This is a genomic window from Gilliamella sp. App4-10, from assembly GCF_001690495.1.
Taxonomy (GTDB): domain Bacteria; phylum Pseudomonadota; class Gammaproteobacteria; order Enterobacterales; family Orbaceae; genus Gilliamella; species Gilliamella apicola_G.
Genome location: NZ_LZGS01000053.1, coordinates 1 through 57,671 on the forward strand (window position 1 = coordinate 1; position 57,671 = coordinate 57,671).

Here is a 57,671-nt window from a genome sequence, read left to right on the forward strand (position 1 = left end):
GACAGTTCGGTCCCTATCTGCCATGGGCGTAGGAAAATTGAGAGGGTTTGCTTCTAGTACGAGAGGACCGAAGTGAACGCACCGCTGGTGTTCGGGTTGTGATGCCAATTGCATTGCCCGGTAGCTACGTGCGGAATAGATAAGTGCTGAAAGCATCTAAGTACGAAACTAGCCTCGAGATGAGTTTTCCCTGAAGAGATTCAGTAAGGTCCGTTTGAGACTAAGACGTAGATAGGTCAGGTGTGTAAGTGTAGTGATACATTGAGCTAACTGATACTAATGAACCGAGAGTCTTAACCTTACAACTCGGAGTTGTTTTGGGGTTACGCGAGAGTTTTTAATATTCTAGGTTGACTGAGGTTGATTAAAGAATGATAAAGCAGTTTGTTCTGGATTGAGATATTGATGGTGAAGAGGTATAATATTTTATTATAGCATCATTGATGTAGAAGAAGAGAAGACAGGATATGTCTGGCGGTAATAGCGCGGTGGTCCCACCTGACCCCATGCCGAACTCAGAAGTGAAACGCCGTAGTGCCGATGGTAGTGTGGGTATTACCCATGTGAGAGTAGGGTGCCGCCAGACTTTTAAATTTAGAGAGAGCCCAGCAGTGATGCTGGGCTTTTTTGCTTTTAATTATTTTATTATAAATAAATTATTATTTATAATAATTTTAATCAAATGAAGATTATTTGTTAACAAGAGAACAGAATGAGTTCATTAATAGCCTTTAATAAACCGTTTAATGTTACGACTCAATTTTCACCGCATGAAAAATATCAGACGTTAAAAGACTTTATAAACTTACCTAAGTTCTACCCTGCAGGGCGGTTAGATACTGATAGTGAGGGGTTATTATTGTTAACTAGTGACGGTAAATTACAAGCCAAAATCAGTTCACCAAAGTTTAAATTGCCTAAAACTTATTGGGTACAAGTTGAAGGTATTATTAATCAACAGGCTATAGATAAGCTAAGAACTGGTGTGCAATTAAAAGAATTTTACACACAGCCAGCCACAGTAACCTTTCTTGATGAACCATTGCAGTTATGGAAAAGAGAGCCTCCTATTAGAGAACGCAAAACAATACCTACTTCATGGATAAGTATGACAATCTCAGAAGGAAAAAATCGGCAGGTCAGAAGAATGTGTGCTGCGATCGGTTTTCCTTGTTTGCGTCTAATACGAGTTCAGATTGGCAAGTACAATCTATTTACTCACCAGTTACCATTAAGTGAATGGCGATTCATCACAACTCGAGATCTTTACTTGTAATCAGCGATATTTACTGGTTATGGATCACGAAATATTTCTTTTATAATCTTTTTAAAAGATCTAATGCATTGGGCTTTATTCTAAAATAAGATACAATGATCTTTAAATGATCATGGGATAAATTATTTATGGTTGAACAAAAAAAAGAAGGGTTTTTCTCCCGTTTAAAAAAAGGTCTTTTTAAGACTAAACAGAATATTGGATCTGGTTTTTTAAGTCTATTTAAAGGAAAAAAGATCGATGATGCCTTATTTGAAGAACTAGAAGAACAGTTACTTATTGCTGATGTTGGTTTTGATACAACACAAAAAATTATAAATAGCTTAACAAAGCAAGCTTCAAGAAAAGAACTAAAAGATGCTGATGCTTTACATGTGCTTTTAAAACAAGAAATGAAATCTATTTTAGATGGAGTAGATAAACCACTTGATATTAATACTCATAACCCATTTGTTATCTTAATGGTTGGTGTTAATGGTGTAGGTAAAACAACGACAATTGGTAAATTAGCCCGTCAATTTCAGCAACAAGGTAAATCAGTTATGCTTGCCGCTGGCGATACATTTCGTGCTGCTGCTGTTGAACAATTGCAAGTTTGGGGGGAACGTAATCATATCCCTGTTATTGCACAGCATACCAATGCAGATTCGGCATCTGTTATCTTTGATGCAATACAAGCAGCGAAAGCAAAAAAAATAGATATATTAATAGCTGATACAGCAGGTCGTTTACAAAATAAGTCTCATTTAATGGATGAGTTGAAAAAAATAGTACGAGTGATTAAGAAGCAAGATGAAACAGCACCTCATGAAATCATGTTAACGATTGATGCAGGTACCGGTCAAAATGCGATTAGCCAAACTAAACTATTTAATGAAGCGGTTGGTGTAACAGGAATGACATTGACTAAATTAGATGGTACGGCAAAAGGTGGGATTATTTTTAGCATCGCAGATCAGTTTAATATCCCAATACGTTATATAGGCATTGGTGAAAAGATTGAAGATTTAAGGCCTTTTGTTGCCAATGATTTTATAAATGCTTTATTTGATGAAGCAGATGAATAGAGAAAAGTCATGATCGAATTTCAGCGTGTAAGTAAAGTTTATTCTGGTGGTAAACCAGCATTACAGAATATAAACTTTACTTTATCATCTGGAGAAATGGCATTTTTAACGGGGCATTCTGGTGCAGGTAAAAGTACTTTAATGCGGTTAATTTGTGGTTTAGAGAAAGCCAATGATGGTCAAGTACTACTAAATGGTATTAATGTTTCAAACCTAAAAAGACACGATATGCCATTTTTACGTCGCACTATTGGTATGGTATTTCAAGATCATCAGCTATTAATGGATCACACTGTCTATGATAATGTTGCTATTCCATTAATTATTTTAGGTAAACCAATAGAAGAAATTCGCAGACGGGTTTCAGCATCATTGGATAAAGTCGGATTGATAAATAAGATGAAATTTTATCCTATACAATTATCAGGTGGAGAACAACAACGAGTGGGTATAGCTCGTGCAATTGTTAATCGCCCTAGTGTCTTGCTTGCTGATGAACCGACCGGTAATTTAGACGATAAGCTTTCTAAAGATATCTTAAAGCTTTTTGAAGAGTTTAATCGGTCAGGTGTGACTGTTTTGATGGCAACGCACAATATAGGGCTTATTCGTCGTAAGCATCATAGAATACTGCATTTAAATCAAGGGCGTTTAGAGTTTAAAAATTGATGCGAAATACTACTATCAAATTTACTAAATCGAAAGAAACGAAAAATACTTTTTTGTCTCGTTGGAAAAGGCAAATTAGTTATGCTTGGCGCAATGCCTTTAATGATTTTACTCAACATCTTTTTGCATCATTACTGACTATTTTTGTTATTGCGATTTCTATTACGCTACCAACTATTAGCTATTTACTTTGGAAAAATGCCAGTCAGGCTGCACATCAATGGTATCCAACGCCTAATTTAACTATTTATATCAATAAAGAATTAACCTCGGAGAAAACTACAGAATTACTAGTCAAACTCAAATCTTACCCTGAGGTTGATAAAATTGATTATCTTTCTCGAGATGAAACAAAAGAGGAATTTAGAATATGGTCTGGATTCAGTAGCGCATTAGATTTATTAGATGAAAATCCACTGCCGGCAGTAGCCATTGTTATACCTAAAGATGAAGCAAAAAAGACAGTTGTATTGCATCGATTACAAGTTGAATTACTCAATATTGATGGCATAGATGATATAAAGTTAGATGATAGCTGGTTTACTCGATTAACAGCGTTAACTAATATGGTTAGATCTGTTTTTTGGATTATTTCCATCTTTATGATTATTGCTGTGTCACTTGTAATCGGTAATAGTATTCGCTTAAATATTTTTGCTAGAAAACAAACTATAGTTGTTATGCAATTAATTGGTGCAACAGAAGGGTTTATTTTACGTCCTTTTTTATATAGTGGGATTTTTATAGGTTTTATTAGCTCTATCGTTTCGTTGGTATTATCGAAAATATTTATCTTTCAAATAGAATCAATTATATTGAATGTTTCTGATGCTTTTGGGACAATTATTCATATTGAAGGCTTATCATGGGATGAAAGCTTATTAATTATATTTATTACTATAATTATTGGATGGTTTTCATCGCTTGTTGCGACTAAAAAATATTTAAAAATGACACAAATTACCTAGCTATTTCGACATAACTAATTAGAATGTATATTAGTTTTTGTAAATGTTGATCCTAGCAAGATGTTTTATTAATTTTAAATAAAAAATATGAACTAATTTATAGCTTGAAGGTCTAATTAATAAATCAAAGTTAGTTTAACGTTTTTAATTGTTGCATCTTATCTATGTGACAAAAACTAGTTAATTTAAGGGGGAGTTAAATGGGTACTGATATAAAAATGCAAGTAGGTGCTTTAATTCCACAAGGTAATATTGAATCATATATTCGTATGATTAATACCTATCCGATGCTAACAGCAGAAGAAGAAAAATCATTAGGCGAAAAACTTTATTATCATGATGATGTTGATGCAGCAAGACAATTGATATTATCTCATTTACGTTTTGTTGCGCATATTGCTCGTGGGTATTCTGGCTATGGTTTACCGCAAGCTGATTTAATTCAAGAAGGCAATATTGGTTTAATGAAAGCCGTACGCCGTTTTAATCCAGAAATGGGGGTGCGTTTAGTCTCATTTGCTGTGCACTGGATAAAAGCCGAAATTCATGAATACGTATTAAAAAATTGGCGTATTGTTAAAGTTGCAACGACTAAGGCACAAAGAAAGCTATTTTTTAATTTAAGGAAGACCAAACAACGTTTAGGTTGGTTTAATAATGCTGAAGTTGATATGGTGGCTGATGAGTTAGGTGTAAGTCGTAAAGATGTACTTGAAATGGAATCTCGCATGTCAGCACAAGATATGTCATTTGATATAGATAGTGATGACGATGATAATTCAATTGTTGCACCAGCACTTTACTTAGAAGACAGTAATTCTGATTTTTCAAAATCAATAGAAAATGATAATTGGGAAAATGATGCAACAGATAAGTTACACGATGCATTATTAAAATTGGATGAACGTAGCCAAGATATTATCAAAGCACGTTGGTTAGACTCAGATGATAGCAAATCTACATTACAAGTTTTAGCTGATAAATATAGTGTTTCAGCTGAACGTATTCGCCAACTCGAAAAAAATGCAATGAAAAAATTACGAGTGGCTATTGAAGCATAGTTGATTTGTTATTGTTAACTTCTTAGGCCTTACTGATAAAAAAGTAAGGTTTTTTTTGTATTCTAACCTAATAAAACAATAAAAAATTATCGTTTTATTTTAATTTTTTATTGTTTTAAATTTTGTTTATGTTATATTGTGTACAGTTTTATAAAAGAAAGGATATAAAGATGAACACAGATATGACTAAAACACATTCTCGATTGAATCAATATTGTCGCTTCATGGCATTATTAACATTAATTCCTATTCTAATTATGTTAATTAGCTCAATATGCCCATTCTTATATTATTTTTTGGGTATGCAAAATATTGGGCTTGAATTTGGAGGGTTTTCTTTTATCCAAAGTGGGATTGATAATGTTGATCCTAAATCGTTATCTGGATGGCAAGCGACTTATCGCAATGTTAATCGATACTTCATTAATACTTATTTTAGCTTATGCGTTTTATCAACTTAGATTATTGTTTATTAATTACAGTCAATCAGAGTATTTTTCGGTAAAATCAGCTAACCATTGTTACGTATTTGGCAAATTGCTTGTTTTTTGGGTGGTTATAAGTTTTTTATCTGAACCTTTATTAACAATGATCTTAACTTATAATCAAGAGTCGTCAGCACGTTACTTTTCTATTTCTTTTTCTAGTGATGATATTATAACGCTATTTCCTGCCATGAGTATTATGCTTATAGGTCAAATACTAAAAAAGGCTTGCCAACTAGCTGAAGAAAATAAACAATTTATTTAAAAGGAGCCATATGTGCCAATTATAATAAATTTAGACGTAATGCTAGCAAAACGTAAAGTTAAATCAAAAGATCTAGCGGTAGCAGTTGGTATTACAGAACAAAATTTATCATTACTTAAGCAAGGTAAAGTAAAAGGAATTAGACTAGCAACACTCGAAGCAATCTGCAAACATCTAGATTGCCAACCGGGTGATATACTAGAATATACGAACGAAGAATAACTTATTAACTTATTGCAAGTAATGCTGCCTCTTGTGCGTGAATTAAGGCTGTATCAAAAAAAGGTATATTACGATCGGATTGAGAGATTAATAACCCTATTTCCGTACAGCCTAAAATAACACCTTCTGCGCCATTTTTAACGAGTTTATCAACAATATTAAGATAGGCTTGCTTAGAATCAGGCTGAATAATACCTTTGCAAAGTTCATCATAAATGATCTGATTAATGATATTTCTGTCTTGAGATTCTGGAATAAGCACATTTAAATTTTTATCGATCAGTTTAGATTTATAAAAGTCCTGCTCCATTGTATATTTAGTACCTAACAAAGCGACCGATTTAATATTTTGTGCTAGTAAATGTTTAGCTGTCACATCGGCAATATGAATAATCGGAATATTAATTGCTTTTTGGATTTGATCTGCAACTTTATGCATGGTATTAGTACAAATTACAATAAAATCTGCACCAGCTAATTCTACTCTTTTAGCCGCATCAATTAAAATTTCTGCGCTTTTATTCCACTCATTATTGGCTTGGCAATTTTCAATCGCTTGAAAATCAACGCTATATAAAATTGTTTTTGCTGAATGCAGGCCACCTAATGATTTGGCAATAGTTTGATTAATAACTTGATAATAAGTTGTGGTGCTTTCCCAACTCATCCCTCCGATTAAACCAATTGTTTTCATTTTTCATATACCTATATAAAATTTATTTATTTTTTGTTAACTCGTCTTACTAAATAGTAGAATAGCTATGCTATAAAGTCTATATAAAAAATAATGTAGTTATAAATACGGCCTTTAAGGTAACAATCTTAAATGAAGAAAAGAAAAACACAGTTATGGTTTGCATCGATTATTTATTTCATACTCTCCTTGCCCTGTTTTGCCGATCCCAAAGTGATCCATGTTTTGGTGGCGCTTTGTGATAACAAATATCAAAAGATTGCACCTGTTCCAAAGGCGATAGGTAATGGTCAAGATCCCAAAAACAACCTTTATTGGGGGGCTGCTTACGGGTTTAAAACCTATTTTTCTAAGCAAAAAGAGTGGCAAATTGTACAAATTAATCGACCCAAATCAGGAATAATATTAGAAGAAATTATTTACAAACACCAAGACAAAGATGTCTATCTAATTGCACAGGCGTATAATGGCAAATATATTAACGATACTGTTGATGATTTTATTGACTACTCAGCAGGCAAAAAGGTAAAAGCGTTTAAATTAAGTGATAAAACGATCATGGCAGGTGGCAGTGCTGATCTGGTTGTCTATATTGGCCACGATTCATTAATGGAATGGTCATGGAAGAAGTATCTGCCTGATAGCTGGCGCTGGGATACATTATCAAAAGAACAACAAGAAAAACAAAAATCACGTTATGCGGCAGTATTTGCTTGCAAAAGCCAACAATATTTTACACCACCACTATCTCGTTTAGGCATCACGCCTTTGATTTTGACTATGCATCGAATGGCACCAGAAGCGTATAGTGTTTATGCGATGATTGATAGTTGGTTGAAAGGTGAATCTAAAGAAGCTATCCGACTGAAAGTGGCAACGGCTTACAGCCAATATCAAAGACTAAATAAACCAGCATTACAGATGTTTACTACTGAATACAAGTAATAATTTTATTCACTTTTTTTAAAAAAAGTAATTACTATGGTTGATGTTTAACTTATAACAAAATAATTTAATAGCAAAGGGAAAGGTGTATATATCCATTATGAAGATACCTAAAATTGTCATTTTAACAGGCGCTGGTATTTCAGCTGAGTCGGGACTATCAACATTTCGTGCGCAAGATGGGTTGTGGGAAGGCTATAATGTCGATGATGTTGCCACTTATGAAGGGTATATTCGAGATCCTATAACGGTTCATCAATTTTATAATATGTTGCGCAATAAATTACAAGATGCCAATGTTAAACCAAATGCAGCACATCTTGCTTTAGCTGAGTTAGAAAGAAAATTAGGCTCAGAAAATGTATTAATTGTGACACAAAATGTGGATAATTTACATGAACAAGCTGGATCTAAAAATACTATTCACATGCATGGGGAATTATTAAAAGTTCGTAATGAAAAAACAGGGCAAATTATTGAGTGCGAAAAAGATGTGGATTATAAACAAAATCCATTTATTCGCCCGCATATTGTTTGGTTTGGAGAGATCCCACTACAGATGGATAAAATCTATGATGCACTTTCGCAAGCTGATTATTTTATTGCTATTGGTACTTCAGGTAATGTTTATCCTGCTGCCGGTTTTGTGCAAGAAGCCAATTTATCTGGTGCTGAAACGATTGAACTTAATCTAGAACCTAGTCTTAAACAAAGTTTATTTCAAACAAAAATTTATGGTCCAGCAAGTAAAATTGTGCCTGAATTTATCCAAAAATTTATTTAGGAATAAGTGGTTATTTTAGTTTTTTAAGATAATTGTTATTGCCTAAATTACGCATTTGGGTATGAATCCATTTTGCTTTTTTTTGGACTCTCTTGCTTGGTGTTATTGGACTCCAACGTCTTGGATTAGGTAATACTGCTGCAAGTAAACTTGCTTGCCGTGATGTTAACTGGCTGGCACTGACATTAAAATAGTGCTGAGATGCGGCTTCAATACCAAAAATACCTTCTCCCCATTCTGCACAATTTAAATAGAGTTCGAGTATACGTTCTTTTGACCAAAATAACTCTATCCATAATGTAAACCAAGACTCAATTCCTTTACGAATCCAACTGCGAGATGACCATAAAAAGATATTTTTAGCCACTTGCTGAGTGATTGTGCTAGCGCCTTTAATCTTTTTACTATTTTGATTATGGTCTAGTGCTAGGCGAATAGCTTTAAAATCAAATCCTCGGTGTGCAGGAAAATTCTGATCTTCTGATGCTATTACTGCAATTTTTATATTGTCTGAAATTTTATCTAGATCTTTCCAGATTCGTTGTTGTGGTGTGTTCCAATGCATAATCTTGCGCTCTATCATTAACATAGAACCGAATGGAGGATTTACCCAGCGCATAACTAAAGTAGAAAAGAGAGATAGCAAGATGAGTCCGATTATTCCTTTTTTGGTAATGCTTAAAATGTATTTTAATTTTTTTAATAAAGGAATCATGTATGTTTTATAGACTATAAAGTAAAAATTTGGTAAATAAGATACGCTATATTATTGTTTAAATAAATAGTTTTTTATAAATTCAACAATTTGAAGTGGTTGATTGATATCCAATACTGGTAAAGAAGTAGTTAACGGCTCATCACTTGCAACCGCTATGGTAAACTCGTCAATATAAAGTGCTTTTTTATTTGTTTTGCGGTGGCAAATAATGTTAGGAATCTTTTCGTGTTTAAAACCTTCTATCAATATCATATCAACATCATTAAATTGATTAATGAGTGTGATTAAATCGGTTGGCTTATTTGGTGTTTCATGAAACACAGCATATCGCTTATCACAAGCAACAATTGTTTGTAAGGATCCAGCCTTCCGTAATTCATAACTATCTTTACCTGGAATATCGACTTCAATATCGTGATGAGCGTGTTTTATTGAGCCGACTTTAAAATTTTGTTCAATAAGCAATGGAATGATCTTTTTCAGCAATGTTGTTTTACCGCTGCCACTATAGCCATTAATGCCGATAATTTTTTGTTTGTTCATAGAACCCATCTTTTAAAAGTGTTATATTCATGTGTAATTAATATTACATCATTTTATACAAAGCTAAACGATAAAGGTAATCATATGTATGATTTTTTGAATGATTATAATCAGACTATTCATCCTACATTGCTCAAAAGTGTTATTGATATTACTGATAAGAAGTTCAGTGGGTATGGTTTAGATCAATGTTGTAACCAGGCAAGAGAAAACATAAAAATACAGTTACAGTCGCCTAATGCTGATATTCATTTTATGCCGGGGGGTACGATTACTAATTTAGTGGTCATTTCACATATCTTAAGACCTTATCAGGCGGTGATTGCGGCTGATACTGGGCACGTAAATGTGCATGAAACTGGGGCTATCGAGGCAACTGGGCATAAAGTGTTAACAGTACAAACAGAAGATGGAAAGCTAACGCCTGAACTGATTAAGCCCGTTTTAGCTGATCATTGTGATGAACATATGGTGCAACCTAAGCTTGTATATATCTCAAACACAACAGAACTTGGCACTATATATACCAAGCAGGAGATCAAAAAATTATATCAATTTTGTCAAAAAAATGACCTTTATCTTTATTTAGATGGAGCGCGTTTAGCTATGGCTTTAGCGGCGAAGGATAATGATATATCTTTTCCTGACTTAGCAAAATACACAGATGTATTTTATATTGGTGGTACTAAAGTTGGTGCTTTGGCTGGTGAAGCGGTGGTATTTAATAACCTTGCTATTAATCAAGATTTTCGTTTCAGTATGAAACAAAAAGGTGCAATATTCGCGAAAAGTTGGATTGTGGCAGCACAAATGAATGCGCTAATGCAAAATAACCTTTATTTTGAGCTAGGCAAGCATAGTAATCAGATGGCCGATAAATTAAAAACGATATTTGAGAAAGCAGGATTAACATTTGCAGCTAAACCACAAAGTAATCAGTTATTTGTTAATTTCCCTAATCAATTGGCTGAAAAAATTCTCGCTCATTATTCTGTTGATAATCTTGGCCAAACTGATTGTAATCATATTGGCTTGCGTTTTTGTACTTCATGGTCTACTCAAAATGAAGAGATAGAATTATTTACTGAGCAATTTAAAAAATGGTTAACCTAATGTGTTGCTAGGTATTAGAAGCGGGCATGAACGTATTACCTTAGATCAGTGTTTCGGTGAAATTAACTATTGATAAATTATTGTTATATGGATTATATCGTTATCCTCTTTGTATGTTTGGTTACTTTGTCAGCTGATTTACTTGTTTAAGTTCTTTAGGCGTATTGATATTAATAAAACAAGAAGCCTGATCATTAAAATCGACCCATTTTGCATTGATTTGTTCTAAAAATAATATTAATTTACGATTACCCTGTTCTAAATAACTTCTAACTTGTTGAATAACGCTCTTGTGAATAAGTAGGATGGTTGGGTGATGATATTTACCATCAATAGGATAAATTGCTGTATGGGTTAAGGTATGCACAGCTAAACGTGCGATTAAATCATTCGGTAAAAAGGGAGTATCACAACTAACAAATAAATTCCAATCAGTTGTACTATATAATAACCCACTGTAAATACCTGATAATGGGCCAAAGTACCCCGTTAAAACATCGCTAAACACTGGATATCCAGCTGATTGATATTGGTTAACATTATTATTACAATTAATCATGATTGAATCAGTTTGAGGTTTGATACGGTCAATGACATGTTGATAGAGCGGTTTTTGATTTAATAATAATAAACCTTTGTCTTTGCCATTCATGCGAGTGCTTTTTCCCCCAGCTAAAATGATTGCAGTAATAGACAGTTTTTCCATAAATTATTTCTCTTTTACATTGCGAAAAAACAAAATAACATTACTATATATCAAAGTTATTTTAAGTTGCAGCATACACATTTTAATCAGACTGATTCAACTATTATTAAAACTGAGTATATACCAGTCTATTTTTAAGGTGTAGTTTAATCAATTAAATATTATTATTGTGTCGATTTTTAGGTTGGCAATAATGGGTATGTGAGTTATTGCCTTACGTATTGGAATAATTTATTTAGGTATATATAAATAAGATTTTATATCATCTTCAATTAAATTGAGGATTTAAAAAGGTATTAATTATGAAATGTCATCGTATTGATGAAGTAATGGAATTATTACAACCAGCTTGGGAAAGCGATTCTGATCTTAACTTATTACAATTTTTAGCTAAATTGGGACAAGAGGCTGGTTTTGAAGGTGAATTAAAAGACTTAAGTGATGAAATATTAATTTATCATTTAAAAATGCGAGGCTCAGATAAGAACGAAGCTATTCCGGGTCTAAAAAAAGATTATGAAGAAGATTTTAAATCCGCATTATTAAAAGCACGTGGGATTATAAAAGAATAAGGAGAATTATTAAGATGAAAAAAACACTTATTGCAATTAGTGTCTTGCTTTCTTCTGTAAGTTGTTTTGCAGATGGAGGAAAAACAACGGCTAAAGCCGACACATCAAAACCAACCATAGCAAATGTACAAACACCGATTGAATTAGGTAAACAATATGCGACATTGCCAACTAATCCCTCACCTGACAAAGAAGTCATTGAGTTCTTTTCGTTTAATTGTCCAAGTTGTTTTAGATTTGAAATTCAACATCAAGGCTCACAAACTATTGGTAAGGCTTTACCAGAAGGCGTTAAATTTAGACGCTACCATTTAGAGGATTTTGGTCCATTAGCTAAAGAACTTGCGCAAGCATGGGCTGTGGCTAATGTATTAGGTATCGAAGATAAAGCCTCTGATGCACTTTATAATGCAGTGCAAAAAGATAAAACAATAAAAACTGCTGATGATATTAAAATGGTTTTTGAAAAATTAGGTATCAGTGCTGAAGAGTTTGATAAAACAAAAGATAACTTTTTAGTTAAAGCGTTTATGGCACAGCAAGCTGATGCGATTAAAGAAATGAAACCAGAATCTATTCCTACTGTTATTGTAAATCGTAAGTTTTATATCGTAACAAATCAGCTTAATAGAACCAGTGATGAGGAATTTATTAATGATTATGCAAGAGTAACCGCATTTGTAGTAGGTTTAGATCCTAATGTAAAAATAAAAGAAAAATCTCATTCTATTAAAAAATAAATGATTATCAAACTTAAATAAATCAATTGTATAAATTAATCATTTAAATCCCTTTGTATCATTTTGTGCAAAGGGATTTTTTATTATAGTAATAAGACTATTCTCGCTCTAAAGCATAAATAGGATCAAGTTTTGCTGCACGTTTTGCTGGAAAGTAACCAAAGATAATGCCAATTATGCTTGAGCAGCTAAATGCCGCAACAATGGCGATAATGGAAAAACTCATAGCAAATGATGTAACAAAAGCGTTAAAGATAAATCCAATAGCAAACGAAAGTAAAATACCTATTGTGCCACCCGTTAAACAAACTAATACGGCTTCAATTAAAAATTGTTGTAATATGTCGCTTGAACGCGCACCAACGGCCATACGTACGCCAATTTCTCGCGTTCTTTCTGTGACCGATACTAGCATAATATTCATCACGCCAATGCCACCAACAATCAGTGAAATGAGTGCAATAGCCGAAACCAAGAGTGTCATTACCCAAGCTGATGAGTTAATGGTTTCTCGTATATTATCTGAGTTAAAGATAAAAAAATCTTTTGTGCCATGTCGTTTTAACATGATTTGATTGATAGCTTGTTCTGCAATTGATAAATCGACATTATCTTTAACGCGTACAGTGATGCTTTTTAACGAAGTTTGACCCATCATACGATTAATCACAGTGGTATAAGGTAACCAAATATTCAAGCTTTCATTACTACCAAATCCTTGTTGTTGTTTAGTCGCAACGCCAATGATTCTTACGGGTAGCTGGCCGGCCATTAAAATTTTTCCAATAGGGTTTTGATCTGCAAATAGTCGCTTAACGGTATTTTCATCAATTACCGCATCTTGTGCTGAAGTAATAATACTTGTTTCATCAAACGATTTTCCTTGAGAAATAGTATAACCACGAACTGCAAAGAATTGCTCTCCAACACCATTTACGGTTCCTGTTACAGCTAAGTTGTTAATTCGAAAATAAACACCCGTTGATAGGTTTGGCGTGGTGCTGTGAACAAAACTTTGCTGAGCCAAAAAATCGGCATCAGATGAGCGTAGTGTCGTGATTTTATCTGCATTGCGATCACCAAAGCCTGAGCCAGGATAGATTTCAAGCGTGCTTGTTCCCAACGAATTAATGTTAGATAAAATTTTCTGCTTTGTGCCTTGCCCTAATGCAACAACTGATACCACAGAGGCAATACCAATAATGATACCTAACATCGTTAAGACAGTACGTAATCGCTGTGAAAGCATCGACAACATAGCCATCTTAAAAGCATCACGAAAACGATAATATTTTGCCAAGAAGTTATCTTGGGTTTTAGTTGCTTCGATTTGCTTAATTTGACGATTATCACTTTGTTCAGATTGGTATTTGGGGTTTATTGAATCAGAAATAATATTACCGTCACTAATTTCAATAATTCGCTGAGCATTTTGGGCAATATTTGCATCGTGTGTAACAATAATAACTGTGTGGCCTTGTTGGTGTAACTCTTGCAATATTGCCATCACTTCTAAGCCACTTTTGCGGTCGAGGGCTCCGGTTGGTTCATCAGCTAAAATGATTTGTCCACCATTAATTAAAGCTCGGCCAATACTGACACGTTGTTGTTGTCCTCCTGATAACTGACTAGGTTTATTATGTATTTTATCGGCAAGTCCTAAACGTGTTAAAATTTCGTCCGCTCTTTTTTGCCGTTGTTCACTGGTCACGCCAGCATAAATGGCTGGAATTTCTACATTGCCTTGTGCAGTTAGTGCATTTAACAAATGATAACGTTGAAAGATAAAGCCAAAATGCTCGCGACGTAATTCGGCGAGTTCATCAAGTGACAATTTACTTGTTGTCCGTCCGCCAATGGAGTAAGTGCCAGTGGTTGGTTTATCTAGGCAGCCTAATATATTCATCAAAGTGGATTTACCAGACCCTGATGCCCCAATAATCGCCACCATTTCACCTGCATTAATTGTCAGATTGATGCCTTTAAGAACTTGTATGGTTGAATCACCTGCTGGAAATTCACGAACAATATTTTCAAGCTTGATAAGAGGTATATTCTTTGCCATATTAGAATCGAATCCTTGGGGATCTTGCATTATTACCTATTGACGCTCCATTAGTACTACTTACTACAACAATATCACCCTCTTTAATACCCGATTTTATTTCAACATTGACATTATTATCGATACCTAAAATAACTTCGTGTTCTTCAATTTCTTTACTTTTATTTAATAAATAAACAATGGCTTTATTATTACCTAATTTTTTTTGGATTGCTTGAGAAGGAATGGTTAATACATCTTTTGCTTCAGACAAGACAATATAAACTTGTGCTGTCATTGAAATTCTTAAAATATGATCGGGATTATTCACATCAAATAATCCATTGTAATAAATCGCGCTTTTTGTTGATGAGGATGAGCCTGACAAGGTTGTCTCGGTATTAATTGAATCTGGTGCTGGCTCTATCGCACGTAGTGTTAAACCATCAAAACGTCTATTCGGTTGTCCTAAAATGGTAAAATAAACTGGCATCCCTTTTTTAACATTGACCACATCGGCTTCGGAAATTTGCGCCTCAATAGTCATTTTATCCAGCTGCGCTACTTTAACAATGGTTGGTGCACTTTGGACGGAATTAACGGTTTGTCCTTCATCGACAGGAATGGCGACAATCACACCATCAATGGGTGAGCGAATTTTAGTATATCCTAAGTTAACTTTCGCTGTATCAACCGCAACTTGCGCCTTAACAATATCGGCATTAAGCGCAGCAATATCGGCTTTGATAGCATCAAGTTCGGCTTTTGCGGCATCCAAATCTGATTGAATACCCACTCCCTTACTGACCAGTTTGTGCTGACGATCATAGGTTAACTGATAGTTAATTAGTCTTGCTTGTTTGGCTTCTCGTTGTGCTTCTAAACTATTAAGTGAAGCTTCTGATTGTTTTAAATCATTGCTTTGTTTAAGATCGTCAATTTCGGCAATCATATCGCCTTGTTTAACTTCATCGCCCAACTCAACATAGAGTTTTTTTATTTGACCAGAAACCTGTGCGCCAACACTAACTTGTTTAAAAGCGCTAATTGTACCATCGGCAAGAACTGTTTTTTCAATATGACCTTTGGTCACAGGCGAGGTAATATAATTAACGGTAGGTTCTGAATGAGATGTGATTAAGTATACAATATAAATAATTGCTAAGAAGATAATAGCAGTAACTATATATCTAATTTTCATAGACTTTAACAAACCTTTTCATCCTTTAATTTATTTGTAGTTTTTTACATTTTATCTCAATAAATATAAATGAAATTGATAACCATTCTTAATAAATTGTAATAATTATGAAAATTATCTTATATAAATTATCTATTTTATACTAAAAGACATAGTTCCCTGAAAGTTTTTTACAATAATTGAGTCGCTCAATAAGCGACAACTTGATCTTTATTAGGATTTATTGGCGATTGCGCTATAATGGCGAAAATTTTTTGAAGTCGGTAAAGATAGAAGAGCAATGGCGTTAAAAATAACTAATAAGTGTATTAATTGTGATATGTGTGAGCCTGAGTGCCCAAATGAGGCTATCTCAATGGGTTTTGATACTTATGAAATTGATCCTAATAAATGTACCGAATGTGTAGGTTATTATGATCATTCGACATGTCAGCGTGTTTGCCCTATTCAAAATGCGATTATTGCCGACCCTGAACATGTTGAAACAAAAGAAGCGTTATTAGCAAAATTTCAGGGACTGAAAGCTTCTTCTTAAATTAAATTGGCTTAATATCAATCCGAAGCTCTTTGGGAATTTCAAAGGTGATATTTTCTAAAATGCCATCTGTTTCAATGAGTGATGTACAACCGAGGCTTTTTAAATGATTAATCACTTGCTGTACTAAAATATCAGGGGCAGAAGCGCCGGCTGTTACACCGATTGTCTGTGCATTTATCAACCATTCTTTGCGGATATCAGAAGCAAAATCAATTAAATAAGCCTGTTTGCTGTTTCGCCTTGCTAGCTCGGCTAGGCGATTGGAATTAGACGAATTTTTAGAACCAACGACAAAGACAATATCGGCACGTGATGATAGCTGTTTAACGGCTTGCTGGCGATTGGTTGTCGCATAGCAGATATCATTTTTGCGAGGACTGCGAATATTAGGAAAACGTTTTTTTAAAGCAGTAATGATCTCGGCTGTATCATCAACTGATAACGTTGTTTGCGTGGTAAAGCAAAGGTTATTTTCGTTTTTTACCTGTAGCTTTTGTACATCATCAATCGATTCAATTAAATAGATGCCACCTTCGGGATTGTTATATTGCCCCATTGTACCATCTACTTCGATGTGACCTGCATGTCCGATTAAAATGACCTCTTCGCCACGATAGCTTGATCGAGCAACTTCCATATGCACTTTGGTTACGAGTGGACAAGTCGCATCAAAAACGCGGAGTTTGCGTTGTTTGGCTTCCTCTCGGATCGCTTTAGACACACCATGTGCCGAAAATATAAGAATGGTGTTGTCGGGTACTTCGCTAATATCTTCAATAAAGATCGCCCCTAACTCTTTTAGACGATTAACAACATAGCGATTATGTACAACCTCGTGGCGCACATAAACTGGTGCACCAAATAATACAAGTGCACGTTCAACGATGGTGATAGCACGATCAACACCAGCACAAAAACCACGAGGATTAGCTAAAATAATTTGCATACTATACAGTCTTCTTCGGTTTTTTATAATTACAGAAGATAAATAATCCAATACCCATGCAGATTGCACAATCTGCGATATTAAAGGTTGGATAGTGCCAATCACCAAAATTGACATCAAGAAAGTCGACGACAAAACCATGATAAAGGCGATCAAATAAATTACCTAATGCACCACCTAAAATCAGCGATAATGAAAAATTTTCTAATTTTTGCTGGCGAGTATTACGGTATAACATATACAAAATCACGGCACTGATAATCAAGGCGATAGCGGCAAGCATCGTACGTTGACCTTCAAGAATGCTAAAGGCAGCGCCAATATTGCGTACATAAGTAATTGAGAAGAAGGGTAATAGGTTCACTGATTCAAATAGTGAGAAGTTATTTAAAATCCAAAATTTACTTGCGATATCAATGATAAAAACAATGATTGCAAATAATAACCAGTAAAGTCCGTTATCTTTTTTCATATAAGTCTGTGCTCATTATTATATTTCCGCCGACAATTGTCGGCGGAAAGGATACTAGATAGCTATAAAGAGAGGCTATAGCTTATTTTAATGTGCTAAATGGCTTATCGCTATGCAAAATGTCGCACTTCGCCTTGGCCGTGAATGTTTTCTGCACAACGTTTACATAAGTGTGTTGTTGGCTCATTATCGACAGTATAGTGCCAACAACGAGGGCATTTATCACCTTGCGCCTTAGCGAGTTCAATTTTCAGTCCTTGAATATCGCTTTGCACAGCATTGGCTGGCGCTGATTGTAATGGTTTTACGCTCGCTTGTGATGTAAGTAAGACAAAGCGTAATTCATTCTCTAATTTAGCTAATGTTGCGACAATATCTTCGTCAGCATAAAGCGTAACAGCAGCTTCAAGGGCGCCACCAATCACTTTATCGTTACGACCTTGTTCAAGCACTTTATTCACTTCGCTACGAATCGCTAAAATCTGCGCCCAATATTCGCTATTTAAAGCTTCGTTATCTGACAAAGCAAAGAGTGAGCTATACCACTCATCTTCAAAAACAAATTCTTGTTTGTTTGTCATTGGTAGATATTGCCAAATTTCGTCTGCGGTAAAAGATAAAATTGGCGCGATCCAACGAACCATTGCTTGTGCAATATGATATAAAGCCGTTTGGCAACTGTGGCGAGCAATACTATCGCTTTTAGCTGTGTACTGGCGATCTTTGATGATATCTAAATAGAATGATCCCATTTCGATTGAGCAAAATTGCATAATACGTTGCACCACTTTGTGGAAATCATAATTTTCATAAGCCTGAATGATCTGCTCTTGTGCTTCTTTTGCCATACTCACTGCCCAGCGATCAAGTACGACCATATCTTCTGGTTTAACCATATCTTTCACTGGTTCGAAACCATTTAAGTTAGCGAGCAAAAAGCGCGCGGTATTACGAATTCGGCGATAACTGTCAGCAGCGCGTTTAATAATTTCATCTGAATAACTCATTTCGCCTGAATAATCGGTCGATGCAATCCATAAACGTAAAATATCGGCTCCAAGTTTGTTCATCACTTCTTGTGGTGTGACAATATTACCAAGCGATTTAGACATCTTACGGCCTTGCCCATCAACCACAAAACCGTGAGTTAATACTTGTTTATAAGGTGCTTGGTTATTGATAGCCGTTGATAACATTAATGAAGACATAAACCAACCACGATGCTGATCAGAACCTTCTAGATAAAGATCGGCTTCATGCCCTTCAAACTCAGGGCGTGAGGCTACGACCGAATAGAATGTCGATCCCGAATCAAACCAAACATCTAATGTATCGGGTACTTTTCGGTAATCTTCTGCATCAGGACCTAAAAGGTCTTTAATATCCGCATCCCACCAGGCTTGAATACCATCTTTTTCAACTAATTTAGCGATTTTTTCAATTAATGCTAACGTGTCTGGATGAAGTTCTTCGGTCTCTTTGTGAACAAATAACGTCATTGGCACGCCCCACGTGCGTTGGCGAGAAATGCACCAGTCTGGTCGATTAGCTACCATGGTTTCAATGCGTGCTTGCCCCCAATCAGGGATCCAGCGGACTTGCTTGATCTCTTCTAATGATTGCGTTCGCAAGCCTTGCTTTTCCATGCTGATAAACCATTGCGGTGTTGCGCGATAAATGACCGGTGTTTTATGACGCCAACAACATGGATAGCTATGTTCGATGTTTTCAAAGTGTAGTAACGCGTTATGTTCTTTTAATATTTCAACGACAACTTTATTGGCTTTGAATACAAATAAACCATCTAATCCAGCACCAGTACCCGGTAGGTAACAACCATTACCTCCAACGGGATTTGCTACTTCAAGACCATATTTTTGACCGACCATAAAGTCTTCTGTACCATGACCCGGTGCGGTATGTACTGCACCCGTACCTGCATCAATAGTAACGTGCTCGCCAAGTACCACAGGTTCATCAAAATCAAGGAATGGGTGTTTAAAACGTAATAACTCAAGTGCCTTACCTTGACAGCTACCTAACACTTTCCATTCGCTGATATTGGCTCGCTTCATCACAGTTTCAACTAAATCAGTGGCTAAGATTAGACACTCTTTATCATTGATTTGAACAAGTTGATATTCAAAATCTGCATTTAAAGCAATCCCTCGGCTAGCTGGTAATGTCCAAGGTGTGGTTGTCCAAATAACAGCATAAATAGATAAATTGGTATTGATACCAAATTTATTTGCGACGGCTTGATTATCAACCGCTTTAAATTTTACATCGATTGCTGGTGATGATTTATCATAATATTCAACCTCGGCTTCCGCTAAAGAAGACATACAATCAGTACACCAATAAACCGGTTTTGCGCCTTTAACTAAATGACCATTTTCAATCACTTTACCTAAAGCTCGAATAATGTTGGCTTCTGTATCATAATTCATGGTGCGATAAGGATTTTGCCAATCACCAAGTACGCCCATACGAATAAAATCGGCTTTTTGTAGTTCAACTTGTGAAGCCGCATAATCGCGACAAATTTGGCGAAATTCAGCTGGAGATACTTTAACTCCTGGTTTACCAACTTGCTCTTCGACTTTTTGTTCAATGGGTAAGCCATGACAATCCCATCCTGGAATATACGGGGAATCATAACCACTTAAACCTTTTGATTTGATAATGATATCTTTGATAATTTTATTAACAGCATGACCAATATGAAGTTTACCGTTTGCATAAGGAGGACCATCATGCAAAATAAAGGTTTTTTTCCCTTTTTTTACTTGGCGGATTTTGCGATAAAGTTCTTTATCGTACCAGTTTTGTAACATAGCTGGTTCTCGTTTAGCCAAATCGCCTCGCATTGGAAATCCGGTTTCCGGTAAATTTAAAGTATTTTTATAGTCTGTCATGCTGATTTATTCCAGTTAAATTTGTTGATACTACTTTTAATTGGTTAATTGTGCACTGATCTTTTTCGCAGTGCAAACATCTTGTGTAATTTGTTGTTTTAATTCTGCTAATGAATCAAACTTTTTCTCGTCGCGTAATTTTTGAATGAAAGTTATGTCTAAATATTGTCCATAAATTTTATCTGAAAAGTCAAATAGATTCACTTCTAAAATGGCTTTTTTTCCATCAATAGTTGGTCTTATACCAATATTGGCAATACCATAATAAGTTTGATTACAACAACTGTTTTTTACTTTAACAAGATAAACGCCTTGCAAAGCAGGTTTTTTACGATGTAAATGAATATTAGCTGTTGGAAACCCTAATTGTCTAGCCAAAGCATTGCCATGAACTACGCGACCTTGTATTGTATAATTACGCCCCAACAGACAATGAGCCAATTCGAAATCACAATTTAAAAGTGCTTGGCGAACAGCAGTACTACTAATACGAAAATTATTCCAAACAAATGTTGGCATGCTTTCTACTGCAAAGTCGTGATTGCGTGCATATTGTTGCAGTAAGGTGATATCGCCTTTGCGTTCAAACCCAAATCGAAAATCATCACCAATAGTAATATATTTAGCTTGCAGCTTATTAATTAACCAATCTTGAATAAAATGACTGGCAGGCATGTTGGCAAAAGTTTGTGTAAATGGAATAGCAATAATATAGTCGATACCTAATTTTTCAATAAAAATGACTTTTTCTTGAAAAGAGGTTAACCGTGAAGGGGCATTATTGGGACTAAAAAATTCTAAAGGTTGGGGCTCAAATAACATAACCACCGTTGGCAAGTTTAGCTGTTTGCCTTTTTCAATTAAATGATTTATTAATTGCTGGTGCCCTAAGTGCACACCATCAAAGTTGCCCAATGTAAGCACACACTGAGTAAATTGATTTTTTAAATTAGTTATGCCCCGAATAATTTTCATGAAAACGATGTTATTTATTTTAAATAGCCGCAAATTATACCAATCTTTCTTTCAGATGCACACTATATAAAATAGGCTTTTTGTTGTTTAGTATTTAGTGTCTATTTTGATGAAAAAATATCTTGCTATTTTTAGTTGCTACTACTATTTATTTTATTGTAGCAACTAAAAATCATGATATTTAAGTTTTTAACCAATTGAATATATTTTTATGTAGCTGATTAATTTAATTATGGTTTAAAGTGCGCAAAAATTCCTGTCTGGTACTTGGATTAGTTTTAAATCCACCACCAAGGGCCGTTGTGGTTGTCATACTACTTGAGTCTTTAATACCTCTTGCTTTTACGCAATAATGGGTAGCATCAATTGAAACGGCAACATTGACAGTACCAAGTAAAGTTTGTAGTGCAACTAAAATTTGTTGGGTTAGTCGTTCTTGTACTTGTGGGCGCTGCGAGAAAAACTCAACAATACGATTGATTTTAGATAGTCCGATCACTTTATCTTTCGGAATATAAGAAACCGTGGCTTTACCGTCTATTGTGACAAAGTGGTGTTCACAAACACTAGTTAGGGTAATATTGCGAACGGTGATCATCTCATCAACTTGCATTTTATTTTCGATTAGCGTAATTTTCGGAAAATTTTCATAATAAAGACCAGAAAAAATCTCATCAACATACATTTTCGATACACGGTGAGGAGTTTCTGCAAGGCTGTCATCAGACAAATCGAGCTCCATTAGCTTCATAATTTCACGAAAATGTGACTCGATTTTTGCTTTACGCTCACTATTATCCATTGCTAAACGGTATGATGGTGTCTCAAGGTTTTTAGCAGCAAGTGCCGCTTTTACTTTTTGCGCAGCAAGACTTAATTCTGTCATTTATTACATACTCAAGCGAAAAATGAATGTAGCATTATATAACACTCATTATGTAATATACAGTTGTTTACGAATAGTTTTATACTGAAACGTAGTTTTTCCTGAAACTTTTTTACATTATGTGATAGCCTTAATAAGAATATTATCGCTAATTAGGTTATACTATTAGGTATTAAATTGAATAATATTTAGGTAACCATAATGCCAAATAACACACCGATTATTTTAATTGATGGATCATCTTATCTTTACCGTGCTTTTTTTGCATGTCCTCCATTAACCAATGCTAAAGGTGAGCCAACAGGCGCTATTTTTGGTGTAATTAATATGATTCGTAGTTTGCTTAACCAATACAATCCTACACATATTGCGGTGGTCTTTGATGCTAAAGGAGGATCTTTCCGTAATGAGATCTATAGCGAATATAAGGCCACTCGTGAAGCGATGCCTGAAAATCTTCGACCACAAATTGAACCTATTCACACTATTTTGAAAGCCATGGGCTTACCACTACTTTGTATTGACGGTGTCGAAGCGGATGATGTCATTGGTACATTGGCTAGACAAGCAGAAAAGGAAAATCTTGAAGTATTGATTAGTACTGGCGATAAAGATATGGCTCAGTTAGTGAGTGATAAAATTACGCTAATTAATACCATGAATAACACTGTTCTGGATCCAAAAGGTGTAATAGAAAAATTTGGCGTTCCACCTGAAAAAATTATTGATTATTTGGCATTAAGAGGTGATTCATCAGATAATATTCCAGGTGTTCCCGGTGTGGGAGAAAAAACAGCTCAAAGCTTATTAGCTGAATTTAAAAGTGTCAAAGATATTTATGCTAATCTAGATAAAATAGAAACGTTATCAATCCGAGGCGCTAAATCATTAAAGAAAAAATTGATTGATAATCAGAATGATGCAGAACTTTCTTATTTATTAGCCACAATTAAAACCGATGTTAAGTTAGATTTTACCAATGAACAACTGATGGTTAGTGATATTGATATCAATGCTTTGGTCGAGTTATTTGCTTATTATGGCTTTCATCGTTGGCAAAAAGAGTTAATCGCAGGTAACTTTTTGAAAAAACAACAAAATACATCGACTAAAATTAAAGATAATTCATCTTTATTTCAAATGGATGATAAGTCTGTTAAACAAAACAAAGCCACTGATTATCAATGCATCTTAACTCATGAACAGTTAGATGACTGGGTTAATAAATTAACTGACAGTAAGCAGTTTGCCTTTGATACCGAAACGAACAGTATTGATCATGTTCATGCAAAATTAGTTGGTATTTCTCTGAGTGTTAATTCTCAACAAGCCGCTTATATACCGCTTTCACATCATTATTTAGGTGTACCACAGCAATTACCGATAGATGATGTGTTAAACAAATTAAAACCGGTTCTTGAAAATCCCAAAATTAAAAAAATTGCTCAGAATGCAAAATTTGATTATTGTGTGCTAGCCAATTATGGTATTGAAGTGCGAGGAATTACATTTGACACTATGCTGGAATCCTATGTGTTAAATAGCACCGAACGTCACGATATGGACAGTATGGCAAATCGCTATTTAAACCATAAAACCATTACTTATGATGAATTAACTAAAATTGATAAAAAACAATTTACCATTGATGAGATCGAGATAGAAAAAACCACGCAATATGCTGCTGAAGATGCCGATATCACATTACGATTGCATCATAAACTATGGTCAACTATTGAAAAAAATGAAAAATTAACCAAACTGTTTGCCGACATTGAAATGCCACTTGCCATTGTGCTAGCTGAAATGGAAAGAACTGGTGTACTTGTTGATGCTAAACAGCTTAATGAGTTTTCTAATGAACTTAGCAAACAATTACAAGAGACTGAAATCGAATTACAATGTCTTGCTGGAGAAAAATTTAATCCCGCATCACCTAAACAGATTCAAGCTATTTTATTCGATAAGCATAAATTACCTGTACTCAAAAAGACCCCCAAAGGTGATCCTTCAACCAGTGAAGAAGTGTTAAGCGAGCTTTCTAATGATTATGAATTACCAAGAATGATTTTATTTCATCGTGGATTGGCTAAACTTAAAAATACTTATACGGATAAACTACCATTAATGATTAGTCCGAAAGATCAGCGAATTCATACCAATTATAATCAAATTGGCACCATAACAGGGCGATTATCGTCAAATGATCCGAATTTACAAAATATTCCTGTGCGTAATGAAGAAGGACGTCGAATTCGGCAAGCTTTTATTGCACCAACAGGTTATAAAATTATGTCTGCCGATTACTCACAAATTGAGTTACGCATTATGGCGCATTTATCACAAGATAAAAGTTTACTTTATGCTTTTGCTAACGACAAAGATATTCACCGTGTGACTGCTAGTGAAATTTTAGGTAAATTAGAATCGGAAGTGAGTTCTGAAGAACGACGACGCGCTAAAGCAGTTAATTTTGGTCTAATTTATGGAATGAGTGCCTTCGGTTTGTCTAAACAGATTAATATTGCTCGTAAAGAAGCACAATTTTATATTGATCGCTACTTTGAACGTTATCCGGGCGTAAAAAACTATATGGAACAGACCCGCCAATTGGCCACTGAACAAGGTTATGTTGAAACGTTATCGGGTCGCCGATTATATTTACCCAAAATTACTTCAACCAATGGTATTGAGCGACGAGGTGCTGAACGTGCAGCTATTAATGCACCAATGCAAGGTACGGCGGCTGATATCATCAAAACAGCGATGATTAAAATGAGTGAATGGATTAAAAGCCTGCCTATAGGTAATATTAGGATGGTGATGCAAGTCCACGATGAACTCGTATTTGAAGTAAAAGAGGAATTGATTGAGCAGTATCAAACTCAAATAAAATCGATCATGGAAAACTGCTATCAACTATCTGTACCATTAAAAGTGGATGTCGGCGTGGGTGATAATTGGGATGAAGCACATTAATTAGGCTAAATCAGTCCCAAATAAAGCAGTCTTAAATAAAATAACCAAATGCTAAATTTTATACTGAAACACATGCTTTCCTGAAACTTTTTTACAAATTGTGGGTTGATTTTCTAGCATTAATGGCACTATTGCCGAAACTTTTCGGCGTGTTAGAATAGGCAACTATATTGAATTGATATCAACATGTTATTTTGCTTGTTGATACAGGCAGAATAAGGAAAGGGTGCTGTCGTTTTGTTATTTAAGCTCGCTTTTCTGTTATTATTAGGATTATTTCATGAAAATCAAAACCCGATTTGCACCGAGCCCAACAGGCTATTTACATGTAGGTGGTGCACGTACAGCGCTTTATTCTTGGCTCTATACACGCCATGCAAAAGGTGCATTTGTATTACGTATTGAAGATACCGATCTGGAGCGTTCAACGCCCGAAGCGATTGAAGCGATTATGGAGGGTATGAATTGGTTAAAATTATCATGGGACGAAGGTCCTTATTTTCAAACCAAACGTTTTGATCGTTACAGTCAGGTCATCGATGAAATGTTAGCAAAAGGTACCGCTTATCGTTGCTACTGTTCTAAAGAACGCCTTGAAAAATTGCGTGAAGAGCAGATGGAAAAAGGTGAAAAGGCGCGTTATGATGGCCATTGCCGTTGTGATTCGGTACAAAAAGAACATTCTCATGATGAACCTCATGTTGTTCGTTTTGCTAATCCTATTGATGGCACTGTTATCTTTAATGATTTAATCCGTGGACCGATTGAGATTGCCAATAAAGAGCTTGATGATCTTATTATTCGTCGCACTGACGGTTCACCAACTTATAATTTCTGTGTAGTTGTTGATGATTGGGATATGGAAATTACCCATGTTATACGTGGTGAAGATCATATCAACAACACGCCTCGCCAGATCAACATTCTCAAAGCATTAGGTGCGCCATTACCTGAATATGGGCATGTATCGATGATTTTAGGGGATGATGGACAAAAATTATCTAAGCGTCATGGTGCGGTCAGTGTAATGCAATATCGTGATGACGGTTATTTACCCGAAGCGCTACTTAACTATTTAGTACGCCTTGGTTGGTCACATGGCGATCAAGAGATATTCTCAGTACCTGAAATGATTAGTTATTTTTCATTAGATGCGGTGAGTAAATCAGCCAGTGCATTTAATACTGAAAAACTACTTTGGTTAAATCACCATTATATTAATCATTTAGATGCAGATTATGTCGCACAGCATTTAGTTTGGCATATGAATCAACAAGGCTATGATTTAGCTAACGGTCCCGATCTCATTACAATTATTAAGCTATTTGGCGAACGTTGTAAAACACTAAAAGAAATGGCTGAGTCTTGTTCTTATTGTTATCAAGACTTTGCTGAATTTGATGCTGATGCGGCTAAAAAACATTTACGTCCAGTCGCCAAAGAGCCATTAGAAACAATTAAAGCGAAAATTGAAGCGATTGCTGATTTTGATTGGCAAATTGATAAAATTCATCATGCCATTGAAGCAACGGCAGCTGAGCTTGATGTTGGTATGGGAAAGGTCGGTATGCCACTACGCGTTGCCGTAACTGGCATCGGACAATCACCATCGGTTGATGCGACCGTTTTTGCAGTTGGCAAAAAGCGCACGCTTACTAGAATTGATAAGGCGTTGGCATATATTGCACAGCGAGAACAATCTCAAAATTAATAGACATTTATTGCAGGGGATACCCTGCAATTATTTTTGCCTAATCGAGAACTACTATGGTTCGCTTAAAAAAACGCTATTGGATCTCACTGAGTATCTTATTTTTTATCGTACTATTTTGCTTGTATGGATGGCGTTATTGGCAGTCATTCAAACTGAAACATGGGATTATGGTCGATTGGCATGGTGCTAGCGTTGGTTTTAAAGGTCTTACTTTTGATGAACTTACTGTGAGTAAGCAATCTCAAATCTCTATAACGGCTAGAAATCTAATAATTTCGTGGTCACATTTATCTGCAAACAATTTGGATGTTCACTGGAAAATAAATCAATCTGAAACGGTTTTAGATTCTGCCGGCAACATAGTGGGTACTGCTACTGAAAATCTTAATCAATCTGATCTTGATTTTTCTTTGATTCCAACGATTATTTATTGGTCACCTAAGACAATTCATATAGATACATTGCGATTTTATGAACAAGATAAAGAACAATTAGATTTAAAAGTCGATATCAGTAAACAGCAGCAAGCTATACAACTTAATCTATCAACCAATAATCACGATATCGCACAATTATCGGCAACTTTATTCTTTGATCAAACTGCCTCACGTTTTGATGTGCAAAATGGTCTTTTTAAAACATCTCTAAATCAATTCGGTCTAAAAAATAGTCATTTGACGTTGCCATTTACTGGCTGGATATCTGGTAATCAATTGGCATTAATGACTTCAGATAAAGCTTTAATTAGTATAGAGAATGCGAATCTTTCTGATGATTTAATTCTTGGCTCTTCCGTAGGAGGAGTGAACATTCAACTTGCATCAAAAATTCCATTTGATCGTAATCAACTCTTTGTTACAGCAATGCTAACGATTAATAAACTCAATGGTATTTATAAAAGTAGTGAAATCAAATCGGTGACAGGTGATGTCAATATGATTGTTAAAGATAACCGATTTACGATTTCGACGCCGGCGTTAAATGTCCAAGAAGTAAATATGGGTGTCGCCTTTAAAAAGGTAAAATTAGTGGGTAGTTATTCCGCTTCATTTAAAGCACCTAGCAAAGGCATAGTTACTTGGAAAAAGCTTCAAGCTGATATTTTTTCTGGTTCAGTTTTTATTGAACCGAGTAAATTGAATTTAGCTAAATTACCCCAACAATTAAATTTAAAGATAAAACAGATACAATTAAAAGATATTCTTACTAAATATCCAACCGAAGGGCTTGCTGGCGACGGTACGATGGATGGTTTTTTACCAATTACATTATTAAAAGCGAAAACAAAGAGTGAAGCGGCATTTGAAGTGGCAATTAAAAATGGGCAGATAACTACAATTAATCAAGGTTATTTACAGTTTGAAAATTCAGCCTTAAAGAATTATGCGCAAAGTAACCCAAATATGAAAATACTCACTGATATTATTAAAAACTTTCATTATACTAAATTACAAGGTACAGTTGATTACGCTAACGACATTGCTAAATTGAAATTGAATATTCAAGGAAGTAATTTAGATGTTGAAAATGGCAAAGCAGTGAATTTAAATATCAATCTTGAAGAAAATATGGCTAAATTGCTGATGAGTTTACAGTTGTCCGATCAAATTAGTGAGCCTATCCGTAAACGTATTGAAGCACGTTTAAAAAAGGAATTTTCAAAATAAGAGGTTATTTTATGGTACGAAATGTTATTGCAATGATAATATTAGCCGGTGCATTAATCGGATGTTCACCAACAGTTAAAGTTCAAGCCCCGAGCGAACCCATTAATATTAATTTGAATGTTAAGATAGACCATGAAATTAATATTAAAGTCGATAAAGAATTAGATAATATCATCAATAAATCAGGATTATATTAAATCAATAGGTTTTATTTTCATCTATCCTTTTGAGTGTGACTAATAGAAAAATCTATATCCGCATTCAAATTAATAAAATATGATGTATTTATTAAGGAGTTTGTTATGACTATCTTTAAAAAAGTAACTGTAGCATTATTGTTGATCGTTTTATCTTATTCTGCGTTTGCATTAAATTTAGAGCAAGCTATGGATTCATTGAGTCAAGCCAAAGCACAAGGGGTTGTTGGTGAACAGGCTGATGGTTATTTAGGTGTCGTGAAAAATGAAGGTAATGCCACTGAAATTGCGCAACTGATTAATCAAGCTCGTAAAGCACAGTATCAAAAAGTGTCTGCTGAAAGCAATGTTCCTTTAAGTGAAGTGGAAAAAAAGGCGGGTAGTAAAGCACAAGATAAGACCCCTGCAGGTCAATATATAAAGCGACAAGGTCAATGGTTAAAAAAATAATCATCACTTTTTGCAACGATAGAAAAAGTATAATGACATAGCACTTTAATTGTGTATTAATAATGTGTATGCTGTTCATTTAATTATTTGTTCATTATCTTTTTTTATTAAACATAAAAAAAGATAATGAAGTTTTTATCTAGTTAGTTTTTTACTTGTAATAGTATCGCTTATGCGATTTGAAATGGAGAAAATCAATGTGTTCGATTTTAGGTATTCTTGATATTAAATCAGATCCAGAACAACTACGAACAAAAGCATTAGAGCTATCATGTCTACAACGTCATCGTGGTCCTGATTGGTCTGGTATTTTTGCGTCTGATAAAGCTATTCTTGCTCATGAACGTTTATCAATTGTAGATGTTAATACCGGATCTCAGCCTCTTTATAATAAAGATAAAACCCTAGTTTTGGCGGTAAATGGCGAAATCTATAATCATCAAGAACTCCGAAATCAGTACAAAGATCGTTATGAATTTCAAACTGGCTCTGACTGTGAAGTGATTCTGGCTTTATATCAAGAAAAGGGTATCGACTGTCTTGATGAATTACAAGGCATGTTCGCTTTTATCCTTTATGACATCAACAAAGGTAGCTATTTTATCGGTCGTGACCACATTGGTATTATTCCAATGTATACTGGCCATGATGAAAATGGCACATTTTATGTTGCTTCTGAAATGAAAGCATTAGTACCTGTTTGTAAAACGATTGAAGCTTTTCCACCGGGATGCTATCTATCTAGTACTGAAGGCGAAATCAAAACCTATTACAAACGTGACTGGATGGATTATGGCAATGTTAAAGATAACAACACTGACATCAATGAACTTCGTGTTGCTTTAGAAGAGTCAGTAAAAAGCCATTTAATGTCTGATGTTCCTTATGGTGTGCTATTGTCAGGTGGGCTTGATTCTTCCGTCATATCAGCCATCACTAAAAAATTCTCAGCTCGTCGTGTTGAAGATCACGAAAAATCGGAAGCATGGTGGCCACAGTTGCACTCATTTGCAGTAGGTTTAAAAGGGGCGCCAGATCTGAAAGCCGCGCAAGCTGTTGCTGATCATTTAGGTACGGTTCATCACGAAATTAACTTTACCATTCAAGAAGGTATTGATGCGATTCGTGATGTAATTTATTTCATCGAAACCTATGATGTAACAACCATTCGTGCGTCCACGCCTATGTATTTAATGGCGCGTAAAATCAAAGCCATGGGTATTAAAATGGTACTTTCTGGTGAGGGTGCCGATGAGGTGTTTGGTGGTTATCTCTATTTCCACAAAGCACCAGATGCCAAAGAGTTCCATGAGGAAACCGTACGTAAATTAGCGGCACTACATATGTATGATTGTGCACGGGCTAATAAAGCGATGGCTGCATGGGGGGTTGAAGCTCGAGTTCCATTCCTTGATAAAAAATTCCTAGATGTTGCCATGCGCATTAATCCAAAAGATAAAATGTGTGGTAGCAATGGCAAAATGGAAAAACATATTGTGCGTGAAGCCTTTGAGTCTTACTTACCTGCATCAGTTGTTTGGCGTCAAAAAGAACAATTCTCTGATGGTGTTGGTTACAGTTGGATTGATACACTAAAAGAGATTGCGGAAAGTAAAATTACTGATCAGCAATTAGAAAATGCAAAATTCCGTTTCCCATACAATACGCCGACCTCAAAAGAAGCCTATATGTATCGTGAGATTTTTAATGAACTATTCCCTCTTGAAAGTGCAGCACATTGCGTGCCGGGTGGCCCTACAGTTGCTTGCTCAACAGCGAAAGCAATTGAATGGGATGAATCATTTAAAAACCTAAACGATCCGTCTGGACGTGCTGCGGTTGGTGTGCATAACGATGCGTACAAAAAATAATTGGCTTATTATCTAGTAATACTGCCTAATAAAAAAACGGGGATTATCCCCGTTTTTTTTATTATTTAAATTAAGTTAAATTTATTAATGTGCAGCGCCTTTGGGTGCACCAACCGGTAAAATGGTACGACCATATTGTTCATTAATTACTTCAGCCATCGCTAAATAAATGGCACTTGCTCCACAAATAATGCCTTCAAAACCGGCAATATGGATAATGTCATGGTTACCTGAAATATTACCAATGGCTAATAAAGCAAATAAAACCGTTAAACTTGCAAAAACAAATTGTAATGCGCGGTTACCTTTTAATGTACCAATAAACATAAAGCCAGTAAAAATACCCCATAAAGCAAGGAAAATACCGACAAAAGTTGCATCTGATGGTGCTGTTGCTGGTGAAGTAGGTAAATACCAAATACCCACTAACACAATCCAAAAGAAACCATAAGAAGTAAATGCTGTTGTACCAAACGTATTGCCTTTTCGAAATTCTAAAATGCCAGCAATGACTTGTGCAAGACCACCATAAAAAATACCCATTGAGACAATAACTGTCATAGCTGGGAAAAATCCAGCATTATGAATATTTAATAAAATTGTTGTCATACCAAATCCCATTAAACCAAGTGGGCCAGGATTTGCAAGTTTTGTTTGTTCCATAAGGATCCTATAAGTTAAATTTGATGATTAAAAAAGAGCGGCAATAATAAGTGCAGAAAACGCGATAATCAAGATTTCAGGGGAAATTATTTTTTTGCCCCCCTTGATATTAATAATAATGTTCCCATTTATGTGAAAACAAAAAAACATTTCTTTGTGAAATAAGAGCTTGAAAATTAAAATTTAAGACTTATATACAAGAAATAAAATACAGGTTTTGAGGAGAAAAAGATTATGGGTAAAATTATTGGTATTGATTTAGGTACTACAAATTCATGTGTTGCTGTCATGGACAATGGCCAAGCAAAAGTATTAGAAAACGCTGAAGGCGATCGCACAACTCCTTCCATTATTGCTTATACTCAAGATGGTGAAATCTTAGTTGGTCAACCAGCAAAACGTCAAGCAGTAACTAATCCACAAAATACATTATTCGCCATTAAACGTTTAATTGGTCGTCGTTTTGAAGATACCGAAGTACAACGTGACGTTAGCATCATGCCATATAAAATCGTGAAAGCCGATAATGGTGATGCATGGGTTGATGTTAAAGGTCAAAAAATTGCGCCACCACAAATTTCTGCTGAAGTGTTAAAGAAAATGAAAAAAACAGCAGAAGATTATCTTGGCGAAGCCGTAACTGAAGCGGTGATTACTGTTCCAGCTTACTTTAACGACGCACAACGTCAAGCAACCAAAGATGCTGGTCGTATTGCAGGACTTGATGTAAAACGTATCATCAACGAACCAACAGCGGCAGCACTTGCTTATGGTTTAGATAAAGATGTAGGTAACCGTACTATTGCTGTTTATGACCTTGGTGGTGGTACATTTGATATTTCTATTATCGAAATCGACGATGTTGATGGCGAAAAAACATTTGAAGTATTAGCAACAAATGGTGATACTCATTTAGGTGGTGAAGATTTTGACTCACGCTTAATCAATTATTTAGTGGACGAATTTAAACGTGAACAAAACTTCGATTTAAAAAATGATCCGCTTGCAATGCAACGTTTAAAAGAAGCAGCAGAAAAAGCAAAAATTGAATTATCATCAGCTCAACAAACAGACATTAATCTACCGTACATTACAGCTGATGCAACAGGTCCAAAACATTTAAATATCAAAGTAACACGCGCTAAACTTGAGTCTTTAGTTGAAGATTTAGTTAAACGTTCAATGGATCCTGTAAAAACAGCATTACAAGACGCGGGTCTTTCTGTTTCTGACATTAAAGATGTTATTCTTGTTGGTGGTCAAACACGTATGCCAATGGTTCAAAAAGCGGTTGCTGACTTCTTTGGTAAAGAACCACGTAAAGATGTAAACCCTGATGAAGCAGTTGCTGTTGGTGCGGCTGTTCAAGGTGGTGTACTTGGTGGTGATGTTAAAGATGTTTTATTACTTGATGTAACTCCATTGTCTTTAGGTATTGAGACTATGGGTGGTGTAATGACAACTTTAATTGAAAAGAACACAACTATTCCAACTAAACATAGTCAAGTGTTCTCAACCGCTGAAGATAATCAATCAGCCGTAACCATTCATGTGTTACAAGGTGAACGTAAACGTGCGGGTGATAACAAATCATTAGGTCAGTTTAACCTAGATGGTATTCAAGCGGCACCTCGTGGTATGCCTCAAATTGAAGTCACTTTTGATATTGATGCTGACGGTATTTTGCATGTATCAGCAAAAGATAAAAATACTGGACGTGAGCAAAAAATTACGATCAAAGCCTCTTCAGGATTAAGTGAGGAAGAAATTCAAAAAATGGTTAATGATGCAGAAGCCAATGCCGATGCAGACCGTAAATTTGAAGAACTAGCTCAGACTCGTAATCAAGCCGATCATCTTGTTCACTCAACACGTAAACAAGTAACAGAAGCAGGTGATCAGTTATCAGCTGATGATAAAAAAGCAATTGAAGATGCAGTAAATGCTTTAGAAGTTGCCGCTCGTGGCGAAGATAAAGCAGAAATTGAAGCTAAAATTAATGCATTAATGGAAGCATCTAAAAAATTGCTTGAATTAGCACAACAACAAGCCCAAGCAAATCAAGGTGCGGGTCAAGCAAATAGCGAAAGTTCTACAGCGCAAGATGATGTTGTTGATGCGGACTTCAAAGAAGTTGATGATGATAAAAAATAAACATTAACTAGAATGTTTTTTAATGAGTTATTTCAACAAGTTTTAAACATATAACAAGTTAAACGGGCGCGAGGTAACTCAAGCCCGTTTAGTTGTTTATACAATGAGAAAATTAAAGGTTAATTATGGCGAAGAAAGATTATTATGAAACATTGGGCGTAAGTAAAAGTGCCAGTGAAAGTGAGATAAAAAAAGCCTATAAACGCCTAGCCATGAAATATCATCCTGATAAAAATCAGGATAACAAGGCTGAAGCCGAAGCAAAATTCAAAGAAGTGAAAGAAGCTTACGAAATCCTAACTGATCCGCAAAAAAAAGCGGCTTATGATCAATATGGTCATGCTGCTTTTGAACAAGGACAGAGCGGTGGTGCAGGCGGATTTGGTGGCTTTGCAGGTGGAGTATTTGACGATATATTCAGTGATTTTTTTGGAGGTGGTCGCGGGCGTAGTCAAACAGCGTCTCGAGGTAATGACTTACAATATAATATCACATTAACATTAGACGAAGCTGCTGCAGGTGTTAGTAAAGAAATTAAAGTACCAACTTGGGTAAGTTGTGATACTTGCCATGGACAAGGAGCCGAAAAGTCTTCTGATGTTGTCACTTGTAATACTTGCCATGGTGCAGGTGCTGTACAAATGCGACAAGGATTTTTTGCCGTACAACAAGAGTGCCCAACTTGTCATGGGCGTGGTAAAGTCGTTAAAAATCCATGTAAAAAATGTCACGGAGAGGGGCGAATACAAAAAACTAAAACACTTTCTGTTACTATTCCAGCAGGTGTTGATACAGGTAATCGTATCCGACTATCAGGTGAAGGCGAAGCAGGCTTAAATGGTGCACCCGCTGGCGATTTATATGTTCAAGTGCAAGTTAAACAGCATGATATCTTTGAGCGAGATGGCACAAATCTGCATTGCGAAATTCCAATTAATATTGCATTGGCATCCCTTGGTGGCGAAGTTGAAGTGCCAACCCTAAATGGTAAAGTCAGCCTAACTATTCCTGCTGAAACACAAACAGGAAAAATGTTCCGACTACGAGGCAAAGGCGTTAAATCATTACGTGGTAGTACCATTGGTGATCTTTACTGTCATGTTGTAGTTGAAACACCAGTTAACTTAACCAGTAAACAAAAAGAGTTGCTTAAAGAATTAGGCGAAAGTTTTAAAGCTGATAAAAACTCCAAACATAGTCCAAAAGAAAAAAGTTTTTTTGACAAAGTGAAAAAGTTTTTTGGGTAATGTAGTAATATAAAAAGCAGAGTAATAATATCGTGGTTGATGGCAAAGTAATTCTATCAACTACGCTAATTATTAAAATAGTACAGAAAATTTTATATTCTATTCATGACTCAGATACCAACATCGTAAAAGACAGCCTTAATAAACTTGTGGTGGGGAAAAGTGCAGGCGGTTTTTATCAAAAATAATAAAATAAAAAATTAATTAAAATCAATTTGATACCTGAACGTTTTTTTATAGATAAACATACCAATCTTTTACAAAAATCAAAGGTTAATGTTGACATTTATTTGGTGTTGGAATGTGTGAAAACTCAAATAAAAAAATTATCTTTGATATTTAACAGTTCGCTAACTGAAAATTTTTTATAAGAATTTTCAGATTAATATTTTTAGTGATGATTTGGCTGTTTTCATTTTTAATAAAAATAAGAAAGGAATTTTATTGAGTTATAAAAAAACCCAGCGAAAGCTGGGTTTTAAGTTTTTGAATCAATAAATTAAATTTTTGTTGTAAATGTACGAGCAATAACGTCGCGTTGTTGTTCAGCAGTTAGTGAGTTAAAACGCACGGCATACCCAGAAACACGAATTGTTAATTGTGGGTATTTTTCTGGGTGTTGCACTGCATCTTCTAATGTTTCACGACGAAGAACGTTCACATTTAAGTGTTGACCACCTTCAACTTTAACCGTTGGGGCAACATCTAATGGAACTTCACGATATTCGAATTGACCTAGTTCTGCCGTTGGAATTACTTGATCTTCTTTATAAACTGATTTAGCAGCTACACAACGGGCTTCTTTTGTAGCGTCGTCTAATAACCAGAAAGAGTTAAGTAGTGCTGCATTATCTGCTTTAGTAATTTGGATACCTGTAATCATTTTAAATCCTCCTATCGGGGCTTTATTGCCCTAAAATAATTAGGGTTAATATAGCACTTTGAAAATTTGATTAAAGTCAAAAAAAACTATTGCTCCGATAAGCAATACCTTTAATTTTAATTTTTCTTGTGATAGGTTATTATGTTGGGAATATATTCGTTTTGCCCAGAAATACTGGCATTATTAATGAGTGATATCAAAAGATGACAACAAAATTGACCTGGCATGAAGTCATTGGCGCAGAAAAAGAAAAGCCTTATTTTCAACAAATAATGCAATTTGTAAAGTCTGAACGTACTAATGGTAAGATTATTTACCCACCTCAGCATGATGTTTTTAATGCTTTTCGTTTTACGCCATTTGATCAAATCAAAGTCGTGATTTTAGGGCAAGATCCTTATCATGGTCCTAATCAAGCCCACGGTCTTTCATTTTCTGTTTTACCAGGAATTAAGCCGCCCCCTTCGTTATTGAATATTTATAAAGAACTCTCAACAGATATTGATGGCTTTACTATTCCTACTCATGGCTATTTAGCTTCTTGGGCAACTCAAGGTGTATTATTATTAAATAATGTGTTGACTGTTGAAGCTGGACAAGCACATTCTCATGCAAAAATAGGTTGGGAAATCTTTACTGATCATGTGATAGCTGCAGTCGATAAGTATCTTGAAGGTGTGGTGTTTTTATTGTGGGGGACTCCAGCACAAAAAAAAGGGCAGTTTATTAATCGTCAAAAACATCATGTATTAACATCGGTGCATCCATCACCGTTATCTGCTCATCGTGGCTTTTTTGGCTGTAAGCATTTTTCCAAAACGAATGACATGATTATACAACAAGGTAAAGTGGCCATAGATTGGCAACCCAAGCTACCGGAAAGTATCCATGAATAATAAAAGGCGTCGAACAAGTTTGCAGGAAATTGCAAATTTAATTGGGATTAGTAAAATGACAGTTAGTCGTTTTCTACGCGATCCTAATCTTGTATCTAAACCTCTCCAATTACAAATTTCAGCCGCGATAGATAAGTTGGGATATATTCCGAATAAAGCTCCAGATATGCTGTCTAATGCTAAAAGTAATGCCATTGGTATTGTGTTTCCTTCTTTAACTAATCAGGTTTTTGCCGATATTTTAAAAGGTATTGAAATGGTGACTGATGTAAGAGGATATCAAACCATGATTACTCATACCGGCTATAGTGCAGAAAAGGAAGAATTACGTTTACGTTCCTTACTTTCTTATAATATTGATGGGTTGATTTTAACGGAAAGGATACATACCCCCACAACGCTGAAAATGATCGAAATTTCTGGTGTGCCTGTGGTTGAAATTATGGATAGTGTTTCACCTTGTATTGATATGGCCGTCGGATTTGATAATTTTACAGCAACCAAAAATATGATTCATCGTATGATAAATAAAGGATGTCGTAATATTGTCTATTTTAGTGCAAGACAAGATCAACGAAGCCTTATTCGTCAACAAGGTTATGAAAAGGCTATGGAAGAAGCGGGATTAACCCCACGCACGTTGGCCACTAAAGAAGCGTCGTCTTATGAATTAGGCGCAAGATTTTTGCATCAAATCTTAAAAGAGTTACCTTGTGTGGATGGAATTTTTAGTACCAATGATGACTTGGCTTTAGGGGTATTACTTGAATGTCAGCGGATAGGGATTGAAGTGCCAAAACAAATAGCGATTGTTGGATTTCATGGGCATGAAATCGGTCAATTCATGAATCCAAAATTAGCTTCTATACATACACCAAGAATTGAAATGGGAAACATGGCAGCAGAATTATTATTAAAGCGAATTAGTGGCGAACAAATTGAGCAAAAAGTGATTGATTTGCCTGTTGAGTATTTAGATGGAGAGAGTATTTAATAAGGTAGAAGATAATATTAATAATGATTTAACCTTGCCACGTTTAGTGATGAGGTTGATAGTAAATTATAACCATTTAGGGTTTTTACCATATTGGTTGCTACCTGAAGTTGAATCCATAACGCAGAAGAAAAATAATACAATACTGCCTACTTATGGAATAAATTGCAACAAAATCCACCAATCTGATTTACTTGTATCAAGTAAGCAGCGTACAGTAACAGCTAAAACAGGTATAAATAATGCCAATGTTAAAATTATTGTTATAATGAAAGGGCTGCCAATTATTTGATCAATGATAATTGCTAAAATGCTCAAAATAGTACTAAACAAACAGAATATCCAATATTCTTTACGGCGAGTTCGCCCATTAAAATTTGCATAATTTTTTTGTAATGCAATTAATAAACCAATTTGTTTTTTTGTATTCCTTATTTTATATCCATTCGTATTAGAACCGGCATTTTGATTAATAGAGAGCAAAATGCCAACCTAGTTTACTATTCTGGCTAATTTTATATAGTAAGTGGACGGAAATTAATTAAATATGAAAGTAAAAAATACTTATTTGTTAACCTCGCTTAGTACGATAGCGAGGTTAATAATAGTAAAGTATTATAATCTTTTTGGATTTTCACCGTATTGATTAAGGCTTCGTGTTGAATCTTGGCACATAAAGATAAATAATATGATACTCCCAATCAATGGGATAAACCCAATTAAAAGCCACCAACCAGATCTATCAGTATCATGTAAACGACGTACTGTAACAGATAAATAAGGAAGGAGCATTGCTAACCAAATAATATGTATTATTCTTATTGGTGAGTCGCCAATTTCACCAAAATTTCCAAATATAAGGTCTGCTATAATATTAAAGAGAAAATCAAAAAGAATAAACATCCAATATTCTTTACGGCGAGCACGTCCATTAAAATTTGCATAATTTTTTGTAATACAATCAATAAACCAATTCATCCGTTATTTTCCTTTTTCATTAATTAAATTATTGAAAAGATCATATAAGCAACTTTATTTTAATGAAAAAAATTGAAAATGAAACTGATTTTTATCATTAAATTGCTTATTTTTTTCCTTTTATTTGTGTTCATATTATTAATTCTCTTGCTGATTTCAGGTTTTCATAAAGTGAGAACTATGTTGGAATTACCGCTCAGTGGCTATTTATACCGACTAACAGATTATAGAAAATAACACTGAGGCCCTCCATGAAAATAGTTGAAGTAAAACACTCTCTTGTACGCCATAAAATTGGCTTAATGTGTGAACAGGATATTAGTACCAAAAGAGTTTTGCGATCTTGATATAGTGAAGTTGGTTGTTTGCTAACGATAAAGCAACAGTAGGTCTACCAAAAAATAGCGGTAGTTTGGTGACTGGGCTAATTAACAAACTACATCCCTTTAGGGTTTTCACCATATTGGTTAGGACCAGGAGTTGAATCGGTACACATAAGTTTTAATAGCGTATAAGGTGTTGCAGTCCAAAAGTACCAACCCGGTTTATCAACATCATGCAAACGGCGTACTGTAACTGCGAAATTAGGAATAAATAAAGCCAACGTCAAGCTCAAAGTTAAAACGAGATTATTTTTCATCATATTATCAATAATTATCATCAAAATAATTAGAACAATATAGATCGAAGAGAACATCCAATATTCTTCACGGCAAGCTCGCCCATTAAAATTTCCATAATTTATTGTAATACAATTAATAAACCAATTCATTCCCTATTCCTTTTTGATTTAATAACTGACAATCATTCTACTGACAATCATTCTAATGAAAAAAAACGAAAATAAAACTGATTTTTATCGTTAAATTTTTTATCAATATTTACATTGCCTATAAGGCTGTTGATTTCAGGTTTTCATAAAGTGAGATCTATGTTAGAATCGCCCCTCAGTGGTTATTTATACCGACTAACAGATTATAGAAAATAACACTGAGGCCCTCCATGAAAATAGTTGAAGTAAAACACCCTCTTGTACGCCATAAAATTGGTTTAATGCGTGAACACGATATTAGCACCAAAGACTTTCGCGATCTTGCCAGCGAAGTTGGCAGTTTATTAACTTATGAAGCCACTGCGGATCTACCTACCGAAACAGTAACGATCAATGGTTGGTGTGGGCCCGTTGAAGTTGAACGTATCAAAGGTAAAAAAATTACGGTGGTACCTATTTTACGCGCAGGTTTAGGTATGATGGATGGTGTGCTTGAACATATACCAAGTGCTCGTATTAGCGTTGTTGGTTTTTACCGTAATGAAGAAACGCTCGAACCTGTTCCTTATTTCGAGAAGTTAACCTCAGATATTGAAGAGCGAATGGCTTTAGTTGTTGATCCAATGCTAGCAACAGGTGGGTCAATGGTAGCGACAATCGATTTGCTTAAAAAAGCAGGTTGTAAAAATATTAAAGTATTAGTTTTGGTTGCCGCACCAGAAGGAATTAAAGTGCTTGAACAAGCTCATCCTGACGTTGAACTTTATACCGCATCGATTGATGAGAGGTTGAATGAAAAAGGCTACATATTGCCCGGCCTGGGTGATGCAGGAGACAAAATCTTCGGCACAAAATAGAATCTCAAAATTTAGACCGGTTTATCCGGTTTTTTTATGCCTGTTAATCAGACAAATTATATACAAACTTAGTTAAGTAAGAGAGGCGCAATGTGAGTAATATCACAACAGACAAATCAAAAAATATAACATCACTGCATAAGCATTCTTGGCAGGATATTTTTACTGGAGCACAAATGTTATTTGTTGCATTTGGTGCTTTGGTGCTAGTACCACTATTAACGGGGTTAAATCCGAATGTGGCTTTTTTTACGGCTGGAGTGGGCACTTTATTATTTCAATTAACCACTAAAGGTAAAGTCCCAGTATTTTTAGCTTCATCATTTGCTTTTATTGCCCCTATTTCATTTGGCGTTGCGCAATGGGGAATCCCCGCTACTTTAGGCGGTTTAGTGGCTGCCGGATTTGTATTTATGTTTTTTGCTTTTTTGGTAAAAATAAATGGTAAAGATGTCATTGATCGCATCTTGCCGCCGGTTGTGACAGGTCCAATTATTATGGTTATTGGTTTATCGCTTGCACCGGTTACTGTTGGGATGGCAATGGGTAAAGATAGTGGATTGCAAGCTGAAAATTATCAATTGATTATTATTTCAATGGCATCATTATTAACAACGTTAGTGGTAGCTATTTGGGCAAAAGGATTTTTAAAATTATTACCTATTATTTCGGGTATTGTGGTTGGTTATACGCTTTCTTGCATGTTTGGTATTGTTAATTTTCAACCGGTGATTGATGCGCCATGGTTTAAAGTGCCTGATTTCACGTTTCCTGAATTTCATTGGCAAGCCATTTTGTATATGCTTCCAATTGTGATTGCACCAACCATTGAACATGTTGGTGATATTATGGCAATTAGTACTGTCACAGGTAAAGATTATACGCGTGATCCTGGTTTGCAGCGTACGTTGCTTGGTGATGGGCTAGCTACTTCGACAGCAGGACTTTTTGGTGGACCACCGTGTATTACTTATGCTGAAGTGATTGGAGCAGTAACTTTAACCCGTAATTTTAAAACTCGAGTCATGACATGGGCGGCACTTTGGGCGATTTTAATGTCTTTTATTGGCAAGATAGGCGCTTTTTTAAGTTCAATTCCAACAGTAGTCATGGGGGGAATTATGGTGCTACTGTTTGGTTCTATTGCATCAGTAGGTATTAATATCTTAGTCAAACATAAAGTGGATCTTTCCGTACCTCGAAATATGTGTATTGTCTCATTAGTCTTAGTTTTTGGGATCGGTGGGATGATCTTTGATTTTGGATCGTATGCCCTACAAGGCATCAGTTTATGTGGTATTTTAGCCATTGTGTTAAATCTTATATTGCCACATCAAGCCAAACCGACTGATAGCCACTAAATTAATTCACTTTTCGTTGACTATATTTATAGTCAACGATTTTATAATATAACCGCGTTAATCTATTTATTGCTACATTATTGTGTATTGCTTAACACTTTAAACAATAGATAAAAGTGAATAATTACTCACTTTTTTATTAAGCACTATTAGAATAATACTTATCTTTATCATTTTATGATTGTTGTAACACGACAATAAATCAATTTTAGCAATATTGATTCTCTTTTTAATGTTAGACGATTAATTGATAAAGCATGCTTTTGTCGTTTATGATGGCATACTAATTACTAAGTATGTAAGTAATAACTTACAATGTTTTTTGTGAATCATCAAGTTTGCTATTGCTTAACTGAGTATTAAATGAATGCGGAATTTAGATTAGTTATTCTTAAGTAAAATGAGACAGCAAGGTTTTTTATTAGCTATAATACAAAATCGTTTGTCAAAAAGTTTCAGGAAAGTATGTGTTTCAGTATAAAAGCACACTTGTCAAAAAATAAGTGTGCTTTTAGTAATAAGTTATTTTATTTAGTTGGACGCATAGTTGGGAATAAAATAACATCACGAATAGTATGGCTATTGGTAAATAGCATCACTGTGCGGTCAATCCCAATGCCCAATCCTGCTGTAGGTGGCAAGCCGTGTTCAAGTGCGGTAATATAATCTTCATCATAGAACATGGCTTCATCGTCACCCGCATCTTTTTGTGAAACTTGGTCTGCAAAGCGTTGAGCTTGATCTTCCGCATCATTAAGTTCTGAGAATCCATTGCCAATTTCACGACCGCCAATAAAGAATTCGAATCGGTCAGTAATAAACGGGTTTTCATCGTTACGGCGAGCAAGCGGTGAAACTTCTGCTGGATATTCAGTAATAAACGTTGGTTGAATTAAATTTGCTTCAGCCACTTCTTCAAAAATTTCAGTGACAACTCGACCCAGTCCCCAGCTTTTTTCGATTTTGATGCCAACTGATTGTGCAATGGCACACGCTTTATCAAAATCATCTAAATCAGCGTTATTGGTTTCAGGGCGATAATGGCAAATTGCTTCACGCATGGTCATTTTAATAAATGGTTTACCAAAATCGAAAGTATGCTCACCATATTGCACAACAGCATCACCTGTTACCGCAATTGCTAAACGGCGGAATAAGGCTTCGGTTAATACAATTAGATCTTTATAATCGGCATAAGCCATGTACATTTCCATCATGGTGAATTCTGGATTGTGTCTTGGCGATACCCCTTCGTTACGGAAGTTACGGTTAATTTCAAAAACACGCTCAAAGCCACCCACCACTAAACGTTTTAAATAAAGCTCTGGCGCGATTCGTAGATACATATCTAAATCAAGCGCATTGTGATGTGTAATAAATGGTTTAGCTGATGCACCACCTGGAATGACTTGCATCATTGGGGTTTCAACTTCCATAAAGTGATTTTCAAGCATAAAGTTACGGATTTCGTTAACCACTTTTGAACGCGCTTTAAACGTCTCTCTTGATTCTTGATTGGTGATAAGATCCAAGTAACGTTGACGATAGCGCATTTCTTGATCGGCAAGTCCATGAAACTTATCAGGTAATGGACGTAGTGCTTTGGTTAGTAAACGAATTTCTACACAGTGAATAGAAAGTTCGCCTGTTTTCGTTTTAAATAGGTAACCTTTCGCACCGACAATATCACCTAAATCCCATTTTTTAAATTGCTCGTTATAAAAACCTTCAGGGAGATCATCACGGGTAACATAAAGTTGGATCTGCCCAGCAACATCTTGCAAAGAAACAAACGACGCTTTACCCATAATACGGCGCATCATCATACGCCCAGCGACCGTTACGGTAATTTTCTTTTCAATGAGTTCTTCGTTAGTTTTATCGCCGTACTGTTTATGAAGATCGCTTGAAATTGCATCACGACGAAAATCGTTAGGGAATGCAATGCCTTGTTCGCGAAGATTAGTCAGCTTTTCGCGACGTACTTTTAGTTCGTTATTTAACTCTTCAATTTGGTTTTGTTGCTCTTGCTGCTGTGTTGACATAATTTTACCTTCTATTCATAACCAAGCGGTTTATAAACCTGCTTTCAAGCTTTCTTCAATAAATTGATCTAAATTGCCATCTAATACGGCCTGTGTATTACGTGTTTCAACGCCAGTGCGTAAATCTTTAATACGTGAATCATCGAGCACGTAAGAGCGAATTTGACTACCCCAACCGATGTCAGATTTGTTTTCTTCCATTTGTTGTTTTTCGGCATTTTTTTTCTGCATTTCAAGCTCATAAAGTTTTGCTTTTAACTGCTTCATTGCCTGATCTTTATTGCTGTGTTGAGAACGGTTATTTTGACATTGGGTTACTATGCCGGTTGGGATATGGGTAATTCTTACCGCAGACTCGGTTTTATTGACATGCTGCCCACCTGCGCCCGATGCACGGTAGACATCAATACGAAGATCAGCTGGATTAATATCGATATCGATATCATCATCAATTTCAGGATAAACAAAAACTGAAGAAAATGAGGTGTGGCGTCGATTACCTGAGTCAAATGGACTTTTACGAACCAAGCGATGTACGCCTGTTTCTGTACGTAACCAACCGTAAGCATAATCGCCCGATACTTTAATCGTTGCCGATTTAATACCCGCAACATCCCCGTCAGAGACTTCTATCACTTCGGTCGCAAACCCCTTTGACTCAGCCCAACGCAAATACATTCTCAATAACATTTCAGCCCAATCTTGTGCTTCAGTGCCTCCTGATCCAGATTGGATATCCAAATAACAATCTGCGCTATCGTAATTGCCTGAAAACATACGCCGAAATTCAAGGCCGGCCAGTTTTTTTTCTAGTTGATCAAGTTCGCTGTTTGCTTCATCGAAAGTCTCTTGATCTTCCGCTTCAATAGCCAGTTCAAGTAAGCCTTCAACATCGTCAAGACCTTGCGTTAAAGAATTGATAGTATTGATAATTTCATCTAGTGCAACGCGCTCTTTACCTAACGCTTGCGCTTTTTCGGGATCGGCCCAAACTTCGGATTGCTCTAATTCAGCATTGACTTCTTCGAGCCGTTCTTTTTTTACATCATAGTCAAAGATACCCCCGAATCACAACCGTGCGTTCGGTAAGTTCTGCTATCTTTGATTTAACAGGATTAATTTCAAACATGATTTAAATTGGTTTGCTCAGTTTTATGATTTTTTACAAGCGTTCATTGTAGCGGATTTGGGCATAATTTAGCAATTGCCAATTATCATTTTTGATTTGAACTTGATGACCAAAGTATTGAGAGAAAAGCAAAGATGGCGCATAAAGCCCCATCTTTTAAGTTGAAAATAATGAGTACAACAGAATTATTTTTTTGCTTCAGAATATAGCTCAGCAACTTTATCCCAGTTAACCACATTCCAAAAGGCACCGATATAATCAACACGACGATTTTGATATTTCAAATAATAAGCATGTTCCCAAACATCAAGTGTTAGGATAGGTGTACCAGAAACACCAGCAAATTTATCCCCCATTATAGGAGAATCTTGGTTAGCTGTTGAAACTACTTCAAGTTTACCATTTTTTAATACTAACCATGCCCAACCAGAGCCAAATCGCGTTGCCGCCGCCGCTGCAAATTTTTCTTTAAATGCATCAACTGAACCAAAATCTTTTTCGATGGCTTCTTTAAGTTCACCTTTAAGTTCGGTACCGACTTTTAATAGTTCCCAAAAAAGCGTGTGATTAACATGTCCACCCACGTTATTTTTAATGCCTGTAAGTTTATCGGCAGTCACTTTATCTAAATTTTTTAATAAATCACTAGGGCTAAATTCTTTTAATTCAGCTGGCAAAGTTTCAAAAATGGCATTGGCATTATTCACATAGGTTTGATGATGTTTATCGTGATGAAGATGCATCGTTTCAGAATCGATATAAGGTTCTAATGCGTCATAAGCGTAAGGTAAGGGAGGTAAAGTATAAGCCATGAAATTTGCTCCTTTCATATATTAGGTATTATCAATTACTTTAATTTATGAGTATACGGGCTATTAGTATAGCCCTCAAACTATCGCTTAGATAGTTAGTGACTATCTGTTATTAGGCTGATTATTATTTTTCTAATTAGCTTTTATTATTTGCTATGAATGGGGAATACATCATAATTGCGTGATTTTCGCTGATGAGCTTTTCTTCAACATGGTTATCAATTAAATATGTTTTGCGTTGCCATATTTTATTATGTCTGGTATAGCCTCCCCACCATTGTTGTTCAATACGATGATCGGTTTCTAGAATTTCATAATGATGACTTAAAGGAGTATCTGCAAGTAATTCACCGTGTAAATATTGTTCATCAAGCCAAAGATTAAGTCGGTAAGAGGTAGTGGTTTTATTGAGTACTTGTAAATCTACATAGTTATAAGACAAGGTCGCGCCACAAGCAAAAGGAATTGTACGATTGATATCAGGAAAAACATCAAAACTATGACGCCAACGCTCAATAATGGTGAGATCAGAATGTAACACAATCCAATAAATTAAATTACCTAATTGACATAATCCACCACCAATATCTTTGCCTATCTGTCCATTATGTAATGATAGCCCTTCTAAAAATCCTCGTTTTTTGGATGGACGCCCTACTTTTTGCCAGATCGAAAAACGTTGATTGGGCTTAATGATTGAACCATTAAGTTTTTCAATGGCTAATCTAAGATTGGTGATTTTATTATATTGCAAATACATATCAACATCTTTTAGAGGTCTTAGTAAAACAGACTGATGTTTTTTGTGTGAATAACAACAGGTATTATTATTTATGTCGACAGTACTATATGCGTTATGATGTCGCCACCAATCCAATTTTCGTTTTAAGATAAAATATTCTTTGCCTAATTTTAGCCTTAATTTACTACGTTTTATCGGTTTATCGACAATCATATCCTTCATATTTTTCCATTTCCTTACCTACAATATATATAATCGGTTATTTTTCTAAAGATGACTGATAGTGCTCGCTCAACTTGTTGAGAAAAGCAAAAATTTTTGATTCATTACAGTGTAATCATGATAGTGAGGCTTATCAAGCGTATTAACAAAGCGGTAATTTGCTGCTTGTTTAAGCTCTTTTTTCGAGGGCAGTCAATAATTCAACTACTTCAGACGTTAACTCCATATAGCATTAAATACCATAAACACATTTATGATGAGCAGTGATTTGACGAGGGCAACTTTCACTAGAACCAATAAACTGGATATCTAAAGTAATAATGTCTTATTTTTTAAGTGCTTATAATATTTTGAATTTTATTGTAATTTTTGAAAAAATAAAGTAATTTATTATGCTAAAATGTTTATCTTTTTAGATTACATATAATAATCGGTTATATAAGGAATAGAATATGTCAAATAGTTATCAAAACGAAGTTCCCCCTGCTCGTGTCAATATTCAACTAGATCTTCATACTGGTGGGGCTCAAAAGAAAGTTGAATTACCATTAAAAATTTTATCTATTGGTGATTATGGTCGTGGCAAAGATAAACGTCCTCTTTCAGAAAAAGAAAAAGTATCCATCAATAAAAATAATTTTGATGCTGTATTAAAAGAATTCAGACCTACAGCCAAAATTAGTGTACCGAATACTATTGCTGATGATGGTAGTGATATTAGTGTAGATCTCGCTTTTGAATCAATGAATGATTTTAAACCAGAACAAGTCGCAAGAAACATTCCCCAACTTCGTTCTTTGCTTGCTATGCGTAATCTATTAAGAGATTTGAAATCTAACTTACTAGATAACGCTACATTTCGTTACGAACTAGAGAAAATAGTAAAAGATGAACAATTATCTGATGAGCTCCGAGCTGAATTAGAATCAATTGTGACTGAAAACACCAAATAAGTGTTTTTAACAAATTACCTCAGTTACTTTCGAAATAAATTATATCGTTATTGATAAGCAATAAGGAAAAAGCGATGAGCGAACAAAAAGAACAAAAAAATGCAAATAAAACTGTTTTAGAAGATAATGGCAGTGTTTATCAATCTTTATTTAATAAAATAAATTTAAACCCGATCCAAAAAACAGGAGAGATAGATAAATACGAAGACAATGAAGTCTTATTTGAGGCCTCACAAGATGAACGGGTTACGATGGCTGTTGATATTTTGCTCAAGTTGATTCAAAGCTCATCTCAAAAAGTTGAAAAGCTAGATAAACATTTATTGGATTACCATATTAGCCAAATCGACCAAAAACTAAGTCGACAATTAGATGCAATTATGCATAACGAAACTTTTCAAGAAATTGAAGCAACGTGGCGAGGTTTAAAATTTCTAGTCGATCGTACAGATTTTCGACGTAATGTAAAAATTGAGTTATTAGACGCTTCAAAAGAAGAGCTTCGCCAAGATTTTGAAGACGCACCAGAGATTAGTCAAACAGGTTTTTACCGACACACTTATATTCAAGAATATGATACGCCAGGTGGAGAGCCAATCGGAGTGACTATTTCAAATTATGAATTCGATCGTAGTCCTCAAGATATTGCTTTGTTACGTAATGTTTCAAAAGTAGCAGCAGCGGCACATATGCCATTTGTCAGTTCAGTTGGTCCAAAATTCTTTGGTAAAGAGACGATGGAAGAAGTCGCGGCAATCAAAGATATTGGTAATTACTTTGATCGTGCGGAGTATACTAAATGGAATAGTTTCCGTGAAACTGATGATTCACGTTATGTTGGATTAACATTACCAAGAGTATTAGCACGTTTACCTTATGGTCCAGATACAGTCCCCGTTCGTAGTTTTAACTACATTGAAGATGTTAAAGGCATTGAACATAGCCGTTATTTATGGGCAAATGCTTCATATGCTTTTGCCGCTAATATGGTACAAAGTTTTATTCGTAATGGTTGGTGTGTACAAATTCGAGGTCCTCAAGCTGGAGGTCTAGTCGAAGATTTACCTATTCATCTCTACGATTTAGGTACAGGTAATCAAGTCAAGATCCCAACGGAAGTTCTTATCCCTGAAACACGTGAATTTGAATTTGCTAATTTAGGTTTTATCCCCCTCTCTTTTTATAAAAATAGAGATTACGCTTGTTTCTTTTCTGCAAATTCAGCACAAAAACCAGCGTTATATGATACAAAAGAAGCGACTGCAAATAGCCGTATTAATTCACGTTTACCATATATCTTCTTGCTATCACGTATCGCTCATTATTTAAAAGTGATTCAACGGGAAAATATTGGAACAACAAAAGATCGTAGAGTACTTGAGCTTGAGTTAAATAAATGGATCAGCAATCTTGTCACTGAAATGACCGATCCAAGTGATGAAGTTCAAGCATCTCACCCATTACGAGAAGCAAAAGTAATCGTTGAAGATATTGAAGATAATCCAGGATTTTTCCGTGTTAAAACATTTTTAATCCCACATTTCCAGATTGAAGGAATGGATATTAATTTATCGATGGTATCACAGATGCCAAAAGCTAAAGCTTAATATCAAAAAAATCTGGGAGTAGGATTCATGAAAATTTTTCGTCCTTTATGGAATGAAGGCGTCTTTCTGACGCCTCAACAATTTCAACAACAAGCTTTATGGCAACAATTTTCCTCTCAAAAATTAGCTGCTATGGCAGTAGCTAATCCTTGGGGTATTGAAAAGTTAGTTATTGATACACAAGCATTGGCAATAGATCGCTTACAGGCAGAATCAATTAGTATTCGCTTTCGTGATGGAGTATTAATTAACACTGACACTGCAGATACGTTACCAAAAGCTAGAACACTAAATACAGACATTCCACCTGAACGTGAAGACGTTACCGTATTTGTTGGTATTCCATTGCTACAGGCCAATGGGGGTAATTGTTTACAAGACAATCAACAAATTGAAAGACCGCTTCGTTATAGGCAAGAATGGGTAGATGTAACAGATTTGTTTGGACAAAATGCTGAGACGATCGCTGTTGAACGTTATGCACTAACTTTTTTATTTGATTTTGAAGATCATAGTGATTATTTAACATGCCCAATTGCATGTCTTAAACGTGATCTAAATGGTCGTTTTGTTCTTGATCTTGATTATCTTCCACCCCTCATTAATTTATTTACTCAAAGTGGATCATTAATCAAAGAGTTGGAGCTCTTATGTATTCAAATGCAGGCTAAACGTCAGCGTTTAATGGGAATGCGACATGAACGTAATGATCAAATGGCTGAATTTGCGATAGCCGATGTATCTCTATTTTGGCTTTTAAATGCACTAAACACATTTGAGCCTCAACTCAAGTTTTTACGTGATAATCCAACTATTCATCCTGAAAACCTTTATCAAACATTAACGGCATTAACGGGTGCATTGTTAACATTTTCATTAACAAATGACGTAGATAACATTCCCGCTTATCAACATACTAACCTTAATGAAGTTTTTCCGCCATTATTTGGCTTAGTGCGCAACTTGTTAGAAGAAAGTTTACCATCTCGTGTGATTAAAATTGATTTGGTTCATGACAAAGACACATTATGGACTGGTCGCTTAAATGACTCTCGTCTTGTCGAAGATGCAGACTTTTATCTTTCTGTACGTTCAAGTATGCCGGGTCACCAATTACAATCACAATTTCCAATATTATGTAAAGCAGGTGCGCCAGATGATGTAAGGCAAATTATACATTCAGCGTTATCAGGGATCCCAATAAAAGCACTTAGCCATGTTCCTGCGGCAATACCTATACGCTTAGAAAACCAATATTTTGCACTGGATCTATCACATGATGCTGCCAAAAATATGTTGCTCACGCGATGTTGTGAATTTTATGTACCACGAGCAATGCCAGATATTTCATTAGAACTTTTCGCGGTTTTGCGATCATAGGGTCAAGATTATGAGTATAGAACCAAAAACAATAGTCATTGATGAATTATTACGAGATTCGATATTGGTTGTTGTACAACTAAAAGTGAAAGCAGATATTCCATCAGGGCATAAATTATATGAACTTTGTAAACAGCAAGTGACGGCTGTCCGTGATACATTATATAACGCACAATATAGCCAAGATGTGATTGATGATATTAGCTATGCATTATGCGCATTATTAGATGAAACAGTATTACTCTGCCATCGGGATAATCCCAAAAACCAAGACTATGATGAATGGTTAGGTGCACCACTACAAGTGCTCTTTTTTAATACACATAATGCCGGTTATCATTTATTTGAAAAAATTCGTACACGCTTAAAAGCGGATAAAAAAGATCCAATTGTATTAAGTTGCTTTGACAGAGTGCTAGGGCTTGGCTTTCAAGGATGTTACCTTGATAAACCTCAGATGGAGCGAGAACATTTGGTTTTAGCACTGCGTGAAGCTGTACGAGAATATGAACCAGAACAATCTCATCCTATTATTGAACAAACTAAGACTTATCGTTATTTAGGTCGCAAAACGTTGTTGTTATCTTGCACGGTATTATCAGTTCTCTCAGTTATTGTTCTTTACTTTGTATTAGATTATCGACTTGATATGTTGATTAAAAAAATTGTAGGTTAAGGGAAATTTATGAGCGATTACCCTAAACGAATCCAAATTATTTATGCTGTCATATTAAGTCTATTATTACTATTTGTTTTTTTACCAATAACCATTGGTTGGAAGATTATAGGTGCTTTTTTAGTCTTAGTTGTTGTGGGTGGATTACTATGGCGGATGAAAAACTATCGACGAATGCTTGCATCATCAACAACAAATATAGAATTTTTAACCCAAAAACTTGATTTATTACCTGCAAAACAACGTTATCGTTTACCTATTTTATTGGTCGTAGGCAGTGCAGCAAAAGACTTTTTTCCCGAAGATTTATCACTCGCGGAATCGAATATTGTTGTATCATCCGAAGCTGTTTGGATCTATATTGATGAGTATTCTCACTTACCTATCGTTTATGATTCATTAACCGCAAAATGGCCAGATATGACAGGGCGAGTTGGAATATTTCTTGCGTTAGTACCTGAACTTGAGGACAAACAAGGAATATTCATTGCTAAATTGCAAGCATTTCGTCAATCATGGGTAGACACATGTCGAATTGCAAAATATCAACTACCTGTATACATATCGACGCATATTGGTCTAAATAATTTGATTTATGATGAACAAAATTCATTACCTGTTCAATGGTTTCAATTAGTCGATCACAAATTATTCTTACTTGATCGCTATTTATCGCCACTAGATAGTTGGGTTAATGATATAAAAATACCCACTCACGAAAGAGAAAGACGATTACGATTAATACCCTTTTTAAACGAAACACAATCTTGGATTGAAACTGTCATATTAACGACATTAGTTGACACAAAACAACCTATTGCAAAATGTGAACCGACAGCAATGGCGATTTATCCCATAAATCAATCTATTGTGAACGACAATATCATACAAAAAAGATGGGAAAGTATCACGACTTTACCTCTTCCCAATAATCATAAAATCGAAGATAACGTAAGTCCGCCAGATGCCTTAATTAAATTTATGCCAATAGCTTACCCTTTTTCACCTATTTGCTTGATGATTTGTGGCTTAATCACGATCACATCTTTATTTATTATAGGATGTTTGGGCGCATCGTTCTGGAACAATATTAAACTTTCCGAAAAAATACAAAATGATATTCAACATTATCGTTTGATATCGATGGACAGTTATGAAGAAAAGCGACAAGCATTAGAACAACTCAAAGAAGATAGATCAATGTTAAATGAATATTTAGCTCAAGGAGAACCTGTTCGTTTTGGAATGGGGCTTTATCACGGGCAACAATTACTTGAGCCATTAAATATGTCTATGAGTGATTATGTGGCTAAACCACCAGAACCAGAAAAAATTATTATCAAAGAAAAAGAAATTATCACAAAAGAACCACCACCTGTGATTCGTTTAGATAGTTTAGCATTATTTGAAAGTGGTCAATCAAGCTTAAAATCAGATTCAACCAAAGTATTAATTAATGCTTTAGTTGAGATGAAAAAACAGATAAATGCTAATCACAACACAGGGTGGCTTATTTTAATTGCAGGGCATACCGACTCAACGGGCGATAAAGATAAAAATATTCAATTATCACTTGATCGTGCAACAGCGGTACGTAACTGGATTATAAAAACCAGTGACATCCCTGAAACCTGTTTTGCTATACAAGGGTATGGAGCAAAAAAACCGTTAGTTAGCAACGATACCTTAGAGGATCGTGCAAAAAACCGACGAGTAGAAATTAGTTTAGTTCCTCAAATGTCAAATTGTATTTTGGCAAATGAAAACTAAATATTTTAAACAAAAACAAAAAAGGAGTAAAAATAATGGCAGTTCCAGCGTACATGTTTTTAAAAGACGATGGTGGTGCAGAAATTAAAGGTTCTGTGACAGTAGTAGGGCGTGAAGGTAGTGTTGAAGTGGTTGAGTTTGATCACAAAGTCTACATTCCAACAGATGGTAATACAGGTAAATTAACAGGAACACGTGTTCACAAAGCACTTGAATTTGTTAAAGAAGTTGATGCCTCATCACCTTACCTTTACAAAGCAGTAACTACAGGTCAAAACCTAAAGTCTGTTGAAATCAAATGGTACAAAATTAATGATGCAGGACAAGAAGTTGAATATTTCAATACATTAATGGATGGCGTAAAAGTCGTTTCTGTTAAACCTGAAATGCACAACGTTAAGGATCCAACAAAAGAACAATACAATCATTTAGAGCGTATTGAATTACGTTATGAAAAAATCACTTGGACTTATAAAGATGGCAACATCATCCATTCAGATAGCTGGGTAGAAAGTAGAGGCTAATGTGATTTTTGTTGATTCTGTTGTTATAACAGAATCAACATATTTTGATAAACAATAACATAATTAAAGGAATAGTAATGATTGCCGATCCTTCTGTTTTATTAAGGCGACTTAATCCATATTGTGCAAAAGCACTTGAAGCGGCAGCAGAATTATGCCAAACAAGAGCACATAGCGAAATTACACTTGAACATTGGTTATTAAAATTATTAGAGCAAGGATCAGGTGATATTACATTTATTGCAAGGCATTATCAGTTAGATATGGATAAAGTTTGGCAAGGGTTGTTAAATTATTTAGACACATTACCACATACGATTAATACAAAACCAAGTTTATCGTCATTATTGATTGCGGTATTACAGTCAGCATGGCTCAAGGCCTCACTTGAAGATCATGAAGAAGTTATTCGTTCGATACATATTTTGCAAGTCTTACAAGAAATGCCTCATTGCTTAAAAGCACAAGATGCGTGGCAACTGCTTAGTTTATCCGTTGTTTCATTACAAAAAATGCGTACCAAATTAGATAAAATTTCGGACGAAAACCCAATAAATCAATACCGCCATTATTCAAATAATGATATCGATAATACAGAACAATTAAAAATTGATACTAATCAGGATTCGCAAACAGCTAATACTGAAAATAACCAACAACAAGCCGTGCAGCAAAAATATTATCAAGCAGCCCTTAGTCGATTTACTGAAGATATTACCGAAAAAGCGAAAACAGGTAAAATTGATCCTGTGTTTGGTCGTGATAATGAAATAAGGCAGATGATTGATATTTTATCTCGTCGCCGTAAAAACAATCCAATCTTAGTGGGAGAACCTGGTGTAGGTAAAACAGCATTAGTTGAAGGACTGGCACTGCGTATTGCAGAAGGGAACGTACCTAAAAACCTAAAAAATGTCAGTATATTAACGCTTGATCTTGGTTTACTACAGGCGGGTGCTGGCGTCAAAGGTGAATTTGAACAAAGATTAAAAAATGTGATTGAGGCTGTTCAACAATCATCGACTCCAATACTACTTTTTATTGATGAAGCACACACTATTATTGGCGCTGGAAATTCCGCAGGTGGAGCTGATGCAGCAAATTTATTAAAACCTGCTCTAGCTAGAGGAGAACTACGAACTATTGCAGCTACAACATGGTCTGAGTATAAACAATATTTTGAAAAAGATGCTGCACTAGAGCGTCGTTTTCAGATTATTAAAGTTGATGAACCCGATGATGAAAGAGCCTGCCTTATGCTACGTGGATTAAAATCACGTTATGCCAAACACCATGGAGTTCATATATTAGATGAAGCGGTCAAAACAGCAGTATCGCTCTCACGACGTTATATTAGTGGACGCCAGCTTCCAGACAAAGCGGTTGATCTATTAGATACTGCATCTGCACGCGTACGAATGGGGCTTGACACTATTCCTGAGATAATTACTCAACTTGAAGCCAAAATCGGTGCACTCTTGATAGAAAAAGAGGCTATACAAGCAGATTTAGCGCTTGGTGAAAATTTATTACCCGATCGTATAACTGAAATAGATCTGCAACTTAATGAATTACAAAATAAACTCACCATCCAACAAACACAATTTGAAAAAGAAAAAGAACTTGTTGAAAAATTGGTTGAGCTACGCAAACAATTGACTTTAAAAACGGATAAAAAAATACGAAAACAATTGGTAGAAACACAACAGCAACTCATTGCACTACAAGGCAGTACGCCTTTACTCTCGTTAGATGTTGATAGTCGTACCGTTTCGTCAGTTATTTCTGATTGGACAGGTGTACCACTAGAAAGTTTATTAAAAGATGAACAAAGCCATTTACTAATGCTTGAAGATGATTTGCATCAGCGTGTAGTAGGTCAAAATAATGCATTATTTGAAATAGCAAAACGGATTCGTGCTGCAAAAACAGGGCTGACATCGGAAGATGCACCAATGGGTGTTTTTTTATTAGTTGGACCATCTGGTGTAGGTAAAACCGAAACAGCATTAGCTTTAGCTGATACACTCTTTGGTGGTGAACAATCACTTATCACCATTAATATGTCAGAGTATCAAGAAGCCCATACCGTGTCACAACTTAAAGGTTCACCACCTGGATATGTGGGTTATGGTCAGGGTGGTATATTGACAGAAGCTGTCCGTAAACGTCCATATAGCGTTGTTTTATTAGATGAAATCGAAAAAGCACATCGCGATGTATTGAATCTATTTTACCAAGTATTCGATCGTGGTTTTATGCGAGATGGTGAAGGACGTGAAATTGATTTCCGTAATACCTTAATATTAATGACTTCTAACCTAGGCAGCGATGAATTAATGGCATTATTTGATGAAATGCCAAATGCTGATATTGCAACACAGCAAGAATTATTGCGCCCTATTATACGCGAACACTTTCAACCAGCATTATTAGCGCGTTTTCAAACAGTCATTTATAAACCTTTAGACGATGTTGCACTGCGCAAAATTGTTGAAATGAAATTAAATAAAGTCGCAAGCCGATTACAAAAACACTACAAAATTGTGTTTAATGTTGGTGAAAAATTTTACGATACCTTAGTCTCTGCGTGTTTATTGCCAGATACAGGTGCACGTAATATTGATAGTATTTTAAATCAACAAATCTTACCTGTGATATCTAACCAACTATTACAACGGGTTAACAATCACAACAATCAAACATTAACGTTACAACTCGACTTTAACGAAAAAGACGGCATTGTACTTGAGTGGGCAACAAATCAAAATAAGGTTACGCAAACAAAAGCTAAAAAGGCTATAACGGAAACTAAATTAATAGAAACAACAAAAGTTGCAAAAACAACCACCCAAAAGACATCAAAAAGAGGAAAAAAAGAGAACAGCAAAAAACAAGCAGTAAAAGATAAAATAAGTAATGAAAAATAAAAAACTAATATAAATAACGGCAAGGTTAAATAAAAAAATATAAGGGAAAACAGTATGGCGAGAGAGCATAATCACTTAATCGGTCAATTAGGTGAAGGATGGGTTGACGGCTTAGTGACGGGTTTAGGGGGCGTCAGCCATAATCGCTATAGCTTAACCGTTGAAGGGCTGCGCTCGCCGTTGTCGGTTTGGTATGTTGACGGTGATGAGCGGTTAAATCAACCTTGGCGTTATGTGATTACTTTTACCAGCTCTGACAAAGCGTTATCCATTGATTCAGTGCTTAATCAAAAAGCCACATTCTCTTTTAATCCTGTTATCCATCAACCGTATCAAAGCGTAATGTCAACAATCTCATCATTAAGTGACTTACCGTCGGTGAATGATAAA

Annotated in this window: 52 protein-coding genes, 2 rRNA genes and 2 pseudogenes (1 of these 56 running past the window's edge); 36 read left to right on the plus strand and 20 right to left on the minus strand. The window is 35.3% G+C overall.

Annotation, left to right across the window (positions count from 1 at the left end; translation table 11 throughout):
- The 9 genes and pseudogenes from A9G23_RS10820 to A9G23_RS10865 all read left to right on the plus strand — a co-directional run.
- Positions 1-301, plus strand: a 23S ribosomal RNA gene (locus A9G23_RS10820); the annotation flags it as partial.
- Between the two features lie 169 nt (positions 302-470).
- Positions 471-586: ribosomal RNA gene (gene rrf, locus A9G23_RS10825) — 5S ribosomal RNA — on the plus strand.
- A 126-nt stretch (positions 587-712) separates the two neighbouring features.
- On the plus strand, positions 713-1,276 hold the full coding sequence (locus A9G23_RS10830) for a pseudouridine synthase (RefSeq protein WP_065587623.1): 564 nt from the start codon (positions 713-715) through the stop codon (positions 1,274-1,276).
- Between the two features lie 143 nt (positions 1,277-1,419).
- Positions 1,420-2,343, plus strand: a pseudogene (gene ftsY / locus A9G23_RS10835) (signal recognition particle-docking protein FtsY); the annotation flags it as partial.
- 9 nt (positions 2,344-2,352) lie between these two features.
- Positions 2,353-3,012, plus strand: coding sequence for a cell division ATP-binding protein FtsE (ftsE, locus tag A9G23_RS10840; RefSeq protein WP_065587624.1), 660 nt, complete (start codon positions 2,353-2,355; stop codon positions 3,010-3,012).
- Positions 3,012-3,980, plus strand: a complete 969-nt coding sequence (ftsX, locus tag A9G23_RS10845; protein WP_065587625.1) for a permease-like cell division protein FtsX — start codon at positions 3,012-3,014, stop codon at positions 3,978-3,980. Before ftsE ends, ftsX begins: the two co-directional genes overlap by 1 nt.
- 200 nt (positions 3,981-4,180) lie before the next feature.
- Entirely contained in the window at positions 4,181-5,041 is an 861-nt protein-coding gene (gene rpoH, locus A9G23_RS10850) for an RNA polymerase sigma factor RpoH (protein WP_065587626.1), read from the plus strand.
- Between the two features lie 360 nt (positions 5,042-5,401).
- Entirely contained in the window at positions 5,402-5,791 is a 390-nt protein-coding gene (locus A9G23_RS10860) for a DUF2975 domain-containing protein (protein WP_081297041.1), read from the plus strand.
- Positions 5,792-5,803: 12 nt separating this feature from the next.
- Positions 5,804-6,013, plus strand: coding sequence for a helix-turn-helix domain-containing protein (locus A9G23_RS10865; protein ID WP_065587629.1), 210 nt, complete (start codon positions 5,804-5,806; stop codon positions 6,011-6,013).
- A 4-nt stretch (positions 6,014-6,017) separates the two neighbouring features.
- Here the strand turns inward: A9G23_RS10865 and A9G23_RS10870 are convergent, their stop codons facing one another.
- Positions 6,018-6,707: an aspartate/glutamate racemase family protein gene (locus A9G23_RS10870; protein ID WP_065587630.1), complete on the minus strand. Its 690-nt coding sequence runs from the start codon at positions 6,705-6,707 to the stop codon at positions 6,018-6,020.
- Positions 6,708-6,839: 132 nt separating this feature from the next.
- Between A9G23_RS10870 and A9G23_RS10875 the strand changes: the two genes are divergently transcribed.
- The gene (locus A9G23_RS10875) at positions 6,840-7,652 is read left to right on the plus strand and encodes a hypothetical protein (RefSeq protein ID WP_065587631.1); all 813 of its coding nucleotides are present in this window, start codon (positions 6,840-6,842) and stop codon (positions 7,650-7,652) included.
- Between the two features lie 100 nt (positions 7,653-7,752).
- Complete coding sequence (gene cobB, locus A9G23_RS10880) at positions 7,753-8,436, plus strand: Sir2 family NAD+-dependent deacetylase (protein WP_065587632.1); 684 nt, start codon at positions 7,753-7,755, stop codon at positions 8,434-8,436.
- Between the two features lie 10 nt (positions 8,437-8,446).
- Here the strand turns inward: cobB and mtgA are convergent, their stop codons facing one another.
- Together mtgA and mobB are read right to left on the minus strand one after the other, a co-directional pair.
- Positions 8,447-9,151, minus strand: a complete 705-nt coding sequence (gene mtgA, locus A9G23_RS10885; protein WP_065587633.1) for a monofunctional biosynthetic peptidoglycan transglycosylase — start codon at positions 9,149-9,151, stop codon at positions 8,447-8,449.
- 51 nt (positions 9,152-9,202) lie between these two features.
- Positions 9,203-9,697 carry a molybdopterin-guanine dinucleotide biosynthesis protein B gene (gene mobB / locus A9G23_RS10890; protein ID WP_065587634.1) on the minus strand — a complete coding sequence of 165 codons (495 nt, stop codon included), beginning with the start codon at positions 9,695-9,697 and terminating at the stop codon, positions 9,203-9,205.
- A gap of 84 nt (positions 9,698-9,781) precedes the next feature.
- On the opposite strand from mobB, the gene A9G23_RS10895 reads away from it, so the two are divergent.
- Entirely contained in the window at positions 9,782-10,810 is a 1,029-nt protein-coding gene (locus tag A9G23_RS10895; RefSeq protein ID WP_065587635.1) for a threonine aldolase family protein, read from the plus strand.
- Between the two features lie 121 nt (positions 10,811-10,931).
- Here the strand turns inward: A9G23_RS10895 and mobA are convergent, their stop codons facing one another.
- Positions 10,932-11,516, minus strand: a complete 585-nt coding sequence (gene mobA / locus A9G23_RS10900; RefSeq protein ID WP_065587636.1) for a molybdenum cofactor guanylyltransferase MobA — start codon at positions 11,514-11,516, stop codon at positions 10,932-10,934.
- A gap of 302 nt (positions 11,517-11,818) precedes the next feature.
- On the opposite strand from mobA, the gene A9G23_RS10905 reads away from it, so the two are divergent.
- Together A9G23_RS10905 and A9G23_RS10910 are read left to right on the plus strand one after the other, a co-directional pair.
- On the plus strand, positions 11,819-12,088 hold the full coding sequence (locus A9G23_RS10905; protein WP_065587637.1) for a YihD family protein: 270 nt from the start codon (positions 11,819-11,821) through the stop codon (positions 12,086-12,088).
- Positions 12,089-12,102: 14 nt separating this feature from the next.
- A complete protein-coding gene (locus A9G23_RS10910) occupies positions 12,103-12,828 on the plus strand; it encodes a DsbA family protein (protein ID WP_081297042.1) in 726 nt (241 codons plus the stop codon).
- Positions 12,829-12,925: 97 nt separating this feature from the next.
- Here A9G23_RS10910 and A9G23_RS10915 read toward each other — a convergent pair whose 3' ends face one another.
- Both A9G23_RS10915 and A9G23_RS10920 read right to left on the minus strand, forming a co-directional pair.
- Complete coding sequence (locus tag A9G23_RS10915) at positions 12,926-14,893, minus strand: MacB family efflux pump subunit (protein ID WP_065587671.1); 1,968 nt, start codon at positions 14,891-14,893, stop codon at positions 12,926-12,928.
- Position 14,894: 1 nt separating this feature from the next.
- Complete coding sequence (locus A9G23_RS10920) at positions 14,895-16,073, minus strand: efflux RND transporter periplasmic adaptor subunit (protein WP_065587638.1); 1,179 nt, start codon at positions 16,071-16,073, stop codon at positions 14,895-14,897.
- 280 nt (positions 16,074-16,353) lie between these two features.
- Between A9G23_RS10920 and A9G23_RS10925 the strand changes: the two genes are divergently transcribed.
- Positions 16,354-16,608, plus strand: a complete 255-nt coding sequence (locus A9G23_RS10925; protein WP_065587639.1) for a YfhL family 4Fe-4S dicluster ferredoxin — start codon at positions 16,354-16,356, stop codon at positions 16,606-16,608.
- Position 16,609: 1 nt separating this feature from the next.
- Here the strand turns inward: A9G23_RS10925 and ispH are convergent, their stop codons facing one another.
- The 5 genes from ispH to folE form a co-directional block, all read right to left on the minus strand.
- Entirely contained in the window at positions 16,610-17,557 is a 948-nt protein-coding gene (gene ispH / locus A9G23_RS10930; protein ID WP_065587640.1) for a 4-hydroxy-3-methylbut-2-enyl diphosphate reductase, read from the minus strand.
- Between the two features lies 1 nt (position 17,558).
- Positions 17,559-18,029, minus strand: a complete 471-nt coding sequence (gene lspA / locus A9G23_RS10935) for a signal peptidase II (protein WP_065587641.1) — start codon at positions 18,027-18,029, stop codon at positions 17,559-17,561.
- A gap of 110 nt (positions 18,030-18,139) precedes the next feature.
- Entirely contained in the window at positions 18,140-20,947 is a 2,808-nt protein-coding gene (gene ileS / locus A9G23_RS10940) for an isoleucine--tRNA ligase (RefSeq protein WP_065587642.1), read from the minus strand.
- Positions 20,948-20,983: 36 nt separating this feature from the next.
- Positions 20,984-21,922: a bifunctional riboflavin kinase/FAD synthetase gene (ribF, locus tag A9G23_RS10945; protein WP_065587643.1), complete on the minus strand. Its 939-nt coding sequence runs from the start codon at positions 21,920-21,922 to the stop codon at positions 20,984-20,986.
- Between the two features lie 226 nt (positions 21,923-22,148).
- Positions 22,149-22,808, minus strand: a complete 660-nt coding sequence (gene folE / locus A9G23_RS10950; protein ID WP_065587644.1) for a GTP cyclohydrolase I FolE — start codon at positions 22,806-22,808, stop codon at positions 22,149-22,151.
- Between the two features lie 201 nt (positions 22,809-23,009).
- Here folE and polA point away from each other — a divergent pair, with 201 nt between their 5' ends.
- The 6 genes from polA to asnB all read left to right on the plus strand — a co-directional run bounded on the left by polA (position 23,010) and on the right by asnB (position 31,686).
- Entirely contained in the window at positions 23,010-25,787 is a 2,778-nt protein-coding gene (gene polA, locus A9G23_RS10955) for a DNA polymerase I (RefSeq protein ID WP_065587645.1), read from the plus strand.
- A gap of 280 nt (positions 25,788-26,067) precedes the next feature.
- Positions 26,068-27,498 carry a glutamate--tRNA ligase gene (gene gltX / locus A9G23_RS10960; protein ID WP_065587646.1) on the plus strand — a complete coding sequence of 477 codons (1,431 nt, stop codon included), beginning with the start codon at positions 26,068-26,070 and terminating at the stop codon, positions 27,496-27,498.
- 56 nt (positions 27,499-27,554) lie between these two features.
- Positions 27,555-29,168 (plus strand): intermembrane phospholipid transport protein YdbH family protein, encoded by a 1,614-nt coding sequence (locus A9G23_RS10965; RefSeq protein ID WP_065587647.1) that lies wholly within the window; start codon positions 27,555-27,557, stop codon positions 29,166-29,168.
- A gap of 11 nt (positions 29,169-29,179) precedes the next feature.
- Positions 29,180-29,365: a YnbE family lipoprotein gene (locus A9G23_RS10970; RefSeq protein ID WP_065587648.1), complete on the plus strand. Its 186-nt coding sequence runs from the start codon at positions 29,180-29,182 to the stop codon at positions 29,363-29,365.
- A gap of 105 nt (positions 29,366-29,470) precedes the next feature.
- On the plus strand, positions 29,471-29,815 hold the full coding sequence (locus tag A9G23_RS10975) for a YdbL family protein (RefSeq protein ID WP_065587649.1): 345 nt from the start codon (positions 29,471-29,473) through the stop codon (positions 29,813-29,815).
- Between the two features lie 197 nt (positions 29,816-30,012).
- Positions 30,013-31,686: an asparagine synthase B gene (asnB, locus tag A9G23_RS10980; RefSeq protein ID WP_065587650.1), complete on the plus strand. Its 1,674-nt coding sequence runs from the start codon at positions 30,013-30,015 to the stop codon at positions 31,684-31,686.
- 84 nt (positions 31,687-31,770) lie between these two features.
- Here asnB and satP read toward each other — a convergent pair whose 3' ends face one another.
- Positions 31,771-32,349: an acetate uptake transporter gene (gene satP / locus A9G23_RS10985; protein WP_065587651.1), complete on the minus strand. Its 579-nt coding sequence runs from the start codon at positions 32,347-32,349 to the stop codon at positions 31,771-31,773.
- A gap of 234 nt (positions 32,350-32,583) precedes the next feature.
- Between satP and dnaK the strand changes: the two genes are divergently transcribed.
- The gene (gene dnaK, locus A9G23_RS10990; protein WP_065587652.1) at positions 32,584-34,503 is read left to right on the plus strand and encodes a molecular chaperone DnaK; all 1,920 of its coding nucleotides are present in this window, start codon (positions 32,584-32,586) and stop codon (positions 34,501-34,503) included.
- A gap of 125 nt (positions 34,504-34,628) precedes the next feature.
- Positions 34,629-35,750, plus strand: coding sequence for a molecular chaperone DnaJ (gene dnaJ / locus A9G23_RS10995; RefSeq protein WP_065587653.1), 1,122 nt, complete (start codon positions 34,629-34,631; stop codon positions 35,748-35,750).
- Between the two features lie 499 nt (positions 35,751-36,249).
- Here dnaJ and grcA read toward each other — a convergent pair whose 3' ends face one another.
- A complete protein-coding gene (grcA, locus tag A9G23_RS11000) occupies positions 36,250-36,633 on the minus strand; it encodes an autonomous glycyl radical cofactor GrcA (RefSeq protein ID WP_065587654.1) in 384 nt (127 codons plus the stop codon).
- 203 nt (positions 36,634-36,836) lie between these two features.
- Between grcA and ung the strand changes: the two genes are divergently transcribed.
- On the plus strand, positions 36,837-37,529 hold the full coding sequence (gene ung / locus A9G23_RS11005; RefSeq protein WP_065587655.1) for a uracil-DNA glycosylase: 693 nt from the start codon (positions 36,837-36,839) through the stop codon (positions 37,527-37,529).
- Complete coding sequence (gntR, locus tag A9G23_RS11010) at positions 37,522-38,523, plus strand: gluconate operon transcriptional repressor GntR (protein ID WP_065587656.1); 1,002 nt, start codon at positions 37,522-37,524, stop codon at positions 38,521-38,523. The genes ung and gntR overlap by 8 nt, the downstream gene beginning before the upstream one ends.
- Positions 38,524-38,676: 153 nt before the next feature.
- Here the strand turns inward: gntR and A9G23_RS11965 are convergent, their stop codons facing one another.
- The gene (locus A9G23_RS11965; protein ID WP_218058688.1) at positions 38,677-39,006 is read right to left on the minus strand and encodes a DUF805 domain-containing protein; all 330 of its coding nucleotides are present in this window, start codon (positions 39,004-39,006) and stop codon (positions 38,677-38,679) included.
- A 132-nt stretch (positions 39,007-39,138) separates the two neighbouring features.
- A complete protein-coding gene (locus A9G23_RS11020) occupies positions 39,139-39,501 on the minus strand; it encodes a DUF805 domain-containing protein (protein ID WP_065587657.1) in 363 nt (120 codons plus the stop codon).
- A gap of 251 nt (positions 39,502-39,752) precedes the next feature.
- On the opposite strand from A9G23_RS11020, the pseudogene upp (A9G23_RS11970) reads away from it, so the two are divergent.
- Positions 39,753-39,833 (plus strand): annotated as a pseudogene (upp, locus tag A9G23_RS11970) (uracil phosphoribosyltransferase); the annotation flags it as partial.
- A 104-nt stretch (positions 39,834-39,937) separates the two neighbouring features.
- On the opposite strand, the gene A9G23_RS11025 reads toward upp (A9G23_RS11970), so the two are convergent.
- Positions 39,938-40,273: a DUF805 domain-containing protein gene (locus A9G23_RS11025; RefSeq protein WP_065587658.1), complete on the minus strand. Its 336-nt coding sequence runs from the start codon at positions 40,271-40,273 to the stop codon at positions 39,938-39,940.
- Positions 40,274-40,503: 230 nt separating this feature from the next.
- Between A9G23_RS11025 and upp (A9G23_RS11030) the strand changes: the two genes are divergently transcribed.
- Together upp (A9G23_RS11030) and A9G23_RS11035 are read left to right on the plus strand one after the other, a co-directional pair.
- Complete coding sequence (upp, locus tag A9G23_RS11030) at positions 40,504-41,130, plus strand: uracil phosphoribosyltransferase (protein ID WP_065587659.1); 627 nt, start codon at positions 40,504-40,506, stop codon at positions 41,128-41,130.
- Between the two features lie 101 nt (positions 41,131-41,231).
- Positions 41,232-42,491, plus strand: coding sequence for a uracil-xanthine permease family protein (locus tag A9G23_RS11035; RefSeq protein WP_081297044.1), 1,260 nt, complete (start codon positions 41,232-41,234; stop codon positions 42,489-42,491).
- Between the two features lie 527 nt (positions 42,492-43,018).
- Here A9G23_RS11035 and lysS read toward each other — a convergent pair.
- The 4 genes from lysS to A9G23_RS11055 all read right to left on the minus strand — a co-directional run bounded on the left by lysS (position 43,019) and on the right by A9G23_RS11055 (position 47,432).
- Positions 43,019-44,536, minus strand: coding sequence for a lysine--tRNA ligase (gene lysS, locus A9G23_RS11040; RefSeq protein ID WP_065587660.1), 1,518 nt, complete (start codon positions 44,534-44,536; stop codon positions 43,019-43,021).
- 30 nt (positions 44,537-44,566) lie between these two features.
- A protein-coding gene (gene prfB, locus A9G23_RS11045; protein ID WP_141669922.1) for a peptide chain release factor 2 occupies positions 44,567-45,665 on the minus strand; the annotation gives its coding sequence in 2 pieces (ribosomal slippage) (positions 44,567-45,589 and positions 45,591-45,665; 1,098 coding nt in all).
- Between the two features lie 185 nt (positions 45,666-45,850).
- Positions 45,851-46,477 (minus strand): Fe-Mn family superoxide dismutase, encoded by a 627-nt coding sequence (locus A9G23_RS11050; protein WP_065587662.1) that lies wholly within the window; start codon positions 46,475-46,477, stop codon positions 45,851-45,853.
- A gap of 136 nt (positions 46,478-46,613) precedes the next feature.
- On the minus strand, positions 46,614-47,432 hold the full coding sequence (locus tag A9G23_RS11055) for a VanW family protein (protein WP_065587673.1): 819 nt from the start codon (positions 47,430-47,432) through the stop codon (positions 46,614-46,616).
- A 461-nt stretch (positions 47,433-47,893) separates the two neighbouring features.
- Here A9G23_RS11055 and tssB point away from each other — a divergent pair, with 461 nt between their 5' ends.
- From tssB to vgrG, 8 genes are all read left to right on the plus strand, one after another.
- A complete protein-coding gene (gene tssB / locus A9G23_RS11060) occupies positions 47,894-48,394 on the plus strand; it encodes a type VI secretion system contractile sheath small subunit (RefSeq protein WP_065587663.1) in 501 nt (166 codons plus the stop codon).
- Between the two features lie 74 nt (positions 48,395-48,468).
- Positions 48,469-50,001 carry a type VI secretion system contractile sheath large subunit gene (gene tssC / locus A9G23_RS11065; protein WP_065587664.1) on the plus strand — a complete coding sequence of 511 codons (1,533 nt, stop codon included), beginning with the start codon at positions 48,469-48,471 and terminating at the stop codon, positions 49,999-50,001.
- A gap of 27 nt (positions 50,002-50,028) precedes the next feature.
- On the plus strand, positions 50,029-51,381 hold the full coding sequence (gene tssK, locus A9G23_RS11070) for a type VI secretion system baseplate subunit TssK (RefSeq protein WP_065587665.1): 1,353 nt from the start codon (positions 50,029-50,031) through the stop codon (positions 51,379-51,381).
- A gap of 10 nt (positions 51,382-51,391) precedes the next feature.
- On the plus strand, positions 51,392-52,057 hold the full coding sequence (gene tssL, locus A9G23_RS11075; RefSeq protein WP_065587666.1) for a type VI secretion system protein TssL, short form: 666 nt from the start codon (positions 51,392-51,394) through the stop codon (positions 52,055-52,057).
- Between the two features lie 9 nt (positions 52,058-52,066).
- Positions 52,067-53,827, plus strand: coding sequence for an OmpA family protein (locus A9G23_RS11080; protein ID WP_065587667.1), 1,761 nt, complete (start codon positions 52,067-52,069; stop codon positions 53,825-53,827).
- 35 nt (positions 53,828-53,862) lie between these two features.
- Complete coding sequence (locus A9G23_RS11085) at positions 53,863-54,351, plus strand: Hcp family type VI secretion system effector (protein WP_065587668.1); 489 nt, start codon at positions 53,863-53,865, stop codon at positions 54,349-54,351.
- Positions 54,352-54,428: 77 nt separating this feature from the next.
- Complete coding sequence (gene tssH, locus A9G23_RS11090; RefSeq protein WP_065587669.1) at positions 54,429-57,281, plus strand: type VI secretion system ATPase TssH; 2,853 nt, start codon at positions 54,429-54,431, stop codon at positions 57,279-57,281.
- 54 nt (positions 57,282-57,335) lie between these two features.
- Positions 57,336-57,671, plus strand: part of the annotated coding region (gene vgrG, locus A9G23_RS11095) for a type VI secretion system tip protein VgrG (protein ID WP_141674940.1) (this coding region is incomplete at its 3' end). The annotated region continues 350 nt past the right edge of the window; 336 of its 686 annotated nt are in view.

What these genes read in the sequence shown, in the direction of transcription:
- A9G23_RS10830 (WP_065587623.1), top strand. Translation starts at nt 713, where the DNA reads ATGAGTTCATTAATAGCCTTTAATAAACCGTTTAATGTTACGACTCAA.
- ftsE (WP_065587624.1), top strand. Translation starts at nt 2,353, where the DNA reads ATGATCGAATTTCAGCGTGTAAGTAAAGTTTATTCTGGTGGTAAACCA.
- ftsX (WP_065587625.1), top strand. Translation starts at nt 3,012, where the DNA reads ATGCGAAATACTACTATCAAATTTACTAAATCGAAAGAAACGAAAAAT.
- rpoH (WP_065587626.1), top strand. Translation starts at nt 4,181, where the DNA reads ATGGGTACTGATATAAAAATGCAAGTAGGTGCTTTAATTCCACAAGGT.
- A9G23_RS10860 (WP_081297041.1), top strand. Translation starts at nt 5,402, where the DNA reads ATGTTGATCCTAAATCGTTATCTGGATGGCAAGCGACTTATCGCAATG.
- A9G23_RS10870 (WP_065587630.1), bottom strand. Translation starts at nt 6,707, where the DNA reads ATGAAAACAATTGGTTTAATCGGAGGGATGAGTTGGGAAAGCACCACA.
- A9G23_RS10875 (WP_065587631.1), top strand. Translation starts at nt 6,840, where the DNA reads ATGAAGAAAAGAAAAACACAGTTATGGTTTGCATCGATTATTTATTTC.
- cobB (WP_065587632.1), top strand. Translation starts at nt 7,753, where the DNA reads ATGAAGATACCTAAAATTGTCATTTTAACAGGCGCTGGTATTTCAGCT.
- mtgA (WP_065587633.1), bottom strand. Translation starts at nt 9,151, where the DNA reads ATGATTCCTTTATTAAAAAAATTAAAATACATTTTAAGCATTACCAAA.
- mobB (WP_065587634.1), bottom strand. Translation starts at nt 9,697, where the DNA reads ATGAACAAACAAAAAATTATCGGCATTAATGGCTATAGTGGCAGCGGT.
- A9G23_RS10895 (WP_065587635.1), top strand. Translation starts at nt 9,782, where the DNA reads ATGTATGATTTTTTGAATGATTATAATCAGACTATTCATCCTACATTG.
- mobA (WP_065587636.1), bottom strand. Translation starts at nt 11,516, where the DNA reads ATGGAAAAACTGTCTATTACTGCAATCATTTTAGCTGGGGGAAAAAGC.
- A9G23_RS10905 (WP_065587637.1), top strand. Translation starts at nt 11,819, where the DNA reads ATGAAATGTCATCGTATTGATGAAGTAATGGAATTATTACAACCAGCT.
- A9G23_RS10910 (WP_081297042.1), top strand. Translation starts at nt 12,103, where the DNA reads ATGAAAAAAACACTTATTGCAATTAGTGTCTTGCTTTCTTCTGTAAGT.
- A9G23_RS10915 (WP_065587671.1), bottom strand. Translation starts at nt 14,893, where the DNA reads ATGGCAAAGAATATACCTCTTATCAAGCTTGAAAATATTGTTCGTGAA.
- A9G23_RS10920 (WP_065587638.1), bottom strand. Translation starts at nt 16,073, where the DNA reads ATGAAAATTAGATATATAGTTACTGCTATTATCTTCTTAGCAATTATT.
- A9G23_RS10925 (WP_065587639.1), top strand. Translation starts at nt 16,354, where the DNA reads ATGGCGTTAAAAATAACTAATAAGTGTATTAATTGTGATATGTGTGAG.
- ispH (WP_065587640.1), bottom strand. Translation starts at nt 17,557, where the DNA reads ATGCAAATTATTTTAGCTAATCCTCGTGGTTTTTGTGCTGGTGTTGAT.
- lspA (WP_065587641.1), bottom strand. Translation starts at nt 18,029, where the DNA reads ATGAAAAAAGATAACGGACTTTACTGGTTATTATTTGCAATCATTGTT.
- ileS (WP_065587642.1), bottom strand. Translation starts at nt 20,947, where the DNA reads ATGACAGACTATAAAAATACTTTAAATTTACCGGAAACCGGATTTCCA.
- ribF (WP_065587643.1), bottom strand. Translation starts at nt 21,922, where the DNA reads ATGAAAATTATTCGGGGCATAACTAATTTAAAAAATCAATTTACTCAG.
- folE (WP_065587644.1), bottom strand. Translation starts at nt 22,808, where the DNA reads ATGACAGAATTAAGTCTTGCTGCGCAAAAAGTAAAAGCGGCACTTGCT.
- polA (WP_065587645.1), top strand. Translation starts at nt 23,010, where the DNA reads ATGCCAAATAACACACCGATTATTTTAATTGATGGATCATCTTATCTT.
- gltX (WP_065587646.1), top strand. Translation starts at nt 26,068, where the DNA reads ATGAAAATCAAAACCCGATTTGCACCGAGCCCAACAGGCTATTTACAT.
- A9G23_RS10965 (WP_065587647.1), top strand. Translation starts at nt 27,555, where the DNA reads ATGGTTCGCTTAAAAAAACGCTATTGGATCTCACTGAGTATCTTATTT.
- A9G23_RS10970 (WP_065587648.1), top strand. Translation starts at nt 29,180, where the DNA reads ATGGTACGAAATGTTATTGCAATGATAATATTAGCCGGTGCATTAATC.
- A9G23_RS10975 (WP_065587649.1), top strand. Translation starts at nt 29,471, where the DNA reads ATGACTATCTTTAAAAAAGTAACTGTAGCATTATTGTTGATCGTTTTA.
- asnB (WP_065587650.1), top strand. Translation starts at nt 30,013, where the DNA reads ATGTGTTCGATTTTAGGTATTCTTGATATTAAATCAGATCCAGAACAA.
- satP (WP_065587651.1), bottom strand. Translation starts at nt 32,349, where the DNA reads ATGGAACAAACAAAACTTGCAAATCCTGGCCCACTTGGTTTAATGGGA.
- dnaK (WP_065587652.1), top strand. Translation starts at nt 32,584, where the DNA reads ATGGGTAAAATTATTGGTATTGATTTAGGTACTACAAATTCATGTGTT.
- dnaJ (WP_065587653.1), top strand. Translation starts at nt 34,629, where the DNA reads ATGGCGAAGAAAGATTATTATGAAACATTGGGCGTAAGTAAAAGTGCC.
- grcA (WP_065587654.1), bottom strand. Translation starts at nt 36,633, where the DNA reads ATGATTACAGGTATCCAAATTACTAAAGCAGATAATGCAGCACTACTT.
- ung (WP_065587655.1), top strand. Translation starts at nt 36,837, where the DNA reads ATGACAACAAAATTGACCTGGCATGAAGTCATTGGCGCAGAAAAAGAA.
- gntR (WP_065587656.1), top strand. Translation starts at nt 37,522, where the DNA reads ATGAATAATAAAAGGCGTCGAACAAGTTTGCAGGAAATTGCAAATTTA.
- A9G23_RS11020 (WP_065587657.1), bottom strand. Translation starts at nt 39,501, where the DNA reads ATGAATTGGTTTATTGATTGTATTACAAAAAATTATGCAAATTTTAAT.
- A9G23_RS11025 (WP_065587658.1), bottom strand. Translation starts at nt 40,273, where the DNA reads ATGAATTGGTTTATTAATTGTATTACAATAAATTATGGAAATTTTAAT.
- upp (WP_065587659.1), top strand. Translation starts at nt 40,504, where the DNA reads ATGAAAATAGTTGAAGTAAAACACCCTCTTGTACGCCATAAAATTGGT.
- lysS (WP_065587660.1), bottom strand. Translation starts at nt 44,536, where the DNA reads ATGTCAACACAGCAGCAAGAGCAACAAAACCAAATTGAAGAGTTAAAT.
- A9G23_RS11050 (WP_065587662.1), bottom strand. Translation starts at nt 46,477, where the DNA reads ATGGCTTATACTTTACCTCCCTTACCTTACGCTTATGACGCATTAGAA.
- A9G23_RS11055 (WP_065587673.1), bottom strand. Translation starts at nt 47,432, where the DNA reads ATGATTGTCGATAAACCGATAAAACGTAGTAAATTAAGGCTAAAATTA.
- tssB (WP_065587663.1), top strand. Translation starts at nt 47,894, where the DNA reads ATGTCAAATAGTTATCAAAACGAAGTTCCCCCTGCTCGTGTCAATATT.
- tssC (WP_065587664.1), top strand. Translation starts at nt 48,469, where the DNA reads ATGAGCGAACAAAAAGAACAAAAAAATGCAAATAAAACTGTTTTAGAA.
- tssK (WP_065587665.1), top strand. Translation starts at nt 50,029, where the DNA reads ATGAAAATTTTTCGTCCTTTATGGAATGAAGGCGTCTTTCTGACGCCT.
- tssL (WP_065587666.1), top strand. Translation starts at nt 51,392, where the DNA reads ATGAGTATAGAACCAAAAACAATAGTCATTGATGAATTATTACGAGAT.
- A9G23_RS11080 (WP_065587667.1), top strand. Translation starts at nt 52,067, where the DNA reads ATGAGCGATTACCCTAAACGAATCCAAATTATTTATGCTGTCATATTA.
- A9G23_RS11085 (WP_065587668.1), top strand. Translation starts at nt 53,863, where the DNA reads ATGGCAGTTCCAGCGTACATGTTTTTAAAAGACGATGGTGGTGCAGAA.
- tssH (WP_065587669.1), top strand. Translation starts at nt 54,429, where the DNA reads ATGATTGCCGATCCTTCTGTTTTATTAAGGCGACTTAATCCATATTGT.